Genomic DNA, 55,006 nt, shown 5'->3' with positions numbered 1-55,006 from the left:
TGCGCGCCAGCCCGCCTCCACCACCACGGTCTGGTTGGGCTCGATGATGATCGCCGGCCCCTGCAGCGCCTGGCCGGGGCGCATCGCCTCGCGCCGGACGATGGCCGCGTCATGCCAGCGCCCCTTGGAGAAGAACCGCGTGCGCTGGCTGATCGCCGGCTCGCCCGCCTGTTCCGGCAGCACCGCCTCCTCGAACCGCGCACCGCCGCCGACCGCCTCGACCTCGACCGCCTCGATCACCAGCGCCTTGCCGGCGTCCATGAAGCCGAAGCGCGCCTTGTGCGCCGCCTGGAACGCCTCCCGCATCGCCTCCGGCGTGCCGGCCGCGATGGCGATGGCGGTATCGGTGCCGGCATAGCGGATATGGGCACGCACGAAGCTCGCCACGGCGCTGGCGGGCACGCCCTGCCCGGTCAGCTCCGCGCTGGTTTCGCTGCGCAGCCCGTCGGCGAGCCCGGCGATCGCCGCGGGGGCGGCCTCGTCCAGCGGCACGTCGAGCGCCGCCGTCCGGGTCGAGCGGATCTCCGCCAGCCCCATGCCATAGGCCGAGAGCAGGCCCGAGAACGGGTGCAGCAGCACCGTCTTGATGCCCAGCGCATCGGCGACCAGGCAGGCATGCTGCCCGCCGGCGCCGCCGAACGAGTTCAGCGCATAGCGGGTGATGTCATAGCCGCGCTGTACCGAGATCTTCTTGATCGCCTCGGCCATGTTGGCCACGGCGATCTGGATGAAGCCGTCGGCCACCTCCTCGGCCGAGCGGCCATCCCCGACCTCCGCGGCGAGCGCTGCGAATTTGCCGCGCACCGTCTCGACGTCGAGGGGCTGGTCCCGCTTCTCGCCGAAGATCGGCGGGAAATAATCCGGCATCAGCTTGCCGACCATGACATTGGCGTCGGTGACCGCGAGCGGCCCGCCGCGGCGATAGGCGGCCGGGCCCGGATTGGCACCGGCGGAATCCGGGCCGACGCGGAAGCGCGCCCCGTCATAATGCAGGATCGAGCCGCCCCCGGCCGCCACCGTGTGGATCAGCATCATCGGGGCGCGCATCCGCACGCCCGCGACCTCGGTCTCGAAGGCGCGCTCATAGGCACCGTCGAAATGCGCCACGTCGGTGGAGGTGCCGCCCATGTCGAAGCCGATCACCCGGTCGAACCCGGCCGAGCGCCCGGTCTCCGCCAGTCCGACCACGCCGCCGGCCGGGCCGGAGAGGATCGCGTCCTTGCCCTGGAACAGCTCCGCCGCCGTCAGCCCGCCGGAGGACATCATGAACATCAGGCGGATCGGCTGATGCGCCCGCCCCTGCGCGGCAGCGGCCGCGCCGGCCGCGGCGATGCCGAGCTCCTCCGAGACCTGCTGCACATAGCGGCCGAGGATCGGCGAGAGATAGGCGTCGACCACGGCGGTGTCGCCGCGCCCGACCAGCTTGATCAGCGGCGAGACCTCGTGGCTGACCGAGACCTGCGGAAACCCGATCTCGCGGGCGATGCCGGCCGCGAGCTGCTCATGCGCCGGGTATCGGTAGCCATGCATGAAGACGATCGCCACGGCGCGGAAGCCGGCCGCGTAATGCGCCTGCAGCTCCGCCCGGATCGCCGCCGCATCCGGCGCCTGCTCCACGCTGCCGTCGGCGAGCACGCGCTCCGCCACCTCGACGACATCCTCGTAGAGCTGCTCGGGCTTGACGATCTGCTTGGCGAAGATATCGGGCCGGGCCTGGTAGCCGATGCGCAGCGCGTCACGGAAGCCCTGCGTCGTCACCAGCAGCGTACGGTCGCCCTTGCGCTCGAGCAGCGCATTGGTCGCCACCGTCGTGCCCATGCGCACCTCGCCGACCAGCCCGGGCGGGATCGCCACGCCGGCGGCCAGCCCGAGATGATCACGGATGCCTTGCACCGCCGCGTCGCGATAGGCGCCGGGATTCTCGGAGAGCAGCTTCCTGGCGTGAAGCTTGCCTGCGGGATCGCGGCCGATCACGTCGGTGAAGGTGCCGCCCCGGTCGACCCAGAAATCCCATTGACCGCGTGCCATGCCGAGAGCTCCACTGCCGAAAACGGCGGTTCCGAGACGTGTGAACATTTCATCGATAAATCGCCGATGAAACGTTGACAAGCTTAATGTTGCATATACGATCCGTCTCGGATCGAACACGGCTGAGGGGCCGGGCGACCGCAAGGGAGAGTGACATGACGGGAGCGATCCTGCCGGAAGGGCTGGCGCGAGGCCATGGCCCCTGCGTATTCAGTTCCGCATCGATGCGGCGGAGCGATCGCCCATGATCCGCCGCGGGCTCGACGCTCTCTATCTCGGCGCCGGCTACCTCGCGGGAGCCTTCCTGATCGTCATCTTCGTCCTGATGATGATCATGTCCGTCGGACGCGAAATCGGCTTCAACATTCCCGCGGGTGACGATTTCGCCTCATGGTGCATGGCGGCGCTGGCCTTTCTGGGCCTGGCGCACACGTTCAAATCCGGCGACATGATCAGGGTCGGGCTTCTGATCGACCGCTTCCAGGGTCGCAAGCGCTGGGTGTTCGAGGTGTTTTCCCTCGTCCTCGGCCTGGCCTTCACCGGCTTCTTCGCCTGGCATGCCGCGATCATGACCTACCAGTCCTGGCAGTTCAACGACGTCGCCGGCGGCGTCGTGCCAATGCCGCTCTGGATCCCGCAGCTCGGCTATTCCGGCGGCCTGATCATCCTGTTCATCGCCTTCCTCGACGAGTTCGTCCATGTCGTCCTGCGCGGTCGCGAGCCGCGCTATGAGAAGCCTCCGGCCAGATCCGACGAGGAAATCGTCGAGCGCGCCATGGCGAGCGGAGTCTGACGATGGCGATGATCGAAATTTCGGGGCTGCTGCTGCTCCTGCTGATCGTCTTCCTCGCCGGCGGCGTCTGGATCGCGATCGCGCTGATGGCCTGCGGCTGGATCGCCATGCAATTCGTCGCGGGCGGCATCCCCGCCGGCTCCGTCCTGGCCACCACGATCTGGGGCAACAGCGCCTCCTGGACACTTGCCGCCCTGCCGCTGTTCATCTGGATGGGCGAGATCCTGTACCGGACGAAATTATCGGAGGAGATGTTCCGCGGGCTCGCGCCCTGGCTGAACTGGCTGCCCGGCCGGCTGATGCACGTCAACGTGCTGGCTTGCGGCATCTTCGGATCGGTCTCCGGCTCATCCGCCGCGACCTGCGCCACCGTGGCGAAGATCGCGCTGCCCGAGCTGAAGCGCCGAGGCTATGACGAGAAGCTGGCGCTGGGCTCGCTGGCCGGAGCCGGCACACTCGGCATCCTGATCCCGCCCTCCATCACCATGGTGGTCTACGCCGTCGCCGCCAATGTCTCGATCATCCAGGTCTTCCTCGCGGGTTTCCTGCCCGGCCTGCTCGTGATGGCGCTCTATTCCGGCTATATCGCGATCTGGCATCTGCTCAATCCGGACAAGGCGCCGCCGCCGGAGCCGGCCATGTCCTTCCGCATGAAGATCAGGGAATCGGCGCAGCTGATCCCGTGCATGCTGCTGATCGCGCTCGTCTTCCTGTCACTGTTGATGGGTTGGGCGACAGCCACGGAATGCGCGGCCTGGGGCGTGCTCGGATCCTTCGGCATCGCCTGGTGGTCCGGCACCCTGACGCGCGAGGCCTTCTGGCAGAGCGTGATGGGCACCACCCGCATCACCTGCATGATCATGCTGATCCTGGCCGGCGCCTCGTTCATGTCGACCTCGATGGCCTATACCGGCATTCCGCTGGCCCTGGCCGGCTGGGTCGACAGCCTGCAGCTCTCGCCCTACGCGCTGATCGCGGCGCTGACCGTGATGTACATCATCCTCGGGGCGGCACTCGACGGCATCTCGATGATCGTGCTGACCACGGCGATCGTCATCCCGATGATCAAGACGGCCGGCTTCGACCTCGTCTGGTTCGGGATCTTCCTGGTGCTCATCGTCGAGATGGCGGAGGTCTCGCCGCCGGTCGGCTTCAACCTCTTCGTGCTGCAGACGATGTCCGGCAAGGATTCCAACACTGTGGCGCTGGCGGCGCTGCCCTTCTTCTTCCTTCTTGTCGCCGCCGTCGCGATCATTACGATCTTCCCGCAGATCGTGATGGTACTGCCCGAATACGCCTTTCCGAAATAATACCTCGCAAACCACAACAGGGAACGGAGAAGACCATGAAGCGTATCGATGTCATCAAGGGCTTGCTGGCGCTCGGCGTCGCGGCCGGCGCGCTGGTGATGGGCGGCCCGGACGCCCTGGCCCAGACCAAATGGAACCTCCCGGCTGCCTATCCGATCGACAATCCGCACAGCGAAAACCTGATGGCCTTCGCCAAGGATGTCGAGGCTGCGACCGGCGGCAAGCTGACGATCACGGTCCATGCCGGCGCCTCGTTGTTCAAGGCGCCCGAGATCAAGCGCGCCGTGCAGACCGGCCAGGCGCAGATGGGCGAGGTGCTGATCTCGATCCACGAGAACGAGGATCCCGTCTTCGGCATCGACACCGTGCCCTTCCTCGCCACCAGCTTCGCCGACGCCCGCAAGCTCTATACCGCCTCCAAGGCCGCGACCGAGAAGAAGCTAGCGAGCCAGGGCATCAAGCTGCTCTTCATGGTGCCCTGGGCGCCGCAAGGGATCTACGCCAAGAAGGACATCAACACGATCGAGGACATGAAGGGGCTGAAATGGCGCTCCTACAATGTCGGCACCGCCCGCATCGGCGAGTTGCTCGGCATGCAGTCCGTCACCATCCAGGCGGCGGAACTGCCGCAGGCGCTGGCGACCGGCGTCGTCAACTCCTTCATGTCGTCGGGCGGCACCGGCTATGATTCCAAGGTCTGGGAATCCCTGACCCATTTCTACGACACCCAGGCCTGGGTCCCGAAGAACGCCACCTTCGTCAATCAGGCGGCCTTCAACACGCTCGACAAGGCGACGCAGGATGCCGTGCTCAAGGCCGCGGCCACCGCCGAGGAGCGCGGCTGGAAGGCCTGGCAGGACAAGTCCGCCTGGTATCTCGACCAGCTCAAGGCCAAGGGCATGAAGGTGCAGGCGCCCTCCACCGAGCTGAAGGCCGGCTTCCAGAAGGTCGGCGAGCAGCTGACCGCGGATTGGCTGAAGAAGGCCGGCGCCGACGGCCAGGCCGTCGTCGACGCCTATAAGAAGATGTGAGGCACCGCTTCCCGAACCGCCGCCCCGCGCCCGCCGGCGCGGGGCGGCTGCGGAACGGCAGCACCTGACCCTGCCCCGGCCCGGCCGCTCCGGCGGCGGCAGCGGGCTCTCTTTCACCCGCCCTGTCCGGAGGATGGGGTCGCCCGCGCTTTTCCTGGATCGCGTCCGTGACAACAGCGCCCCCGCCCGACGATCTCGGCCCCATCGTCTCCTCGGGACATCTCGCCTCGGGGGCGATGCCGGCGCTGTCGGAATTCGAATTTGCCCTGACGATGACCGTGCACGCCTTCCATCGCTGGGCGGTGCGCGACATGGCGGCCGCCGGCGTCCCCGATTGCTCCCCGCTCGACGTGCTGGTGCTCCACAACGTCAATCATCGCGGCAAGCCGAAGCGCCTGGCCGATATCTGCCTCGTGCTGAACATCGAGGACACGCATCTCGTCAATTACGCGCTGAAGAAGCTCGAGCGGCTGGGCCTGCTGAAAGGCGGCCGCAAGGGCAAGGAGAAGACCGTGCAGGTGACGCAGGCCGGCGAGGAGGCCTGCCGCCGCTACGCCCAGATCCGCGAGCGGCTGCTGGTCAAATCGGTGCTCGGTTCCGGGCTCGATCCGGCGAGGCTCTCGGAGATCGCCGCGGCGATGCGCTCCCTCTCCGGCCAGTACGACCAGGCGGCGCGGGCCGCGGCGAGCCTCTGATCCGGCCCAGGCCCGCCGGTGGCGCGCCCGGACCGTGATGCGGGGAGATCAGACCGCCGTGCCGGCCTGCCTCGCGGCATATTCGGCCTTGAGGCTTTCATGCCGCGACCAGAATCCGCGCGGCGCGGCGCCGCTCAGCTGGTCCTCGAGCAGGCCGAGATGCAGGTGCCAGCCGCTCGAGACATTGGCCATCCGCTCGGCCGTCGCCAGGCGCCGGTGGGTCAGCACCAGCCGCACCTTCTCGCCCTCCTCCGCCAGCTGGAACTCGACGTCGGAATCCGGGTCGCCCATCCCGGCCCAGGTGAAGGCCAGCCGGCGCGGCGGGTCATAGGCGGTGATCGTGCCGCCCATCATCGCGCCTTCCTCGTTCATCTTGCGGTGCGATTCGGGCGGGGCCTCGGCCGTGATCAGGCTGTGCTTGAAGAACAGCGCGATATGCCCGCCCTCCCGGCCTTGCGTCTCGCCGCCACAGAACCAGGTCGCCCGCTTGTCGGCTTCCGTCAGATAGGCCCAGACCCGCTCGATCGGCCCCGGCAGCAGCCGCTCGAACCGGACCGCGCCGCTCTCCAAAACAACCCCATACTCACTCATCATGCGTCTCCCCGGTTTCGTCAGTCGACTCGGATTTCGCCAGCTGCCGCTCCAGCGCGTCGAGATTGGCGCTCCAGAAGCCTCTGACCTTGCGCACCCAGTCGTCGAAGGCGTCGAGCCCGTCGGGATCGAGCCGGTAGATCCGGCGCTGCCCCTGGACTGCGACGCTGACCAGCCCGGCCTGGCGCAGCACCTTCAGATGCTGCGACACCGCCGGCGCGCTGATCTCGAACCGCTCCCCGATCTCACCTGCCGATAGCGGCCCCGCCCCCAGCATCTCGATGATGCGGCGGCGATTGGCGTCGGCGAGGGCGAGAAAGCGATCCATGGCGCCGATAATTAATCGGTCACTTAATTAAGTCAATACCAAAATATAACCAGTCTCCGGCGGATCGGGACATTGGGCTCGCGGCAGGCCCATGGGTTTGGAATGGCGGCGATGCATCCGGCCCCTTGCCTGCGCCCGCGCGATCGGCGAAGTCGTCAGCCGCATCGCGAAAGGCCGCCCTCCATCATGCCCATCCGCAACGCCACGCTGCTCGGCATCCTGATGATGCTTCTCGGGATCCTGCTGTTCTCGCTCAACGACGTGATGGGGAAATGGCTGGTCGCCACCTATACGGTCGGGCAGGTGCTGCTGCTGCGCAGCGCCGCCGCCATGGCGGTGATCACGCCCTTCGTGCTCAAACAGGGCCTGATGCGCACGCTCAAGCCCGAACGGCCGGGGCTGCAGCTGCTGCGGGTGCTGTTCGGATCGGGCGAGGTCGCGCTGTTCTACTGGGCGGTCTCCTATCTGCCCCTGGCCGACACGATGACCATCTGGCTGGCAGCCCCGGTCTGGGCGGTCGTGCTGGCGGCGCTGCTGCTCGGAGAGCGGGTCGGCGCCGGGCGCTGGCTGGCCGTCGCGGCCGGCTTCGTCGGGGTCGCCGTCGCGCTCAACCCGTCGAGCGCCAGCCTGTCGAAGCCCGCCCTTATCGCCCTGGTCGGCAGCTTCCTCTTCGCGGCGATGATGATTGCGGGCCGGCAATTGCGCGGCACTCCGGACGTCACGCTGGTGGCGTGGCAGACACTCGGCGCGCTGCTGATGGGGCTGGCGCTGCTGCCTCTCGGCTGGGTCACGCCGTCGCTGACCGATGCCGCGCTGCTCGGCCTGCTCGGCATCGTCGCGATGGTCGCGCATCTCTGCGTGACGCGCTCGCTCAAGCTGGCCGAGGCCTCGGTCGTCGTGCCCTACCAATACACGCTGATCGTCTGGGCGCTGATCTTCGGCTGGTTCGTCTTCGGCGACTGGCCGACCCCGGCCATGCTGCTCGGCGCGGTGCTGATCATCGTCGCCGGGCTCGCCCTGCTGCTGCTGGAGCGGCGCGCCAGCCAACTGCGGCTCGCGCCCGCCGAGACATCGGCCTGAGCGGATCGGTGCCGCCAAGCCTTGACCGAGGCGGCGCCTGCAGCCATCGTTCCGCCAGGATTCCCGACTTCGCAAAAGGCTTCGCCATCATGCGCCGCGCTCGTCTCTCCCTCGCGGTCCTCGCCGCAGCCGGCTTCGCCGCCGCCACCGCCCAGGCCGGCCACCGCATCGTCCATCCGGCCGACCGGGCCGAGGCGCGCATCATCCCCATGTATGGCAACCTGCCCGCCTGCGAGGATGCCGCCGTCATCGGCCGCCTGACCAGCTCCTTCGATTCGCGGGAGGCCAAGTTCTGGGGCCCGCTGCGCATCGTCGGTTTCGATCATGTCAGGCCGCTGGCCTATCGGCCCTGGGGCGACGACTACATACCGCGCCGCTTCTGCAGCGGCCGCGTCGTGCTGAATGACGGCACGCTGCACCGTGTCGATTATTCCGTGCGCGAGAATCTCGGCCTGTTCGGCCTGGGCTGGGACGTCAACTGGTGCGTCAGCGGGCTCGACCGCCACCGCTCCTACGCTCCCGATTGCAAGATGGCCCGGCCCTGAGCCGGAGCGCCGCCGGCATGGCACGGCTTTCGGCCTGGCTCGGCGCGGTCCTGATCGCCGGCCTCTGCACCGCCCCCGCTTCGGCGCAGCGCGTGGAGCGCGGCGGGGAGCCCGGCGTGTTCGATTTCTACGTCCTGGCCCTGTCCTGGTCGCCCGGCTTCTGCGCGCTCGACGGTGATCGCGACCGCAATCGCGAGCAATGCGCCGAGGGTGCCGATCTCCGCTTCGTCGTGCACGGCCTCTGGCCGCAGAACGAGCGCGGCTATCCCAGCGACTGCGGGCCCGCCGGGCGCAGCCCCTCGCGCATCGCCATGGAACAGGCCGCCGGCCTCTTCCCCTCCGAGGGCCTGGCCCGCCATCAATGGCGCAAGCACGGCACCTGCTCCGGCTCCAGCCCGAGCGATTATTTCGCCGATGTACGCCGCGCCCGCGACCGGGTGACGATCCCGCCGCAATTCGCGAAGGCCGAGCGCGATCAGGACTGGACGGCGCTCGACATCGAACGCGCCTTCGTCGCCGCAAATCCCGGGCTGCGCGGCGACATGATGTCGGTGGCCTGCCGCCGCGAGGTGCTGCAGGAGGTCCGCATCTGCTTCAGCCGCGATCTCCGCAGCTTCCGCACTTGCCCGGAGATCGATCGCTCCGGCTGCCGCGCCCGCGAGATCACCGTCAAGGCGCCGCGCTGAACCGGCGCTCCGCGCCATTTCCGCTTTGCCGGGCGATGCTCTAAGACCCGCTGATGAATTATCGCCACGGCTTCCACGCCGGAAATTTCGCCGATGTGCTGAAGCACGTCATGCTGACCCGGATCCTGACGCATCTCAATGCCAAGGATACGCCCTATCGCGTGGTCGATACCCATGCCGGCGCCGGCCGCTACGATCTCGGGTCCGAGGAGGCGCTGCGGACGCATGAATGGAAGGACGGCGTCGCCCGCATCGACCGTTCGCCGCTCGCACCCGCCGTCGAGGCCTTGCTCAAACCCTGGCGCGACGCGCTCGCCGGTGCCCGTGCGCTCCATGGCGAGGCCGCCTATCCCGGCTCGCCCTGGCTCTGCCAGCATCTGATGCGGGCCGGCGACCGGCTGATCGCCGCCGAGCTGCACCCGCTGACGCATAAGAAGCTGGTGGCGGCGATCGGCCGCGATTCGCGCAGCAAGGCGCTCGCCATCGATGGCTGGAACGCGCTGCGCGGCAATGTCCCGCCGAAGGAGCGCCGCGGCCTCGTGCTGATCGACCCGCCCTTCGAGGAGAAGGACGAATTCGAGCGGCTCGAGGCGGAGTTCATAGCCGCGCATCGCAAATGGCCGGGCGGGATCTATGCGCTCTGGTACCCGGTGAAGGACCGCCGGGCGGTGGCCAATCTGCTCAGCGCCATCACGGCGGCGGGCATCGGCCGCCTGCTGCGCCTCGAGATCGACGTCGACCGCCCGGAGGCGGCAGGCGGGCTCAGCGCCACCGGGCTGCTGATCGTCAACCCGCCCTGGAAGCTGGCGGAGGAAGCGCGAATTCTGCTGCCCGCTCTGTCGGAACGGCTCGCCCAGGGGCCACGGCCGCGCTACCTATGCGAGCCGATCCGACCGGACGGCTGACATCGCCATTTCGAGGCCCAAGACATGCTGACCCTGCGCTCCTCGCCCGCTTCCCCCTTCGGCCGCAAGGTCAAGATCGCCGCCATGGAGCTCGGCCTCATGGACCGGATCGAGGTCGCCGTCGCCGACACCAACGACCCGTCCGAGCCGCTGCGCCAGCAGAACCCCCTCGGCAAGATCCCGACCCTGGTGCTGGAGGATGGCACGACCCTGTTCGATTCGCGGGTCATCTGCGAATATCTCGACTTCATCGCCGGGGGCCATCGCCTCTTCCCGGAGGGCGAGGCGCGGTTTGCGCAGCTGCGTCTGATGGCGCTGGCCGACGGCCTGGCCGATGCGGCGCTGCTTCAGGTCTACGAGGTGCGCTTCCGGCCGGAAGAAGGCCGCAACGCGGCCTGGGTCGCCAATCAGGCCGGCAAGGTCTCGCGCGCGCTCGCCGCGCTGGAAGCCGCGCCGCCCGCCTATTCCGGCCGGCCCCGTATCGGTGAGATCGCACTGGCCTGCGCGCTCGGCTATCTCGATCTGCGCTTCGCCGGCGCGTGGCGCGCCGAGCATCCCCGGCTCGTCGCCTGGCTGGACGCTTTCGCCGCCGAGGTGCCCGCATTCGAGGAAACACGCGTCAAGAGCTGACGCCGGCGCCCTTCGATCAGGACCAGCGGTATCGAGCCGGCGCCGCGGGCAGAGCCACGTCATCCTGCGCTCCGCCACTATTCCGGATTTCCGGCACGCCGATCCTTTCGACGGACGCCACGCATGAAAAAACCCGGTGGCCGAAGCCACCGGGCTGTTTCCGTGCCCGACCGGGCGCGAAGACTAGAACTTGTAGTTCAGGCCGGCGCGAACCAGCGAGAAGTCGGTGCCGACCTTGAAGTTGGCATTGCCGAAGGGCGTGCGGACCGACTCGCGCTCCAGATCGACGTAGAGATACTCGATCTTGGCGGTGAGGTTGTTGGTGAAGGCGTATTCCAGGCCGGCGCCGATGGTGTAGCCGTACTGGGTGTTGTCGTTGCTGATCGACGCGAACGGGGTGGCGAAGGTGCTCTTCACGTTGGCGTAGGCGAAACCACCGGTGATGTACGGCAGGAAGCGGTCCATGGCGTAGCCGAGGCGGGCGCGAACCGTACCGAAGTAGTTGATCTCGTTCGAAGCCGAGTTGCCGAACACGTCACGGACGTCAGCCTTCAGATCGGCGCCCTGGAAGTCGGCCTCGAGACCGAAGACCAGCTGGCCCATCTGGTAGTTGTAGCCGATCTGGCCACCGCCGATGAAGCCTTCCGGATCGCTCAGCGTGGGCAGCACGCCGAAGGTGGTGGAGTCGATGTTGCCCCAGCCATAGCCGGCGTTGGCACCGACGTAGAAGCCGGTCCAGGTGAAGACGGGAACGACCGGAGCATAAACCGGGGCAGCGACGGGGCCGCGACGAGCCGGCAGGTCGGCGGCGGAGGCAGCGCCGGCGGCAACGAGGCCGATCGCCGCAACGCTCGAAAGCAGATACTTCTTCATGTTAAACTCCTTAGTCGTCGCAGATGCCGGCTCGTCGCCAGGCGGTTGATTTCGATGAACCAGATATAAGTCGATATCGGTCCGTTGTCTGTTGCGGCGGAAGCACATCTGCCCCGAGGACCGCGGCAAAAATGCGGCACGAATGAGGATGACTATGGCAAAATTTTAAATACGCTTTAACATTTGTTAAACCATCTTAATCATGAGCAGGAATACTATAGTTACCAATGCCTTAATTCCCGCTGATTACCGGTCAAACCCGCATCCTGCCTCAAAGTTCCCATGATTTTCGCAGGAGGGAATGTGGCATGCTTGCGGCAGGGGTGACCGCAGCTTAAGCCCGGACAGTCGAAGCAGAGAGCGAGAGCCGGTTGCCGCCCTTATCGATCTTCATCATCGCGTTGAACGAGGCGGACCGCATCGGCGATACCATCGCCGCGGTCCGGGTGCTGAGCGACGACATCGTGCTCGTCGATTCCGGCTCGACCGACGGCACGCAGGCGATCGCCGAAAAGCTCGGGGCCCGCGTGATCTTCAACCCCTGGCCGGGCTATGGGCAGCAGAAGCGCTTCGCCGAAGAGCAGTGCCGGCATGATTGGCTGTTGAATCTCGATGCCGACGAGGTCGTCCCCGCCGATCTCGCCGCCGAGATCAGCGCCCTTTTCGCCGCTGGCCCGCCGCCGGCCGATGCCTACAAGCTGCGCATCGCCGAGATTTTTCCCGGCGAGCGCGCGCCGCATCGCTTCGCCTATGCTCTGGCGCCGGTGCGGCTCTACCGCCGCACGAAGGGCCGCTATTCCAGCTCGCCGGTGCATGACCGTGTCGATCTCGCCCCCGATGCCCGTATCGGCCGGCTGAAAGGCACGGTGCATCACTTTTCCGTGCGATCACTGGGCGAGCAGATGGAGAAGCTCAATTCCTACAGCGACGCGCAGGCCGATGATCTCGACGCGCGCGGCGCCACGGTCTCGGTGTTCCGCCTGATCGTGGAATTCCCGGCCAATTTCATCAAGGCCTATATCGGCCGCCGCCACGCGCTGCGGGGCGTCTATGGATTCATGACGGCGATGAACTACGCCTTCTACCGCTATCTCCGCGTCGCCAAGCACTGGGAGCGCCGGCTCCAGCGCCGCGACCGCAGCCGCAAGGACAGCTGATTTCATGGCAGGGGTTGCGCTGGTGACGGGGGGCGCGCGGCGGATCGGGGCTGCGATCGTCGAGCGGCTGGCGCAGGAGGGCTACGCCGTCGCGATCCATTGCAGCCAGTCGGTCACCGAGGCCGAGGCGCTGGCCGCGCGGCTGCGGGCGCAGGGCGCGCGGACGCATATCGTCACCGCCGATCTCGGCGATCCCGCCGCCGTCGAGCGCATCATGCCGGATGTCGAGACGGCGCTCGGGCCGGTGACGCTTCTCGTCAACAACGCCTCCAGCTTCCTGCTCGACGATATCCGCCAGATCGACGTCGCGCGCTGGAACCGGCAATTCTCCGTCAATCTGCGCGCGCCTTCGGTGCTGGCGGGGGCGATGGCCAACCGGCTCCCGGAGGGTACGCAAGGCGCGATCGTCAACATCATCGACCAGCGCGTCTGGAAGCTGACGCCGCAATATTATTCCTACACCCTGACCAAGGCGGCGCTGCTCACCGCGACGCAGACCATGGCCCAGGCGCTGAGCCCGCACATCCGCGTCAACGCCGTCGGTCCCGGCCCGACCCTGCCGAATCCCTTCGACGGCGCGGAGCTGATGCAGGCCGAGGCGGCGGGCACGCTGCTCGGCCACGCCGTCGACCCCGCTGAAATCGCCGAGGCCGTCCTGTATCTGGCGCGCGCCCGGTCGGTCACCGGCCAGATGATCGCCGTCGATGCCGGGCAGCATCTGGGCTGGCGCACGCCCGATATCGTCGGCTGAGCGGCCTTGATCAGCGCGTCGCGTCGCTGCGATAGGGCTGGCGCCCGCTCGCCAGCGCATCGGCCAGCAGATTGAGCCGGTCCTGCCCCCAGAACACCTCCTCCTGCCAGACATAGCTCGGGGCACCGAAGACGCCGGCGGCGATCGCCGCATCGCTCGTCGCGAGATAGCGCGCGCCGATCGCCTCGGACTGGGCCGACGCCAGCAATTGTGCTCCGTCGAAGCCGGCCTGCCCGGCCAGCTCGACGAGGAGCTCGGGCCGGGAGAGATCCTCGTCGCGCGCCCAGACGCCCGCCAGCACCAGCCCGACGAATCCCGCGGCATCACCGCCCGCCTCGCCGATGGCGATCACCATCCGGTCCGCCAGCGCGACATCGAAAGGAAAATGCTTCGGAAAAAGCACGAGCGGCAGACCGCGCTTCTCGCGCCAGCGCTGCAATTCGAGGATCCGGTAGCGCTGCCGGACCGGATGGCGCTTGGGCAGCGGCAGGCCGCCGGTCTCGTCGAAGACCGAGCGCAGCGGCGTCGGACGGTAGCGGATCTCGAGCCCGTGCTCGCGCGCCAGAGCGACGAAGGCGTCATGCCCGAGATAGGTCCAGGGCGAGAGCAGCGTGAAGAAATAATCGATCTGACGGGACATGGCTGGCTCGCGGACAGAGGAAGCGCGACGTGCGACCCGTCGCACCTAGCGCGTGTGCCGGTCTCAATCCAGCGCGATCGCCGAGATCAGCCGGCCGTAATCCGGCTCGCCGCGATGGGTGGTGCGGCGATAGCTGAAGAAGCGCCGCTCGTCGCCATAGGTGCAAAGGCCGAGATCGACGAACAGCCCGATCCCCGCCTCCTGCGCCTTGTGGGCGATGAAGCCCGGCAGATCGAACATGGCATGGGCCGGTCGCTCCGAGCCCTTGAAGAAGCGCCCGAAGGTCGCGTTTTCCTGCTTGAAGCGCTCGACGAATTCCGGCCCGACCTCATAGGCGGCGGCGCTGATGGTGGGACCGAGCACCGCCACGATCCGCTCGCGTCGCGCTCCCAGCTTTTCCATCGCCGTCACCGTCGCGGCGACCACGCCTGAAAACGCACCCTTCCAGCCGGAATGCGCGCCGCCAATGACCCGAGCCTCCGCATCCGCGAACAGGATCGGCCCGCAATCGGCGCTGGAGACGCCGAGCGCGACCCCCGGGGCGGTCGTCACCATGGCGTCGGCCCGGGGCCGCTCGCCGAGCCAGGGGCCCGTCACCACGGCGACGTCGGGCGAATGCACCTGATAGAGGCTGACCAGATTGTCGGGGGCGACCGAGAGGTGCCGCGCCATCCGCGCCCGGTTCTCGGCGATCGCCGCGGCATCGTCCCGGGACCCCAGCCCGCCATTCAGCGAGGCGTAGATCCCCGTGGAGACCCCGCCCTCCCGGGTGAAGAAGGCGTGGCGGATGCCGGGCAGCGCGGCGAGATCGGGAGAGGTGATGAACATCGGAAGCGTCCGCTCTGGCTGGGTCGGTGTTGGGTCAGCCCTGCTCTGGCAGCCGATGAAGGTCGAATCCGGGCAGGGGCGGCAATTCCTTGTGGGCGAGAGCGAGGCATTTGAACAGCGTGCCCATGCCGGTGGCGCCGGGCTCGGTCAGCCGATCGGCCGCCTCGGCGATCGCCTTGGCCTGCTCCGAAGTGGCGCGCAGCGACAGGGCCCGCGCCCGCTCATTCAGGCCGAGGCCGCGCAGGAAATCGCCCTGCCCGACCGGGCCGTTGACCGCAGCCCCCGCCCGCAACGCCGCCGCGGCCATGCGCGCGAAATCGACATGGACGGTGAGATCGGCCTCGCCCGGATCGTCCAGGACCGGCACGAAACGATGGCGCCGCATCGCCTGCAGCGTATCGCCGAAACCGCTCTGCGCGCTGCCGTAATCGATCAGCAGCGCCGCTCCGCCCGCGCCGGCGACATGGCGGGCGAGCGCCGCGACGCAATCCAGCGCCGCCCGCGGCTGCTCCAGCACGCTGCCGGGCGCGGCATCGGCCGCGAGATCGACCGCGGCGCCGCTGAGCCCGAAGCACAGCCCGCCCTCCGGATCGAGACCGACCAGGCGCTCGCGCCAGCCCTCCTGCGTCTTCACGAACTGGTCGAGCGGCAGCGCATCCAGAAACTCGTTGGCGATGACGATCACCGGCCCGTCCAGCGCCTCCTCGATCCGGTCGTGCCAGACCGGCTCGGCCTGGCCGGCCAGCGTCCGGGCCTGGAGCGCGCGCAGGACCGGGCTCATCTCGAGGAGATGCACCGACAGGGCCGCGCGGAACGCCGGCAGCACGCGCGCGGCGCGCAGCATATCGGCCATCAGCGTGCCACGGCCGGGACCGAGCTCGACCAGGCGGATCGAAGGCGGCGCCCCCATCGCCTGCCAGAGCTGCACCGCCCAGACGCCGATCAGCTCGCCGAACATCTGGCTGATCTCGGGGGCGGTGGTGAAATCCCCCTGCACCCCGAACGGATCGCGCGTCATGTAATAGCCATGGGCGGGGTGGCCGAGGCACAGCGCCATGTAGCGCGACACCGGCATCGGCCCCTCGCTGCGGATCAGGCGGACGAGCTCCGCCCGCAGCGCGCTCATGCGGCGGCGCGCCGCGAGCGCAGGACGAAATACAGCCCCGCGAAGAACAGCGGCAGCGACAGGAGCATGCCCATGGTGACACCGCCCGACAGCGCATCGACCGAGCGGCCGAACAGGAAGCCGAGCTGCGGATCGGGCTCGCGGAAGAATTCGCAGACGATGCGCGCCAGCGCATAGCCCATGCCGAAGACGCCCGCCACCAGCCCCGGCCGCTTCAGCCCGCCCGCCCGCACCAGCAGGCCGAGGAGGATGAACAGCAAGAGCCCCTCGCCCAGCGCCTCGTAAAGCTGGCTCGGATGGCGCGGCAGCGGCCCGGAATCGGGAAACACCATGGCCCAGGGAACGTCCGGCGCCGGCCGGCCCCAGAGCTCGGCATTGATGAAATTGGCGATGCGCCCGAGGAACACCCCGATCGGCACGACGGTCGCGGCCAGATCGAACACGCTCAGCGCGGGATAGCCGCGCCGCCTCGCGAAGAGCCAGAGCGCGAAGGTCGCGCCGACCAGCCCGCCATGGAAGGACATGCCGCCCTGCCAGATCGCGATGATGTCCTGCGGCTGCTCCAGATAGCGCTGCAGATCGTAGAACAGCACGAAGCCCAGCCGCCCGCCGAGTACCACGCCCAGCGCCACGAAGAGCAGCATGTCGTCGAGCTCCGCGACCTTGGGCCGGGCCCGCCCGCCCCACAGCGTCTCCGCCGCCACCAGCCGGCGCGCATACCACCAGCCCCCGAGCAGGCCGGCGACATAGGCGAGCCCGTACCATTTCACCGCGAGAGGCCCGATCGAGAGGGCGACCGGGTCGATGACCGGGAAGGGAATGGCGAAGACTGGCATGATCAGGGTCCGGATGGCGGGCGCAGGGTGATGGTCATCGCGCGCCGCTGAGGTCAAGAGGCGATCCCGTGATCCCGGCGGGATCGCGGCCGGCGCGGCCCGGTCACGGCGGGGGCGGACCGCCCGGAGCGCCCGCGCACGGGCCGTTCACAGTTTCACGACCAGCTTGCCGAAGTTGCGGCCCTCCAAAAGGCCCATGAAGGCCTCCGGCGCGTTTTCGAGCCCGGTGACGATGTCCTCCTTGTAGCGGACGGCGCCGCTGGCGATCCACCCCGCCATCTCGCGCTCGAAATCGGGGCGCTGGGCCGCGAATTCCCGCTGGATGAAGCCGCGAATCAGCAGGCTCTTGGTCAGCACCTGCCGCATCAGCACCGGCAGCCGGTCCGGCCCCTCGAAATCGCCGCTGGCATTGTACTGGGCGATCAGCCCGCAGACCGGGATGCGGGCGAAGCCGTTCAACAGCGGAAACACCGCATCCCAGACCTTGCCGCCGACATTCTCGAAATAGACGTCGATCCCGTCCGGACAGGCGGCCGCGAGCTGCTCCGCCAGATCCGGCGCCCGATGGTCGATCACGGCATCGAAGCCGAAATTCTCGCGGATATAGGCGCATTTCTCCGGCCCGCCGGCGATGCCGACCGCCCGCGCCCCCTTGATCCGGGCGATCTGCCCGACCGCGGAGCCGACCGGCCCGCTGGCGGCCGCGACGACCACGGTCTCGCCCGGCTTCGGCTGGCCGATGGTCAGGAGCCCGGCATAGGCGGTGAAGCCGGGCATGCCGAGCACGCCGAGCGCGGTCGTCACCGGCGCCGCCTGCGGGTCGAGCTTGCGCAGCTGCGCCCCATCGGCGAGCGCATGGCTCTGCCAGCCGGAGAAGGAGAGCACGACATCGCCGGGGTTCAGCCCGGGATAGCGGCTCTCCAGCACTTCCGAGACGGTGCCGCCTTCCATCACCTGGCCGATCTCGACCGGGGCGGAATAGGATTTCGCGGCGCTCATCCGTCCGCGCATATAGGGGTCGAGCGAGAGATACAGCGTCTTGAGCAGAAGCTGCCCCTCGCCCGGAGTGGGGATCGGCGCCGTTTCCAGCCGGAAATGGCTGTGGTCGGGCCGGCCCGTCGGACGGGCGGCGAGGACGATGCGCTGCATCTGCGTCGGTGTCATGCGGGTTGCTCCCCTTGGCCGTCATCCACGCCCATCAGCTGCAGGGCGGATGGGCGACTGCGCCTCCGCCAGGCCTGGATGAGACGCTCTGCATTATCGGCCGGCGGCTGCGTGCCGTCGACCTCGAGATCATAGCGGCCATAGCGGTGGACCGACGCATGGTCACGCCGCGCATCGCCGATGCGGCGGTCGCCCCGCGCCCGCTCGCGGCGCTCCAGCTCCCCGAGCTCGCAGCGCAGGCCGACGAAGAAGACGTCCTGCTCGGCCAGGGTCACGGCCAGCCGGCGCGCCCATGCCCGATTCTCCAGGATGTGCTCGACGATCAGGTTGTTGCCGGCCCGGAGATAGGCCAGCAGCGATTGTTCGAAGCCGAGGAAGAAACCGTCCCTGAGCTCGCTCCAGGCGAAGTCGCCGCGCGCGATCCGCGCCGTCGGCAGCACGCCGGAATCCCTGAGATGGTCGATCGAAATATGCCAGAACGGCAGCTCGATCCGGTCCTGGAGCGCGCGCGCCAGTGTCGATTTGCCACTGCTCGACTCGCCGTTGAGGAGGATGACGCGCCCGTTTTCCATTTCCGGCAGCCTACCCGCCTCCCGTTTCTGCAACCCCATCCGGCGAAACCGGCCGGGCCCGCCCTGTCTTGCACTGCTGACATGACGAAACGCCCGTCGCATCCTACATGCAGCCCATGACTCGCGAACGCCAGGCCGACCTCCCCGATACCGAGATCGAGACGGATGAAGAGGATACGCTTCCCCTTCCTCCCGTCGCCGATCTCGGCGAAGCCGCGCCCGGCGCGCTGAAAGCCGGCATCGGGGTCATCGCCGGCTTCGCCAAGCACCTGCCCAACCGGCCGGGCGTCTACCGCATGTTCGACCGGGCCGGCGAGGTCCTCTATGTCGGCAAGGCCAAGAACCTGAAGAACCGGGTCAGCGCCTATGCGCGTGGCATGGCCCATACCAATGCCGTGGCGCGCATGATCGCCGAGACGGCGAATATGGAATTCGTCACCACCGGCAGCGAAACCGAGGCGCTGCTGCTCGAATCCAACCTGATCAAGCAGCTTCGGCCGCGCTACAACGTGCTGCTGCGCGACGACAAGAGCTTCCCCTATATCCTGCTCAGCGGCGATCACGAGGCGCCGCAGATCGCCAAGCATCGCGGCTCGCGCCAGCGCAAGGGCGATTATTACGGCCCCTTCGCGTCGGTCTGGGCGGTGAAGCGCACCATCGACGCCCTGCAGAAGGCGTTTCTGCTGCGCTCCTGCACCGATTCCTTCTATGAGAACCGCACCCGGCCCTGCCTGCTCTTCCAGATCAAGCGCTGTTCCGGCCCCTGCACCGGCGAGATCTCGATCCCGGATTATCAGGCGCTGGCCGGCCAGGCCCGCGACTTCCTGGCCGGACGTTCCTCGGATGTGAAGAAGACGCTGTCGGCCCGGATGCAGGCCGCCGCCGAGGAGCTCGAATTCGAGAAGGCGGCGCGCTATCGCGACCGTCTCGCCGCCCTCTCGGCGGTGCAGGCCGGGCAGGACATCAACACCCGCGACGTCGAGGAAGCCGACGTCTTCGCCATCGACGAACAGGCCGGTCAGTTCTGCATCGAGATCTTCTTTTTCCGCAATCACCAGAACTGGGGCAATCGCGCGCTGTTTCCGCGGGCCGATCGCAGCCTGACGCCCGCCGAAGTGCTGGCCTCGGTGATCAGCCAGTTCTACGACGACAAGCCGCCGCCGCGGCTGGTGCTGATCTCGCATCCGGTCGAGGATATGGAGCTGATCGGCCAGGCGCTGAGCGCCCGCGCCGGCCGCAAGGTCGAGATCGCCCATCCCAGGCGCGGCGAGCGGGCCGATCTCGTCGCCCATGCCGTGAAGAATGCGCGCGAGGCGCTCTCCCGCAAGCTCGCCGACAATGCCGGCCAGCAATCCCTGCTGAGCGCGCTCGGCACCGCCTTCGGCATGGCCCGCCCGCCGCGCCGGGTCGAGGTCTACGATAATTCGCACATCATGGGCACCAATGCCGTCGGCGCGATGATCGTCGCCGGGAAGGACGGCTTCATGAAGAGCCATTACCGCACCTTCAACATCTCGACCGACACCATCGCCGGCGATGATTTCGGCATGATGCGGGAGGTTCTGCACCGGCGCTTCGCGCGGCTGGCGAAGGACAATGTCCCCGTCGCGGACGCCCCCCTCCCCGACGACGTCACGGGGCCGGAGGGCCTCCCCATGCCGGCCCCGCCGCCGCCGCCCGACGATGGCAGCTTCCCCTCCCGGCCCGATCTCGTCATCGTCGACGGCGGCAAGGGCCAGTTCGAGGCCGCGCGCAAGATCATGGCCGAGCGCGGCGCCGGCGACATCCCGCTCGTCGCCATCGCCAAGGGCGCCGACCGCAACGCCATGCGCGAGACCTTCCACATGGCCGGCCGCGAGCCGTTCAAGCTGCCGCCGCGCGACCCCGCGCTGTATTTCATCCAGCGCCTGCGCGACGAGGCGCATCGCTTCGCGATCGGCACGCACCGCGCCAAGCGCAAGCGCGACACGATGAAGAACCCGCTCGACGAGATCCCCGGCATCGGCCCTACGCGCAAGCGCGCACTTCTGCTGCATTTCGGTACGATCAAGGCGATCCAGCGCGCCAAGCTCGAGGATCTGATGCGGACGCCCGGCGTCAATGCCGCGACCGCCAAGGCGGTGCATGATTACTTTCACGACGCATGAGCGCAGAATGCAGGCACTGGACGGGCGCCCTCATGCTCATGCGTGTTGACGCTGTCACAAAGGCGCTGCTTTGGTGGGACCCGTGACGACTCTGACAGACGCCATCAAGCGCCGCGGCCCCTGGTCGCTGCCCAATCTCCTGACCTACGGGCGGATCGTCGCGATCCCCGCCGTGGTCGCGCTGCTGTTCTGGCCGACCGACGACTGGCTGCGCTGGTGCGCGCTCGCCGTCTATGTGCTGGCGGCGGTGACCGATTATCTCGATGGCTGGCTCGCCCGTGCCTGGAGCCAGCAATCCGCCATCGGCCGCATGCTCGATCCGATCGCCGACAAGCTCCTGGTCTGCGCGCTGCTGCTGATGCTGGTCCATACCGAGACGATCAAGGGCTGGGCGATCTGGGCCGCCATCGTCATCCTCTGCCGCGAGATCCTGGTCTCCGGCCTGCGCGAATTCCTGGCGGAGCTGAAGGTCAGCGTCCCCGTCAGCAAGGTCGCGAAATGGAAGACGACCACGCAATTGCTGGCGCTCGGCTTTCTCGTCGCCGGCCCGGCCGGCGACCAGGTCCTGCCCTACAACACGACGATCGGCATCGTGATGCTGTGGATCGCGGCGCTGCTGACGATCTATTCCGGCTGGGATTATTTCAACGCCGGCATCCGCTATCTCGTCGAGGAGGATGAGCGCGCCCCATGAGCGAAGCCATGATCCAGACCCGCCCGCTGAAGCTCGTCTATTTCGCCTGGGTGCGCGAGCGCATCGGCCTGGCGGAGGAGACCGTGACGCCCCCCGCCGAGGCGCGGACGGTCGCCGAGCTGGTGCGCTGGCTGAAGAGCCGCGACGAGGGCTATGCCGCCGCCTTCGCCGACGAGGCGATCGTGCGCGCCGCCATCGACCATACCCATGTCAAACCCGATGCCAGCATCGCGGAGGCGCATGAGATCGCCTTCTTCCCGCCGATGACCGGTGGATGAGGTGAGGTCCGGCCGCCTGATCTGCACCGGCTTCGGACGGAGCGCGCGATGACGCCGACCATCCGCATCCAGCGCGAGGATTTCGACCTCTCCGCCGAGGTGGAGCGGCTGACGGCGGCGCGCAGCCATATCGGCGCCGTGGTCAGCTTCACCGGCCTCTGCCGGGATGAGGGCGGGCGGCTGCAGGCGCTGGAGCTCGAGCATTATCCCGGCATGGCCGAGGCCGAGATCGGCCGCGTGGCGCAGGCGGCGCTGGAGCGCTGGCCGCTGAGCGGCTTGACCGCGATCCATCGCTTCGGCCTGGTCAGGCCCGGCGAGCAGATCGTGCTGGTCGTCGCCACCTCGGCGCATCGCCGGGCCGCCTTCGAGGCGGCGGATTTCATGATGGACTATCTCAAGACCCGCGCCCCGTTCTGGAAGCGCGAGCATCTGCTCGACGGGACGGTCGGCGGCTGGGTCGAGGCCAGGCAGGAGGATGACGATGCGGCGTCGCGCTGGGGTTGAGGCTCCGCTCCTGGCGCTCATGCTCGGCGCCGCTCTGGCCGGCCCGGCGCGCGCCGAACCCGGCGCCACCAAGACCTTCCGTGACTGGATCGCCGGCTGCGACAATACGCGCTCCTGCACGGCGCTGTCGCTGCCAAAGGAGACCGACGCCGATGTCGCCTTCCTGAGGCTCGACCGTGCGGCCGGTCCGGACGGCGCCCCGACGCTGTCTCTCAAGCTGCGGGCGCAGAAGCTCGAGCCGCGCTTCGACATCGAGCTCGCCCTCGACGGGGCGCCGTTCCCAGCCGCCGGCCGCCGCTTCGCAGCGCAGAGCGTCGATGCCGAAGTCGCCGAGATCACCCTGCCGCCGGCTGAGGCCGAAGCGCTGATCGCGGCGGCGCGCAAGGCCACGGCCCTGACCGCGCGCATCGGTGCGCGCAGCTTCACCGTCTCGCTCGCCGGCTCGGTCGCCGCCATGCTCTGGATCGATGAGCGGCAGGGCCGGCTGAACACGCCGACGGCGCTGATCCGCAAGGGCACCGCCGGCACGGCCCCGGCCGCACCCGCCCTTCCCGTCGTCACCACCCGCAAGGCCTCCGGCAAGCCGCTGCCGAAGGCCGAGGCCCAGGCGCTGGCCACGGCGTTGCGCGGCGAGATCAACCGGCGCGCGCCCGATAGCTGCGAGGAGACCCCGCCCGGCTTCGAGGATGCCGATGGCGTCTGGCCGCTGGACGACCGGCTGCGGCTCGTCTCCCTCGCCTGTTCGCGCGGCGCCTACAACATCTCCAGCCAGTTCTGGCTGGTGCCGGGGCGCGATGTCGCGAAAGCCCGGCCGGCAGCCTTCGAGGGCAGCGGCAGCTCGCCCGACAACGAGCTGGTCAATGCGGATTTCGACCCCGCGACCGGCCAGGTCTCGTTCTACGCCAAGGGCCGCGGCATCGGCGATTGCGGCGCCGCCGGCTCCTATGGCTGGGACGGCAGCCGCTTCGCCATCCTCGGGCTGAGCGCGATGAGCGAATGCCGGCTCATCCCCGGGGATGATTGGATCACCTTGTTCCGGAGCGAGGCGAAGACCGGCGGCTAGGCCAGCCGGTCTCCGCCGCGCCCCCTCGAACCGGCAGGGTCAGGCCGCCTGCGATTGCGGCCTCACCGCGGCCGAATAATCCTCCATGATCACCTTGCCCATATTGCCGGTGATGAAGGAATAGGGGCCGATCTCGGAGACGAGCGTCACCTCGGCGGCCGATCCGGTGATGAAGCACTCGTTGAAGCTCGCCAGCTCCTCCGGGCGGATGCGCCGCTCCACCACCTCGAAGCCGCGCTTCTTGCACTGCTCGATCACGGATTGCCGGGTTATGCCGTTCAGGAACCGGTCGGCGAGCGGGGTATGAATCACCCCGTCCTTGATGAAGAAGATGTTGGCGCCGGTGCATTCGGCGACATTGCCCTCCCAATCCAGCATCATCGCATCGGCATAGCCGGCGCGCTCCGCCTTGTGCTTGGAGAGCGAGCAGATCATGTAGAGCCCCGCCGCCTTGGCATGGACCGGGGCGCAGGCCGGGTCGGGCCGGCGATAGCTGGCGATGTCGAGCCGCACGCCCTTCAGCTTCTGCGCCATGTCGAACATGCTCGGCCATTCCCACACCGCGATCGCCGTATGGATCGTGTTGTGCATGCCGGAGACCGCCATCATCTCGGAGCCGCGCCAGGCGACCGGGCGGACATAGGCGTCCTTCAGCCCGTTCTCCTTCAGGCAGAGATATTTCGCCGCGTCGATCTCCTCCACCGTCCAGGGGATGGTGAAGTCCATGATCTCGGCCGATTTGTGCAGGCGCTGGGAATGCTCGGTGCATTTGTAGATGACGCCGTCATAGGCGCGCTCGCCCTCGAAAATGCAGGAGCCGTAATGCAGCCCATGGGTCAGTACGTGCACCTTGGCATCCTTCCAGGGCACGAGCTTGCCGTCGAACCAGATGACGCCGTCGCGCTGGTCGAAGGGGATGACTGACATGGTGTGCTCCTTTTGCACATGAAACCGGCAGACCGCCCGCCCCTGCTGGTCCAGAATTGGCGCCGTTGCAAGGGCGGAATGAAACTGCGCGAGCGGGTCCGAAGACGACATAATCCGTCGCCTCACGCGCTTGACCGGTAATCTTGTGTCTGAGATATGTCAACAACACTGACGTAAAATGGAGATCGCGCGTGGCGCAGGTGCACAGCCACCGAAACGAGGCGACAGGCGGCGACCAGGCCGCGCCGGTGCCCTATGAGCTGATCGAGCTCTTGTTCTTCGCCTATCGCGATTTCGTCAGCGATCCCGACCGCATCCTCGCCGATTACGGTTTCGGCCGCGCCCATCACCGCGTGCTGCATTTCGTCGAGCGGCGCCCGGGCCTGACCATCGCCGAGCTGCTCGACATCCTGCAGATCACCAAGCAGAGCCTCAACAGGGTGCTGAAGGAGCTGGTCGAGACCGGCTTCGTCGAGCAGCGCACCGGCGTGCAGGACAAGCGCCAGCGCCATCTCCACACCACGCAGGCCGGCCAGGAGCTGGCCCAGCGGCTGGCGCAATTGCAGGCCAGGCGGGTCAATGGCGCCCTCGCGGGCATCTCCGCCGAGGGCGAAAGGGCGGTGGCGCGCTATCTCGCAGGCTTGATCGATCCCTCGGAACGCCACAAAGTGCTGCCCCACCTGCCCGAGCCGGTCTGACAGGCCAGGCACGCTCGGACCGGGCAGATGTTCGCTACACCCGCCGCAGCAGCGCCGGGGCACCGGGACCGGAATGAGACATGGCCGCACAGGCGCAGCGCAAGCCGCTTCCAGATGAAGCGCCCCATATCCTCGTGGTCGATGACGACCGGCGCCTGCGCGATCTGCTGGCGCGGTTCCTCGGGGATAATGGCTACCGCGTGACCACCGCCGGCAATGCGATCGAGGCCGATTCCAGGCTGAGCAACCTCGTCTTCGACGCGATCGTGCTCGACATCATGATGCCCGGCGAGAACGGCTTCGATTTCGCCAGGCGCTTCCGCACCGGATCTTCCGTGCCGATCCTGATGCTGACGGCGCGGGCCGACAGCAAGGACCGCATCGACGGGCTCGAACTCGGCGTCGACGATTATCTCGCCAAGCCCTTCGAGCCGCGGGAGCTGCTGCTGCGCCTGGGCAACATCCTCAAGCGGACGCTCGCCGCCGAGACGCCGGCCGCGGCGATCCGCCCCGAATTCGTACGCTTCGGCCCCTTCGTCTACGGCCTCGCCCGGGGTGAATTGCGCAAGGGCGAGGAGCCGATCCGCCTGACCGAACGCGAGCGCGAGATCCTGACCGCTCTGGCGGAACGCGCCGGGGAGGTCGTGCCGCGCGAGGAGCTGGCGGCCCAGGGTTCGGCCGCCAATGACCGGACGGTCGACGTGCAGATGAACCGCCTGCGCCGCAAGATCGAGCGCGACCAGGCCGATCCGCTCTATCTCCAGACGGTGCGCGGCGTCGGCTATCGCCTGGTCACGGATCGCGGGTGAGCGCCATCGAGCCCCTTCAGCAGGCGGCGAGGGCGGCCGGCGCGGGGCTGGCGCGGCTCATCGCCGTGTTGGGCGGGATCGGGCGGCGCCTGAACCGTTCGCTGAAGCCGCAGCTGCGCCGCGCCGGGCGGCCCTTGCATCTGATCGCGCGCTACATGCCGACCGGGCTCTATCCGCGGGCGCTGGTCATCGTCATCGCGCCGGTGGTGCTGCTGCAATCGGTCATCGCCTATGTCTTCATGGAACGGCACTGGCAGACGGTGACGCAACGGCTCTCCTCCGCCGTCTCGGCCGATATCGCGGCGCTGATCGATGTCTATGAAAGCTATCCGCAGGACCAGGATGCGCGCATTCTCTCGCGGATCGCCGAGCGCCGGCTCGGCATGGATGTCGACATCATCCCCGATTCCGATCTGCCGGCGCCGGGCCCCCGCCCCTTCTTCTCGCTGCTGGACAATGCGCTGTCGGCCGAGCTGAGCCAGCAGGTGGCGCGGCCCTTCTGGCTCGACACGGTCGGCCGCTCCAGCCTGATCGAGATCCGGGTCAAGCTCGGCAAGGACGTGATGCGCGTGCTGACGCGGCGCAACCAGGCCTATGCTTCCAACAGCCATATCTTCCTGATCTGGATGATCGGCACCTCGCTGATCCTGCTCACCATCGCGGTGCTGTTCCTGCGCAACCAGATCCGCCCGATCCTCAAGCTCGCCGATGCGGCCGAGGCCTTCGGCAAGGGGCGCGACGCCGATTTCCGCCCGCGCGGCGCGCGCGAGGTGCGACGGGCCGGCAATGCCTTCATCGAGATGAAGCGCCGCGTCGAACGTTCGGTCGGCGAGCGCACCACCATGCTCAACGGCGTCAGCCACGATCTGCGCACCATCCTCACCCGCTTCAAGCTCTCCCTCGCTTTGCTCGAGCGCTCCTCCGAGATCGACGCGATCGAGAAGGATGTCGACGAGATGAGCCGGATGCTCGAGGATTATCTCGCCTTCGCGCGCGGCGATGCCGGCGAGGCGGCGGTCGAGACCGATATCCGCAGCCTGCTCGAAGAGCTGAAGGCCGATGCCGAGCGACAGGGCCACCAGACCCAGCTCACCGTCATCGGCGATCCGCTGGTCGTGGTCCGGCCGGACGCCTTCCGCCGCGTCCTCACCAATCTCGTCTCCAATGCCGCGCGCTATGGCGACCGCATCGCCATCCGCGCCAATCACGATGCGCGCTATCTCATCGTGATGGTCGATGATGACGGGCCGGGCATCCCGCCCGAGCAGCGCGAAGAGGTGTTCCGGCCGTTTTTCCGCCTCGACGAAGCGCGCAATGTCGATTCCGGCGGCACCGGGCTGGGCCTCGCGATCGCCCGCGACATCGCCCGCGCCCATGGCGGCGACATCATCCTGGCCGATTCCCCCCTCGGCGGCCTGCGCGCGACGGTGCGCCTCCCGGTCTGACGCCGCGCTTGCGATAACCGCCGGGGGCCGCCCGGCGACATGGCCTCGCCCGCCGCATCCGAGCTTTCGCGGACGATGCGCGCGTGCCTGCGTGAAAAATCTCCCGCCTTTTGGCCGGCCGATCCGAGCAGTAAAGCCCGGCTCCCGACCGCATAATGCCCTAGCGTTATTTTTGATATATTTATGCTTGCACGGGAGTTGTGCCCGTAGTTTTATGATGCCGATCAGGATCTGAAGCTGAGCTCGACACGAAGCGGGTCGCCTATGCGAGAGCGAGACCGGGGACCTCACGGGAACGAGACTGATCGATACGAGAGGGCTTCGAGCGAGGTGCTCGTCGCGGGCATGCGGCTGCTGATGCTGCTGTTCTGCCTGCTCGTCTGGCTGGGCGCCCTGATGGCGCTCAACGCCTGGTTCGGGTTCTGGTAAGGCCGGGCTTCGAGCCGCAGCTCACGGCCGGATGCGCCGCCGCCGCCCTGCCGCCCGTCGCCCTGTCGCCCTGCCCCTGGCACGGCCGATCGCAGCGGATGCGGCTGTCGGGACCGCGGCTTCCGGCGACGGCCGCCTGACATCAGAACAGGCGCCCGCCCTTCGGCACCTCGTGCCCCGGGCCGATCAGCACCACCTCGCCATCGCTGTCGGGCACGCCGAGCGTCAGCACCTCCGACAGGAATTTGCCGATCTGGCGCGGCGGGAAATTCACCACCGCCAGCACCTGTCGCCCGGGCAGATCCTCGGGACGGTAATGCCTGGTGATCTGGGCGGAGGATGTCTTGCGGCCGATCGGCTCGCCGAAATCGATGACGAGCTTGATCGCCGGCTTGCGCGCCTCCGGATAGGGCTGCGCCTCGACGATGGTGCCCACGCGGATATCGACCTTCATGAAATCGTCGAAGCCGATCGGGGCTGCAGGGCACTTAGGGTCCGTCACGCGATCTCCTGGTCTCGATTCACCCGCGGATATTAGGGCGCCGGGAGAGGTCTGTCCTCACCCGGCGCCCGCGGGACACGCGTCGTCGCGTTCAGGCCGCCCTGCCCGTTCGCGCCTGCGCCGCCCGCATACTGTGGGCCACCGCGCGCAAGGGCGCCGTGCCACCCGTCTCGCCGAGCCGGAAGCGCCCCACCAGCGCTGCCAGCCTGTCCGCCTCCTCCGACAGCGAATGCGCCGCGGCCGTCGATTCCTCGGCCATGGCAGCGTTCTGCTGGGTGGCCTGGTCCATCTCCGCCACCGAGGCGTTGACCTCGTGCAGGCCGGAGGCCTGCTCCTGCGCCGCCGCCGCGATCCCCGCCACCAATCGCGTCGCCTGCGAGATGCCGCCGGCCATGCGCTGCAGCGCATCCCCCGTCTGACCGACGAGCGCGACGCCCTTGTCGACCTCGAGGCTCGAGGCGGTGATCAGCGTCTTGATCTCCTTGGCGGCCCCCGCCGAACGCTGCGCCAGCGCCCGGACCTCGGAGGCGACGACGGCGAAACCCTTGCCCGCATCGCCGGCGCGCGCCGCCTCGACGCTGGCATTGAGCGCCAGAAGATTGGTCTGGAAGGCGATCTCGTCGATCACGCCGACGATCTGCGAGATCTCCTCGGCCGATTTCTCGATCCCGCCCATCGCCTCGATCGCGTCGCGCACGATGCCGGTCGAGTGGTCGGCCTCCTGCTTGACCAGCTCGGTCGCCTCGCTCGCCAGCCGCGCGCTCTCCGCCGTCTGCCGCACCGTCGCCGTCAGCTCGTCCAGCGCCGCGGCCGTCTCCTCCACCGAGGAGGCCTGCTGCTCGGTGCGCCGGGCCAGATCATCGGCCGCCTGGCTGATCTCGACCGAGCCGGATTTCATGCTGTCGGTGTTGCTGGCGATTTCGCGCATCGTCTGCTGGAGCTTGGCGACGGTGGCGTTGAAATCATCCTTCACCTTCTCGTATTCCGCGCTGAAGTTCTGCTCGATGCGGTGGCCGAGATCGCCTTCCGCCAGCAAAGCGAGCCCGGTCCCGAGTTCGCGCACCACCAGGTCCAGCCGCTCGGCCACCGCCGCCCTTTCGCTCTCGCTGCGGCGGCGCTCCAGCTCGGCCGCGGCACCCTGCGCGTCGGCATGCGCCGAGAGGCGCCGCGCCTCCGCCTCGGTCGCGTCCCGCGCGATCATCGCTTCCTTGAAGGTCTGCATGGCCGCGGCCATGTTGCCGATCTCGTCCTGTCGCCCGACCGAGGGCACCGTGACGTCGTGCTGGCCCTGGGCGAGAGCTCCCATCGCCTGCGTCATGCCCCGCATCGGCGCGAGGATCCGCCGGTTCAGCGCGAAGGCGAAGAGCAGCGCGACGACCAGCCCGACCAGGAAGATCGCGACGGTTGCGAGCCTCGCCTGGTCGAGGATCGAGTTGAACACCGAGATATCGGCCACGATCGCATAGGTTCCGATCGTATCGCCGCGATAATCCGTGACCGGAGCCCCGACGACCGCGACCGAGCGCGCCCCGACGGAGACCGTCCTGACCTCGCTCTGCCCCTGCAGGCCCCGCTCCAGCAGATCCGCCGGCACCGCCTCATCATCCGGAAGCGTCGAGGCGAAGCGTTCGAGCCTGTCTCCCTTCCTGATGAAGAAGACGACGTCATAGCCCGTGGTCTTCTTGTAGGCGGCGAAGAAGGGCTGGCCGAACGAGAGCCCGACCTCAAAGGTACCGACCTTCTGGCCGCCCGAGAGGACCGGCAGCACGCCACGGACGCCCAGCCCCTCGACACCGTTCTCCAGCCCGAAGATCGCTTTGCCGCTGCTATTGGCCTCCACCACCGTCCGGCGGAAGGACGACAGGTCGTCGCCGAATTTCTCGGGCCGGTGAAGGCGCAGGAAGGACGTCGCCGGCGCCAGATGAAACTGCATCTGCGTGACGCCTTCCTCGCGCTTGATCGCCTCGAACTCAGGCACCAGCAGCGCGGCCAGCGCCTCGCGATCGCGCGCGGCCAGAAGCTTCTGCACCTGCGTATTGCCGGCGACCATCGCCGCCATGCTCCGCGCCCGGAGCGCCTCCTTGGCGAGATTCTCGCTGAAATCCTGCTGAGCGGCGGCCATGGTCCGCGAAATCGTCTCGTTCAGGAACCGGCTGCCCAGCAAGCTGGAGGACAGCGCGCCCGCTGCCGCCACGACGGCGACGGCCGCGACGAGCGCAACACACATCAAGGATGCAATGCTCAATCGGTTCAACATATTGATTCCTGTACCGCTGCAATTTTCGCAGACGAGTACAAGATAATAAAGGTAAAAATGAAGTTAACTTCAATATTCATCGGCTTCGTGATATTGTTACTATTCTTTATTGAATCAGTTAAATGCCGATCTGAGAAAGCATTCGCCATATCGTCTGCATCGGCCGAAAGCATGCGCGATCGCCAATCGACGCGCTGACGCGCACGACGACAATCCTGAAGCTGCGCAAGACTTCGCGGCCGGGATCATGGGAGAGCGGGATCACCGCTGCCTGCCTGCGTGACCATCACCGGGATTGGTCAAGAGATCGTTAAATCATAGACATATTTCGATCTGCGCATCTCACCGGCTCCGGTGACGGCGCGATCGGTCGTCCCGCCTTATGGCGCAACGGGCGAAAGGCGCACCGGCGAAGGCCCGCGCGCCCCAATTCTAGATGGCGGGAGCGTAATCATCCGTCTCTTCGCCGGGATAGCGCTCGCGCCGGCGCGCCAGCGGCCGCCCTCCCGCACAGAGCGCCCGCGCCAGGCCGCGCAGCGGAGCGGTCAGGCGGTGGACATCCTCGACGCGGGCCATGATCTGCCCTGCCGTCTTCAGCTCCCTGTCGAGCCGCGCCATCGTCCGCGACAGGTCCGGCTCGTCATCGTCGAGCCAGACGTCGGAGACACGCGCCATCAGCAGCACGGCGCCCTGGACTCGCAACGCCCCCAGCGAATCCTCGGTCGCGATCCCGGCCGAGGCCAGCATGTAGCGCCAGGAATTGAGCGCGCCGCGGTTCAGCGCCGCCAGCGTCAGCGGATCGCGCCGGATGATGGGCGCGATCCGGCGCAGCGCCGGCTTGTAGGGCGCGAGCGCATCGAGCCGCCGCATCACCAGGTCGAACAGCCGCTCCCTGATCGGCTCGCCGGCCAGATCGTCGGAGACATCGGCCAGAACCGCATCGTCGACCATGCGCGTGAGACCACCCAGCATGGCGAGCTTGGAGGGGAACAGCACGCGCAGCTTCAGCAGTGACAGGCCGGCCTCGGTGGCGATGTCGCCCAGCTCGATCTCGTCCCAGGGACGTCGTGCCGCCAGGCGCATCAGCGCCTCGACGGCCTGTTTGCGCGGATCGACCGGCGGGGTGGCCGGGCCGGGCTCGGCAGCGGCAGCGGGAGAAACGGGTTTGCGGGCCATGGGAGCACTCCGTCGCGAGGTCTGCCTGAGAACCTAGGGTGCGACCATGGCGACCGGAAGGCCCCTCAGCCCGAAAGCTCGCCGGCGCGGCGTTTGGCGGCAGAAACGGCCGCGACCATCAGCGGCTTCAGCCCGTCATCGGCCATGAGCACGTCGAGCGCCGCCGCCGTCGTGCCGCCCGGCGAGGTCACGTTCTGGCGCAGGGTCGCGGGCGGCAGCGGCGACTGGAACAGCATCTCGCCGGCGCCCTCCACCGTCGCGCGGGCGAGACGCTCGGCGATGGCGGGAGGCAGCCCCGCCGCGGCACCGGCCGCCGCCAGGCATTCGACGAGGTGGAAGACATAGGCCGGGCCGGAGCCGGAGACGGCGGTGACCGCGTCGATCAGCCCCTCGTCATCCAGCCATTCCACCCGGCCGATGCTGCCGAGCAGCGCATCCGCCAGCGCCCGTTGCGCAGCGGTGACGCCCGGGCCCGGAGCCGCGGCCGTGACGCCCCTCTGCACCGCGGCCGGCAGATTCGGCATGGCGCGGATGATGGCGTTGGCGGTCGGCAGCCTCGCGGCGAGATTAGCCAAGGTCTTGCCCGCCAGGATCGAGATCAGCAGCGTCTTGGGGTGGATGAAGGCCTGGACGGCGGGCGCTGCGGTATCCAGCATCTGCGGCTTGGTCGCCAGCACCAGCACGTCCGGCGGCGCGATCCGCTCGGCATCGGGGTTGAGCGCCATGCCCTTCTCCTGCGCCAAAGCGACGATCTCGTCGGAGGGGTGCGGGTCGACCAGGCTGATCCCGGCCGGATCCATGCCGATGCGCAGCCAGCCTTCGAGCATGGCGCCGCCCATCTTGCCTGCGCCGAGCAGGACGAGCGATTGCGGGAGCGAAACGGTCATGGCGATCTCACGGGCTGGCATGGCGGGAACGGCGCGACACTGACCGGCCCCGCCGGGCCCGGTCAAGCGCGACGCAGCCCGCACGGCCCCGGCGCCACGCGCGTTCGCGGCATGGCGGCCCCGGCGCGCGGCCCTCTCAGGCCTCGCCCACCGTCTCCAGCATGGCGCCCTCCAGCCCTTCCTTGGCGCTCTTGCCGGCCCAGACGACGAATTGGAAGGCCTGGAAATAGCGCTCGCAGGCGTCGATCGCCGCCTTGATCAGCGCCGCCGCCTGTTCGTCGGTCGGTTCCGCCCCGCCGGAGAGCAGCAGAGCGTGGCGATACATCACCACGTTTTCCGTGCTCCACAGGTCGAAATGGCCGAGCCAGAGCTGTTCGTTGACCAGGCTCACCAGTTGCAGCACCTCGGCGCGGCGGCGGTCCGGCACCTTCAGGTCGAAGGCGCAGGCGATGTGGATCGCCTCCACTTCGGCCAGCCAGGTGATGGCGACGTGGTAATCCGACCAGCCGCCGCTCACCGAGACGGAAAGCTCGTCGTCGCTGTCGCGATCGAAACTCCAGCTGTTGAGGGCGGCCAGTCTTTCGATGAGGTCGAGGGGGTTGGACGGGCGATCGATTTCGCCGTCCAGATCGAGATCCATCATGTCCTAGGGTTCCAACTGCCTCCCCGCTGGCTGCGGGTCCGGCGCGCTCGAGAACGGGAACACGGCGACTGGAAAGCGCAAGGACGCAACATGACTGCCGAAGGCCCGGAGGCACTCCGTCTCCGAAGGCCGGAAGACGATTCCGACCGTCGAATCACTTTCATCGACGATAGCGCAGGCACCGCGAAGCGCCCAACACCGCGCCACGCTCCCCGGATTCGGGGGCGAGGCTCAATCCCCGCCGCCGCCTGTCCACAGCTCTTGGCTGTGGACGAAAAAACGCCCGCTCAGGGCTTGTCGCCGCCGGCTTCCAGCGCTGCGATCCGCGCCGCGAGCTTGTCGTTCTCCTCGCGGGCCAGCAGCGCCATCTCGCGCACCGCCTCGAATTCCTCGCGGGTGACGACGTCCATATCGCGCAGCAGCCGCTCGATCTGCGTCTTGATCACGGTCTCGACCTCGCGCCGCACGCCCTGCGCCGCGCCGGCCGCATCGGTGGCGAGACGGGCGATGTCGTCGAGGAAACGATTGCTGGTGGCGACCATGGCTCTCTCCTTCGGGGGCTGCACGGCCCACGATGCTCATATGGGCGAGGATGGGCCGTCCCGCAAACGGCTGCGGCGATTTTGACTGGTGGCGGTGCGGAACCGGCCTTCCGGCAGCTTCGGCATAGGCGCGAGCTCCGCCACTGGTTAGCATCGCCCGATACCGCTGAAGGGAATCGCCGCGCCATGGCCCTGCATTTCACCCGAGCCGAATTCGACCGCCGCCGCGAGGCCCTGCTGGCCGCCATGCAGCGGGAGCGGCTCGACGCGCTGTTCCTGTTCCAGCAGGAATCGATGTTCTGGCTGACCGGCTATGACAGTTTCGGCTTCTGCTTCTTCCAATGCCTGGTCCTGACGGCGGATGGGCGCATGGCCTTGCTGACGCGCTCGGCGGATCTGCGCCAGGCGCAGCACACCTCGACCCTGCAGGACATCCGCATCTGGAAGGATGGGCGCGACGCCAATCCGGCGCACGACCTGCTGGCGATGGCGCAGGATATGGGCGTGGCCGGCCGACGCATCGGCGTGGAGTTCGAGGCCTATGGCCTGGTCGCCGCCAATGGCCGCAAGCTCGAAGCCGCCTTCTCCGGCCAGGGCGAGCTCGTCGATGCCTCGACCATCGTCACCCGCCTGCGCGCCGTCAAATCGGCCGAGGAGATCGCCTATGTCCGGCGCGCGGCGGCTTTGTCCGACGCCGCCGACGCCGCGGCCCTCGCCGCGATCCGGGAAGGCGCCGACGAGGGCGAGATCCTGGCCGCCCAGCACAATGCCATCTTCGCCGGCGGCGGCGACTATCCGGCGAACGAGTTCATCATCGGCTCGGGCCGGGACGCCTTGCTCTGCCGCTACAAATCCGGCCGCCGCAAGCTCTCCGCGCAGGACCAGATCACGCTCGAATTCGCGGGCGCCGAGCGGCACTACCACGCCGCCATCATGCGCACCGTGGTGGTCGGCGAGCCGCGGCCGCTGCATCTGCGCTATCACGCGGCGGCACGGGACGCGCTGCTGGCCTGCGAGGCGCAGCTGCGCCCAGGACGGACGGCGGGCGACGTCTTCGCCGCCCATGCCCGCATCTTCGCCGCGCATGAGCTGAGCGAGCACCGGCTCAACGCCTGCGGCTATTCGCTGGGCGCCAAGTTCACGCCCTCCTGGATGGATTGGCCGATGTTCTACGAGGGCAATGACTGGCCGCTGGAGGCGGGCATGGTGATGTTCGCCCATATGATCCTGATGGATTCCGAGAGCGAGACCGCGATGTGCCTCGGCCGGACCTATCTCGTCGGCCAGGACGGCGCCGAGGCGCTCAACCTGCCCGATCTGGACCTCGTCCTGCGTTGAGCCTAGAACAACCCCCGCAGGGACTGCGCAAAGCACCGAAACCCGTACGCATGACAAGGCGGGAGCATCATATGAACAGGCGCGAGAGGGGGCTGGTTCTCGGCCCGCTGATGGCTTTGGCGCTGGCGGGCTGCCAGCAGACATCCCAGACGGCGCAACGCCAGCGCGTCGACGCGCCGGGCGTGCCGGTTTCCGTGCAGAGCATCACCGGGGCACCCGATTCCGTCACGACGAGCTTCGCCGGTCTGCTCGGCGAGGCCGCGGCCGAACGGCAGATGGAGATCGTCCCGGGCGACAAGCCCGCCCGTTTCCGGGTGCGCGGCTATCTCACCGCCCAGCCGACCGAGGACGGGCAGACCGCCCTGGCCTTCGTCTGGGACGTCTATGATGCGGGCAAGCAGCGCGCCCAGCGCGTCCAGGGCGCGAGCCTCGGCACCCGCAGCGGCGGCGGCGATCCCTGGGCCGGCATCGACCGCTCCGTCGTCGCCAAGGCGGCTTCGGAGTCGATGGACGCGATCGCCAGCTTCCTGGTCACCACCCCCGCGGTCGCGACGGTGAAGACCGGCGGGGACGCCAAACCCGGCGCCGCCAAGGCGAGGACGGCCGCGGCCGCCGGCGGCAAGCGGCTCTGACCCGCGGGCGGGACCGCCCGCCCCCGCAGCCGCCCGGCATGCCGGCTGCGCAGGTCCATCGCCAATGCTGCAAGACGTACAGCGTTTTTTGCAGTGCAGCGGTCGACTCGTTGTCATGCCGCTGTTAAGAGCCGTTCGAACTGAGCCGGCCGCACGGCTCAGGCCAAGCCAGACCAACGGTGCGCCCCGAATGCACTCTTCAATCAAAGTCGTCGCCGGGAATTCCAACCGGCCGCTTGCTGAAGCCATTTGCGCCCATCTCGGCATTCCCCTCGCCAAGGCCTCGGTTCGGCGCTTCGCCGATATGGAGGTTTTCGTCGAGATCCAGGAGAATGTGCGCGGCCAGGATGTCTTCGTCATCCAGTCGACATCCTTCCCCACCAATGACCACCTGATGGAGCTGCTCATCATCACCGATGCGCTGCGCCGCTCCTCGGCCAGGCGCATCACCGCGGTGATCCCCTATTTCGGCTATGCGCGGCAGGATCGGCGGGCCTCGGGCCGCACGCCGATCTCCGCGAAACTCGTCGCCAACCTCATCACCCATGCCGGCGTCGACCGGGTGCTGACGCTCGATCTGCATGCCGGGCAGATCCAGGGCTTCTTCGACATTCCGACCGACAATCTCTTCGGCGCCCCGCTGATGGCGCGCGACATCAAGGACCGGCTCGACTGGCGCAACGCCATGGTCGTCTCCCCCGATGTCGGCGGCGTGGTGCGGGCTCGCGCCTTGGCCAAGCGGATCGACGCGCCGCTCGCCATCGTCGACAAGCGCCGCGACCGCCCGGGCGAGTCCGAGGTGATGAACATCATCGGCTCGGTCGAGGGCCGCTCCTGCATCCTGCTCGACGACATCGTCGATTCCGGCGGCACGCTCTGCAACGCGGCCGAGGCGCTGCTCGAACAGGGCGCGCGCGAGGTCTTCGCCTATATCACCCATGGCGTCCTGTCGGGAGGCGCGGTGGCGCGCATCGCCAATTCCAAGCTGAAGGAACTGGTGATCACCGATTCGATCATGCCGACCGAGGCCGTGAAGGTGGCGCGCAACATCCGCGTGATCTCCATCGCCAATCTGATGGGCGAGGCGATCGAGCGCACCGCGACCGAATCCAGCGTCTCCAGCCTCTTCGATTGAGCGGACCGTGCCGGACGACCTGGCCAGGGGACCTTCCCGCGCGCTGGTCCTGTTCTCCGGCGGACAGGATTCGACGGTGGCGCTCGCCTGGGCGCTCCAGCGCTTCGACCAGGTCGAGACGCTGGGCTTCGATTACGGCCAGCGCCACGCCGTCGAGCTGAGCTGCCGCCAGACCCTGCGCCGGCGCCTGCCTGCGGTGCTGCCCGCTGCTGCGACCCGGCTCGGCGACGACCATTGCCTCGAACTCGCCACGCTGGGCGCGATGTCGGACACGGCGCTGACCCGCGACAGCGAGATCGCCTTCGCCGCTTCGGGGCTGCCGAGCACCTTCGTGCCAGGCCGCAACCTGATCTTTCTCACCTTCGCCGCGGCGCTCGCCTATCGCCGCGACTGCCGGCACATCGTCCTCGGCGTCTGCGAGACCGATTATTCCGGCTATCCCGACTGCCGCGACGACACGATCAAGGCGATGCAGGTCGCGCTCAATCTCGGCCTCGACCGGCGCCTGGTGCTGCACACCCCGCTGATGTGGCGCGACAAGGCGCAGACTTTCGCACTGGCCCGGGCGATCGGCGGCGACGCTTTGCTCGATCTTGTCATCGAGGAGACACATAGCTGCTACAGGGGTGACCGGACCTTGCGGCATTCCTGGGGTCATGGTTGCGGTGCCTGCCCGGCCTGCGACCTGCGCGCCAGGGGCTACGAGCTCTTTCTGCAGTCACCTGACGATACGGGTCCGAGCCATGACACTTGACCGCCAGCGCCGCATCGAGGGGGTGATCGCGCTCGCGCTCTTCACCCTGACCATCCCGCTCGCCAATTGGATGATCGGCCATGTCGGCACGGTCTGCGTGCCCGGCGGCCCCTGCCTCGTCCCCGTCGCGCCCGGCATCAAGGCGCCGAGCGGCGTGCTGATGATCGGCCTGGCCCTGGTGCTGCGCGACGTCGTGCAGCGCAGGCTGGGCGCGCGCATGGGCCTGGTCGCGATCGTGGTCGGCGCCGCCATCTCCGGGCTGATCGCGCCGCCCGCGATCGTCACCGCATCGGTGGCGGCCTTCCTCCTCTCGGAACTCGCGGATTTCGCGGTCTACACGCCGCTGCAGCGCCGGCATTTCGTGCTGGCCGTCGCCGCCTCGAGCCTTCTCGGGCTGATTGTCGACAGCATCGTCTTCCTCTGGCTGGCATTCGGCAATCTCGATTTCCTCGCCGGGCAGATCATCGGCAAGGCCTGGATGGTGCTGCTCGCGCTGCCGCTGATGCAGCTGCTGCGCCGGCGCGACCAGCGGCTGGGATTGGCGCCGGCCTGACCGCGTGCTTAACGCGCGCATTTTAACGACCATGGCAACGCCTGCTTCATAGTCCCGCCATAGGGTCCGCGCTCCATGAGAACGAGTGCGCAATGGCCCTGATCTCCCCGAGCGACCGACTGCAAAGTCTCCAGAACGAGACGCTCGAAGCGGTTGCGCGCGGTGAGCCGCTGATCGCGATCATGGAGGCGCTGTGCCGCGGCGTGGAGGCGATCTCGCCCGGCTCCGTCTGCTCCGTCATCACGGCGACGCCCGAGCGTTCGCTGAAGACGCTGGCGGCGCCGAGCCTGCCGGCTAGCTATTGCGCCGCCATCGACGGCGTCGCCATCGGCCCGGCCGCCGGTTCTTGCGGCACCTCGATGCATCGCGGCGAGCCGGTCGAGGTCACCGATATCGAGGCCGACCCGCTCTGGGCGGATTATCGCGACGCGGCGCTGGCGCTCGGGCTGCTCGCCTGCTGGTCGAGCCCGATCCGCGCCCGCGACGGCAGCGTGATCGGCAGTTTCGCCTTTTATTTCCGGGTAAAGCGCGGCCCCGACGCGCTCGAACGCCGGATCGTCTCGACCTGCGCCCATCTCTGCGCCATCGCCATCGAGCATGAGCGTGTCCAGTCGCGCAATCATCGCCTCGCCTATTTCGACACGCTGACCGGATTGCCCAACCGGACGCAGTTCAACGAGGCCTATGAGCGCGCCACCACCTCCTCGGTCCGCGATTTCGGGCTGATGCTGCTCGACATCGACAATCTCAAGACCGTCAATGACGGCATGGGCCACGCCGTCGGCGACGCGTTGATCGCCGCGGTCGGCCAGCGGCTGAAGGCCGTCGCCGGCGAAGGCCTGGCCTGCCGCATCGGCGGCGACGAATTCGCGGTGCTGCTGCCGCATTGTACGCAGGCCGCGCAGCTTCGCTCGGTCGCGCTCGGTATCCTCGCCGCCATGGCCCAGCCGCTCGATCACGACGGCCACACCATCATTCCCAGCGTCACCATCGGCGGCGTGCTGGCGGGGGCCGATGGCGAGGACGGCACCACGCTGCGCCAGAACGCCGATTTCGCCCTCTATCACGCCAAGGAGACGCGGCGCGGCGGCTATGTCCGGTTCAAGGACGGGCTGCGCACCTCGATGACGCGCCGCATCCAGAACCTGCGCAATGTCGACGAGGCCTTGGCCAGCGGGCGGATCTTCCCGCATTACCAGCCGGTCATCGAGATCGGTAGCGGCGCGATCGTCGGCCTCGAGGCGCTGGCGCGGATGCGGATGGCCGATGGCCGGGTCGTCACGGCCGGGGATTTCCACGAGGCGATGCGCGACCCCCGCGCCGCCTTCCGCATCACCTCGCAGATGCTCGCTTCGATCGCCACGGACATGGCGGGCTGGAGCGAGGCCGGCCTCGGCCCGCAGATCGGCATCAACGTCACCTCGGCGGATTTCCAGAAGGGCGATCTCTGCCAGCGCATCATGCGCGCGCTCGACAAGGCGGGCACGCCGCCGCGCCATCTCGTGGTCGAGATCACCGAACAGGTCTTCATGGGCGGGCGGCGTCATTCGGTGGCGCGCACCATCCAGAGCCTGCGCGACCGCGGCATCCGCGTCTCGCTCGATGATTTCGGCACCGGCTTCGCCTCGCTGACCCATCTGCTCGACTTCCCCGTCGACATCATCAAGATCGACCGCTCCTTCGTCGCGGGGGTCGATCTCCAGGCGCGCAGCAGCGTGATCATCGAATCGCTGATCACCATCGCCAACCGCCTCGGCATGACCATCATCGCGGAAGGCATCGAGACCGAGGCGCAGGCCGCCAGGCTGCAGGCGATGGGCTGCCGCTACGGCCAGGGCTTCCTCTATTCGCCGGCGGTCCCGGCCTGCGTCACGACGCAGCTCCTCACCCGCTTCGGGCGCCGCCCGGCCGCCCCGGTGACGGCGCTGACCGCCACCGCCGCCTGACGGCCGGCACAGAGCCCGGTTCAACGGCCGGCGCGCTTGTCCTGCGGCCTGTTTTCGCCTATGAGCCTGCCAGCGCCCGCTGACACCCTTGGAGGCACAGGCGCTGACCCGAAACGGCCGCCAACGGGCGGCCTTGTCTTTTAGAGCTAGGAAACAACACCATGACCGCCGTGAAGCAAATCGAGGCTTCGGCGCGCGCCCAGGTCGGCAAGGGGGCCGCCCGGGCAGTTCGTCGTCAAGGCCTGACACCAGCCGTGATCTATGGCGGGGGCGCCGCTCCCGAGGCGATCGCGCTCGACGCCAACAAGACCCGCCTCCTGATCTATGGCGGCCATTTCCTGACCACGCTGTTCGAGATCAGCGTCGACGGCAAGAAGACGCGCGTCATCCCGCGCGACTACCAGCTCGACCCGGTCAAGGATTTCCCGATTCACGTCGATTTCCTGCGCGTCGCCGCCGGCCAGACCGTGACGGTCGAGGTGCCGATCCATGTCGTCGGCCAGGATGCCAGCCCTGGCGTCAAGAATGGCGGCCTGGTGCAGATCGTCGAGCACACGCTCGAAATCACGGTCGAGCCCGAGCATATCCCCGAGGCCTTCGAGGTTTCCGTCGCCGGCCTGCAGATCGGTGGCACGCTCGAAGCCAGCGTCATCAAGCTGCCGCAGGGCGCGAAGCTGACCGTCGGCTCCGACGCCACCATCGTCACCATCGTTCCGCCGATGGTCGATGAAGAGCCCGCCGAGGCCGAGGCCGAGGAAGTCAAGGCCTGAGGCCGCGCCTGCGTCCCCGGGCGCATGCAGCCATGATCGCGACCAGGCGGCCGGGTTCTCCCGGCCGTCTTGCTTTGAGCCGGAGGCTCCCATGCTGATCTTCGCCGGCCTCGGCAATCCAGGCGGGCGCTATGCGCGCAACCGCCACAATATCGGCTTCATGGCGGTCGAGCAGATCGCCCGCGCCCATCGCGCTTCGCCCTGGCGCGCCCGCTTCCAAGGCGAGGCCTGCGAGGCCAGCATCGGCGGCGAGAAGGTCGTGCTGCTCAAGCCGATGACCTTCATGAACGAATCCGGCCGCGCGATCGGCGAGGCCGCGCGCTTCTTCAAGATCGCCCCGGCCGATGTCGTGGTCTTCCATGACGAGCTCGATCTCGCTCCCGCCAAGCTCAGGGTGAAGCTCGGCGGCGGCAATGCCGGCCATAACGGCCTGCGGTCCACCACCGCCGCCATCGGCAACGAGTATCGCCGCGTCCGCATGGGCATCGGCCATCCCGGCGACAAGGCGCTGGTCCATGCCTATGTGCTGAATGATTTCGGCAAGGCGGAACAGGCCTGGGTCGAGGATCTCTGCACCGCCTGCGCCGACAATGCCGCGCTGCTCGCCGGCCATGACGATGCCGGCTTCCAGAACAAGATCCATCTCTTCATGGATGCGCGCGGCCATGCCGCGGTGAAGCGGCTGGGCGAGAAAGCCGATGATTGACACGAAAACACGGACGCAGGATGGTCGCGCCCGCGACCGCTCCTCCTGCTCCGACTGCGCCATGATCGCCGCTGCACCCGCCGATCGCCGCGACATCCGTCGCTCGCCCGCGCCCGCCTCCGGCCTGCGGAGCGGCGATCTCACCCTCACCAACCCTGTCTCGGCGGCGATCGCAGCCGTTCTCACCACCTGACATCCGAAAGACCACCATGGGCTTCAAATGCGGTATCGTCGGACTGCCGAATGTCGGCAAATCGACTCTCTTCAACGCGCTGACGCAGACGGCGGCCGCGCAGGCGGCGAATTATCCCTTCTGCACGATCGAGCCCAATGTCGGCGACGTCGCGGTCCCGGATCCACGGCTGGAGCAGCTGGCGGCGATCGCCGGCTCCAAGGAGATCATCCCGACCCGGCTGACCTTCGTCGATATCGCGGGCCTCGTCCGCGGCGCCTCGAAGGGTGAGGGTCTGGGCAACCAGTTCCTGGCCAATATCCGCGAATGCGACGCCATCGCCCATGTCGTGCGCTGCTTCGAGGATGGCGACATCACCCATGTCGAGGGCAAGGTCGCCCCGATCGACGACATCGAGATCATCGAGACGGAGCTGATGCTGTCCGACCTCGAAAGCCTCGAAAAGCGCGTGCAGCCGCTGGAGAAGAAGGCGAAGACCGGCGACAAGGAGGCCAAGGAACTCGCCGATCTGATGAATCGCTGCCTCGTCCTGCTCCGCGAGGGCAAGCCGGCGCGGCTGGTCCAGGTCGCGCCCGAGGAGCGCAAGGCGTTCGAGATGCTGGGCCTGCTCTCCTCCAAGCCCGTGCTCTATGTCTGCAATGTCGAGGAGGCCAGCGCCGACAAGGGCAACGCCTTCTCCGAGGCGGTCAAGGCCCGCGCCGCGGAGGAAGGCGCCGTCGCCGTGGTCGTCTCCGCCAAGATCGAGAGCGAGATCGCGGTGCTGCCGCCGGAGGACCAGAAGGATTATCTCGAGGCGGTGGGGCTGGAGGAGCCGGGGCTGAACCGGGTCATCCGCGCCGGCTACGCGCTGCTCGACCTCGTCACCTATTTCACGGTCGGCCCCAAGGAGGCCCGCGCCTGGACGATCGAGAAGGGCACCAGGGGGCCGGCGGCCGCCGGCGTCATCCATAGCGACTTCGAGAAGGGCTATATCCGGGCCGAGACCATCGCCTATCCCGACTACATCGCCTTCAAGGGGGAGAGTGGGGCGCGCGAGGCCGGGAAGTTCCGGCTCGAAGGCAAGGACTATATCGTCGCCGACGGCGATGTGCTGCATTTCCGCTTCGCCAACTGACGGAGCCGGCCATGCTGTATTTCGAGGATTTCGTCGTCGGCGAGACGAGCCAGGCCGGCAGCATCACCGTCTCCCAGGACGACATCATCGCCTATGCCTCGCGCTTCGACGCGCAGGATTTCCACACCGATCCCGAAGCCGCCAAAAACAGCTTCGTCGGCACGCTGATCGCATCCGGCTGGCATAGCTGCTCGCTGCTGATGCGCCTGCTGGCCGAGAGCTTCATCAGCGGCTCCTCGGGCATGGGCGCGCCGGGCATCGACGAGGTCCGCTGGCTGCGCCCCGTCCTGCCGGGCGACACGCTCAGCGCCAGGCGCACGGTGCTGGAGAGCAAGCCGTCCCGGTCCCGGGCCGAGATGGGGCTGGTCAGGTTCCGCTCGGAGCTCACCAACCAGAAAAACGAGACAATCCTCGAACAGACCAACTGGATCATGTTCGGCCGGCGCGGCATGAGCCAGGGCCAGCCCAAAGGCGACTGGCTGGCGCATTCGCCGCATTACGTGCCGCCGGCCGTGACGAGCCCGATCGAGCCTCCGGCCGGCGAGCCCGAGCCCTCGCGCTTCTTCGAGGAGCTGGAGGTCGGCGAGCGTCACGAGCTCGGCAGCCTCGTCTTCACGCCGGAGGAGATCATCGCCTTCGCGCGCTCCTTCGATCCGCAGCCCTTCCACCTCTCCGAGGAAGCCGCGCGCAACAGCCCCTTCGGCCGTCTCGCCGCCTCCGGCTGGCATACCGGCTCGGGCTGGATGGCGGCGATGGTCGGCCATCGGAAGCGCGGCCTCGCCGCCTGTGGCGACGAGCCGGCGCCGCGTCTCGGCCCCTCCCCCGGCTTCCAGAACCTGCGCTGGTCGAAGCCGGTCTTCGCCGGCGACCGCATCACCTATCATTCCGAGGTCACCGACAAGCGCGCCAGCGCCTCGCGCCCGCAATGGGGCCTGTTCTTCCACCGCAACACCGGCGTCAACCAGAATGGCGAAGAGGTCTTCAGCTTCGACGGTTGCGTGTTCGTGGAGCGGCGGGATCAGCCGACCTTGCCGTAGCCGGCGAACCGGGCGCTGACCCGCGCCATTTCCTGATCGTCGAGGATCACCGGCGCCAGCCCCGCCGCCAGGATGTCGAGATACTGCCCCGCGAGGTTCTCGACCTCCGCCACGATCTGATGCGCGCCGGCCAGCGAGCCGCCGAGCGCGATGACGCCGTGATTGGCGAGCAGCACGGCCTTGCGCCCCTCCAGCGCCGCCACCGCATTGGCGGCCAGTTCGGGGCTGCCGAAGGTGGCGTAATCGGCGCAGCGTATGTCGGCGCCGCCGCAGAGCGCGATCATGTAGTGGAAGGCCGGGATGCCACGCCTTGTGCAGGACAGGGCGGTGGCGCGGGGCGAATGCGTGTGCACGATCGCCTGCGCATCCGGCCGCGCCCGGTAGATCGCCGTATGGAACGGCCATTCCGAGGAGGGCTTGCGGCTGCCGGACAGCACCGTGCCATCGAGCGAGAGCGCGATCAGATCATCCGGCCTGGTCTGGGCATAGGGCAGGCCCGAAGGCGTGATCAGCAGCCCGTCGCCGAAACGCGCCGAGACATTGCCGGATTTCGACGGGCAGAAGCCGGCGCGGTCGATGGCCTGGGCCACGGCCACGATCTCGGCCCGCAATTGTGCCTCGCTCATGCCGCCAGCGCCTTTCCGGCGAGATCCGGGAACAGCGCCGCCAGCCCCTCGCGGCTCGCCGGCGCGACGCCGCGTTCGGTGATCAGCCCGGTCACCAGCCGGGCCGGCGTGACGTCGAAGGCCGGGTTGGCCGCGGCGCTGCCGGGGGCGACGATGCGCAGGCTGCCGATCTCGCCCGCCTCCGTCAGCCCGCAGAGATCGGTCACCTCCGCCGCCGCGCGCTCCTCGATCGGGATCGCGAAACCGTCGCTCAGGCTCCAGTCGATGGTCGGCGAAGGCAGCGCGACATAGAAGGGCACGCCGGTGTCTTGCGCCGCCAGCGCCTTGAGATAGGTGCCGATCTTGTTGGCGACGTCGCCTGTGGCGGTGGTGCGGTCGGTCCCGACGATCACCATGTCGACCTGCCCGCGCTGCATCAGATGCCCGCCGGCATTGTCGACGATGACGGTGTGCGGCACGCCATGCGCGCCGAGCTCATAGGCCGTCAGCGCCGCACCCTGATTGCGCGGCCGCGTCTCGTCGACCCAGACATGCAGATCCATCCCGGCATCATGCGCGAGATAGATCGGCGCCAGCGCCGTGCCCCAATCGACCGTGGCAAGCCAGCCGGCATTGCAATGCGTCAGGATGTTGAACGGCGTCCCGGCGGGGCGGGTGGCGGCGCGCTCGCGGATGACGGCATGGCCGTGCTGGCCGATGGCGCGGCAGAGCGCGACATCCTCGTCGCACAGCGCCGCCGCCTCGGCATAGGCGGTCGCGGCACGCTCGGCCTGCGCTACCCCGCCGAGCCGCTCGCGCATGCGGGCCAGCGCCCAATGCAGGTTCACCGCCGTGGGTCGCGCAGCGCCGAGCCGCGCCAGCGCCGCCGACAGGTTCTCGTCGGAGGCGTCCTCGCGCATCGCCAGCGCCACGCCATAGGCCGCGGTGGCGCCGATCAGCGGCGCACCGCGCACGACCATGCCGCGGATCGCCTCCGCCGCCTCGGCGCAGCTCGCCAGCGCCACCGTCTCGAAGCGGAAGGGCAGCCTGGTCTGGTCGATGACGCGGACGCGCCAGCCATCCTCGTCCAGCCAGATCGTGCGATAATGCCGGCCGTCGATCCGCATGATGCTAATGCCCCGCGAAGGAGACGAGCGTTCGCACCGGCACGCCGAGCCGCCTGATCTTGTCGGCGCCGCCGAGATCGGGCAGGTCGACGATGAAGCATGCCGCCACCACCTCCGCCCCCAGCCCGGAGAGCAGGCTGACGGCGCCCTCCGCGGTGCCGCCGGTGGCGATGAGGTCGTCGACCAGCAGCACGCGCTCGCCCCGCGCCACGCAATCCTTGTGCACCTCGATCTCGTCCATGCCGTATTCCAGCTGATAGGGCTGGCTCACCGTCGCATGCGGCAGCTTGCCCTTCTTGCGCACGGGGATGAAGCCGGCGGAGAGCTGATGCGCGACCGCCCCGCCCAGGATGAAGCCGCGCGCTTCTATGCCGGCGATCTTCGCGATCTTCAGCCCCGCGAAGGGCTGGACGAGCTCGTCCACCGCCCGGCGGAAGGCCCGGGCATCGCCGAGCAGCGTGGTGATGTCGCGAAACACGATCCCCGGCTTCGGATAATCGGGGATGGAACGGATGCTGTCGGCGAGGTTCATGCGGCTTTGGTCTCGCGAGGCTGGTTCGGCGAAGGCCGCCTGTGGTCGGGCGAAATGCGTGACCCGTCAAGAGGCGGCCGCAGGCTCAGTCCGACTGGCCCGCGCGGCCGAGCACGCGCCCGGCGACCGCATCGAGCTTCGCCAGCAGCGCCTTGTCGCGATGCTCCGGCGCGGTGACGATCGCCATGTCGAGCGCATGGTGCGAACCGGCCGGACAGGGCTCGCGCTCGGCCGGGAAATCGGCGGCGAGCCGCGCCACCAGCCGCCGCGCCTTCTCGGCATTGCCGTGCAGCACCGCCACCACGGCGGCGACGTCGACAGCGCCATGCTCCTCGTGCCAGCAATCGAAATCCGTGACCATGCCGACGGTGGCGTAGGTGATCTCGGCCTCGCGGGCGAGCTTGGCCTCGGGCATCGCGGTCATGCCGATCAGATCATAGCCGAGCGCCTTGTAGGTCAGGGATTCCGCCAGCGTCGAGAATTGCGGCCCCTCCATCGTCACCAGCGTGCCACCCTTCACATGAGCGAGCCCCTCGGCCTTCGCCGCGGCGACCAGCCGCGCCTGCAGGCCGGGCCCGACGGGATGGCCGAAGGAGACATGTGCGACGCAGCCACGGCCGAAGAAGGAGCTCTCGCGCCGCGAGGTCCGGTCGACGAACTGGTCGACCATCACGAACAGGCCGGGATAGAGCTCGGCCTTGTAGGAGCCGCAAGCCGACAGCGACACGAGATCGGTCACCCCCGCCCGCTTCATCACGTCGATATTGGCGCGGTAATTGATCTCGGAGGGCGGTATCGCGTGGCCCCGGCCATGGCGCGGCAGGAACACGATCTTCGTCCGGCCGAGATAGCCGATGCGCAGGCTGTCCGAGGGCTCGCCCCAGGGGCTGGCGATGCGCTCCTCACGCAGATCGGTGAGGCCGGGCAGATCGTAGAGCCCCGATCCGCCGATGATTCCGAGAACCGCGGGCGTCATCGGGCGCAGCGCGCCATCAGGGAGCGCAAGGTCGCGAAGCCGGCCGGGCCGCGAGCAGCCTGCGCATGGGGGCCGGGCCACATCTGAAACAGGGTCATGGTCACGCAAGCCTCCGGGCAGTCGCCAGCGCGGGCAGTCGCCAGCGCGGGCAGTGTAGGATGATCGCCGCGCCCGGCACAAACCCGCCGCCAAGCCTGTCCCCCGCCCAAGCAAAAGGCCCCGTTTCCGGGGCCTTTCGCGATCCGATCAGGCGGCGGCGGGAATGCGCGCCCAGATCTTCTTCTTGGTGTAGTAGAGCAGCCCGCCGAAGATGAAGAGGAAGATCATCACCATCATGCCGATGCGCTTGCGCTGCTCGAGATGCGGCTCGGCCATCCAGACCATGAAGGCCGCGACGTCCTTGGAGTACTGGGCCACGGTCTCCGGCACGGGCGATTTGCCGTCCGGCCCCTTCGGATATTCCACCTGCCCGTCCTGCATCGGCGGCGGCATGGCGATCAGATGGCCCGGCATATAGGTGTTGTAGTACTGGCCGGGCAGCAGGGTGACGCCCTCGGGCGGCGGATCCTTGTAGCCCGTCAGCAGCGCCGCGATGTAGTCCGGCCCCTGCTCCTGATACTGGGTGAACATGTCGAAGACGAATTTCGGGAAGCCGCGCTCATAGGTCCGCGCCTTGGCCAGCACCGAGAGATCCGGCGGATAGGCGCCGCCATTCGCGGCCCGCGCCGCCTGCTCGTTCGGGAACGGCGCCGGGAAGGCGTCGGCGGCACGGCCCGGCCGGTCGAACATCTCGCCCTGCTCGTTCGGCCCGTCCTTGATCGTATAGGTCGCGGCCAGGGCCGTGACCTGGCCGGTCGAGAATTCCGGCCCGCCGGGCTGCGACAGGTTGCGCAGCCGGATCAGCGACATCGAATGGCAGTTGGCGCAAACCTCCTTCACCACCTTGAAGCCGCGCTGCAGCTGCGCGCGGTCGAAGGTGCCGAACGGGCCCGAGAAGCTCCAGTTCAGCGAAGGCGGGATCACGCGCTCGCCGGCGGCGAAGACGGTCGAGGTGGCGGAGAGGGTGAAACCGGCGGCGAGGCCGACAAGCGCGAGGCGCAACGTCCTGGTGTTCATAGTCCTCAGCCCTTGGCCTGCGGTTCGGAGGCGGTGGCGGTCGCGAGCCGGGCGCCCGAACCACCCTTCATCGTGCCCAGCACCGAATCGGCGATCGAGCTCGGCAGCGGCAGCGGCTTCTCGAAGATGCCGAGGACGAAGAGCGCTACGAAATAGCCGAAATAGAGCAGGGTGAAGATCTGCGAGGCGATGACGTAGCCGCCCTCCGCCGGCATGGCGCCGAGCCAGCCGAGGATGACGCAGACCACGGCGAACACCCAGAACAGGATGCGGGCGACCGGGCGGTAGCTCATCGACTTGACCTTGGAGGTGTCGAGCCAGGGCAGGAAGGCCAGCACCGCGATCGCCGCGAACATGGCGAGCACGCCGCCGAGCTTGTCGGGAATGGCGCGCAGGATCGCGTAGAAGGGCAGGAAATACCATTCCGGAACGATATGGGCCGGCGTCGCGGCCGGGTTGGCCGGGATGTAGTTGTCGGCATGGCCCAGGAAGTTGGGGGTGTAGAACACGAACCAGGAGAACAGCGCGATGAAGCACACCATCGCGAACAGGTCCTTGACCGTCGCATAGGGGGTGAACGGCACCGTGTCCTTGGCGACGTTCTTCACCTCGACGCCGGTCGGGTTGTTCTGGCCGACATGGTGCAGCGCCCAGACATGCAGGATCACCACGCCGAAGATCATGAATGGCAGCAGGAAATGCAGCGAGAAGAAGCGGTTCAGCGTCGGGTTGTCGACGGAATAGCCGCCCCACAGGAAGGTGACGATCGTCTCGCCCACCACCGGCAGCGCCGAGAACAGGTTGGTGATCACGGTCGCGCCCCAGAACGACATCTGGCCCCAGGGCAGGACGTAGCCCATGAAGGCGGTGGCCATCATCAGCAGGAAGATCACGACGCCCAGGATCCACAGCACCTCACGCGGCGCCTTGTATGAGCCGTAATACAGGCCGCGGAAGATGTGGATGTACACGGCGACGAAGAACATCGAGGCGCCGTTGGCGTGGAGATAGCGCATCAGCCAGCCGTAATTCACATCGCGCATGATGTGCTCGACCGAGTTGAAGGCCATGGTCGCATGCGGCGTGTAGTGCATGGCCAGGATCACGCCGGTGACGATCTGCGCCACCAGCATGAACACGAGGATGCCGCCGAAGGTCCAGAAGTAGTTGAGGTTGCGCGGCACCGGGTAGGACACCGCGGAATCGTGCATCAGCCGCACGATCGGGAGGCGGGCGTCCAGCCAGCGCTCGAAACCGGTCTTCGGAACGTAGGAGCTATGACCACTCATGGCGAAGGCCTCGAGGCTGTATCGACTAGGGGAAGGCGGCGAACCGGACGGGCTCAGCCGATCTTGATCTTGGTGTCGGCGGTGAAGGCATAGGGCGGCACCGGCAGGTTCTTCGGCGCCGGACCCTTGCGGATTCGGCCCGACGAATCATAGTGCGAGCCATGGCAGGGGCAGAACCAGCCGTCGTAATCGCCCTTGCTCTCGCCGGGGGCGTTGCCGAGCGGCACGCAGCCGAGATGGGTGCAATTGCCGTAGACGACGAGGAAGGCTTCCTTGCCCTCCTTGACGCGCGCCTGGTCGGCTTCCGGATCCGGCAGGGACGCGACGGCGACGGCCCGCGCCTCCTCGATCTCCTTGGCGGTGCGGTGCCGCACGAAGATCAGCTTGCCGCGCCAGAACAGCTTGATCGCCTGCCCTTCGGCGATCGGCGCGAGATCGACGTCCATCGGCGCGCCGGCGGCGACCGTCTGCGCGTCGGGAGCGAGCTGGCTGACCAGCGGGATCAGCAGCGCGCCGACGCCGATCGCCCCGGCGGCGCCGGTGGTCAGCATCAGGAAGTCGCGCCGTGTGGTTCCGGAAGATGTGTCGGTCGCCTGGGCCACGATCCAATCCCCTACTAGTCGGCCGGGCCGTCGGACCCGCGAATGTGCTCAGCGCTCTAATTAGAGCAGGTCGAAACCGCCGCAATGCGACGGCGCGTCACTGCGGCGCTCTTTGGCATGCAGATTGGACGAAGTCTACACTTGCGCTGCTGCATTGCACGCATATCGGCGCCGGCGCGCGCGGCGCTTTAGGACAGCGCTCTGTCCGGATCCGCCGCGGCGAGGAAACCGCCGGATTGGCGCGACCAGAGCCTGGCGTAGAGCCCCCCGCGCGCCACCAGTTCGGCATGGCTGCCGGAATCGACGATGCGGCCCTGGTCGAGCACGATCAGCCGGTCCAGCGCCGCGATGGTGGAGAGCCGATGCGCGATGGCGATCACGGTCTTGCCTTCCATCAGCGTGGTCAGCTGCTCCTGGATCGTCGCCTCGACCTCTGAATCGAGCGCCGAGGTCGCCTCGTCCAGGATCAGGATCGGCGCGTCCTTGAGCAGCACCCGGGCGATGGCGATGCGCTGGCGCTGCCCGCCCGAGAGCTTGACGCCCCGCTCGCCGACGCGGGAGTCGAAGCCCTTGCGGCCGTCCTGATCGCTCAGCCCGGCCACGAAGTCCTGCGCCGAGGCGCGGCGCGCGGCTTCGGCGATCTCGTCGGGCGTGGCGCCGATGCGGCCATAGGCGATGTTGTCGCCGATCGAGCGGTGCAGCAGCGAATTATCCTGCGTCACCATGCCGATCTGCGCCCGCAGGCTGTCCTGCGTCACCGCGGCGATGTCCTGCCCGTCGATCAGGATGCGCCCGCTCTCCAGCGGGTAGAGCCGCAGCAGCAGGTTGACGAGCGTCGATTTCCCCGCTCCCGACGGGCCGACCAGCCCGACTTTCTCGCCCGGCGCGATGCTGAGGTCGAGCCCCTCGAACAGGCCGGTCTTGCGGCCGTAATTGAAGCTCACCCGCTCGAAGCGGATGCCGCCGCGCTCCACCAGCAGCGGCCGGGCATCCTGCCGGTCGGTCAGGTCATGCGGCTTGGCGATGGTCTCCATGCTCTCCTGCACTGAGCCGATATTCTCGAACACGCCGCGCACCAGATGGATCAGCCAGCTCGACATCTGCACGAGCCGCAGCACCAGCCCGATGGCCGCCGCCACCGCGCCCGGCGTCATCTGGCCGCGGCTCCACAATTCCAGGCACAGCCAGGCGGTCACGACGACCAGCAGGCTGTTCATCGTCTGCAGGATGACGCTGACCCCGGTGATCAGCCGCGACAGATCGAGGAAGGACGCGTTCCACCGCGACAGCGAGTCGCGGACGGCCGAGCGCTCCGCATCGGCGCGGGCGAACAGCTTCACGGTGAGGATGTTGGTATAGGCGTCGACGATGCGGCCCGTGGTCGAGGAGCGCCCGAGCGAATTCGCCTCGGAGCGCTTCCGGGCGCGCGGCACGAAATAGATCAGCAGCGCCACATAGGCGCCGAGCCAGACGATCACCGGCAGCGCCAGCCACAGGCTGGTCGATCCGAAGAAGCCGATCGCGACGGAGGCGAAGATCAGCGCGTACCAGAGATCGTCGATGACCTCGATCGTGGCGCCCCTGATCGCCTGGCCGGCCTGGATCACCCGGGAGGACAGGCGCCCGGCGAAGTCATTCTGGAAATAGCCCAGCGCATGGCCGAGCGTGTAGACATGGTTGCGCCAGCGGATCTGGTTGGTGATCTGCGGCACCACCACCTGGTCGACGATCGCGTGATTGGCGAAATAGACGAGCGGCCTGACCACGACGAGCAGGAACGCAGCCCCGGCGAGCAGCCAGCCATGGTCGCGGAAGATCGTCTCCGGCGCCTGGGTCGCCAGCAGGTCCACGAACCAGCCGACCATCAGATACATCGCCGCCTCGATGCCGCTGAAGCCGAGCCCGGTCAGCATGATCAGGGCGAGCCAGCCCGTCACGCCCTTGATGTGGTGCCACATGAAGGGCCAGACGCCCTTGGGCGGCGTCTCGCGCTCGTCGAAGGGGGCGAAGACGTCGATGCGGCTTTCGAGAAAGCGGAACAGGGGGGCGAACATGGCTGGACCGCCCTCCTGCGGATCGGCTCGAACGGGGAAGAGCCGGATATGGGGCGCGCCGGCTTCGATGACCACCATGCTTGACGCATGACGAATGGCCATTTCATGACAGGACGATGCTGCGCCTCGCCCTCTACCAGCCCGACATCCCGCAGAATGCCGGCACCATGATCCGCATGGCCGCCTGCCTCGGCCTCGCCGTCGACATCGTCGAACCCGCCGCCTTCGATGTCTCGGACCGGCATTTCCGCCGCTCGGGCATGGATTATCTCGAGCGCGCCGCGATCACGCGCCATGACGGCTTCGCCGCCTTCCAGGCCTGGCTGGCGAAGGCCGGCCACCGCCTGATCCTCGCCGAGACGGACGGCGCCACGCCCCATACCGCATTCGCCTTCCGGCCGGGCGACGTCATCCTGCTCGGCCGGGAATCGGCGGGGGTGCCGCCCGAGGTCTACGCCGCCGCCGCGGCCAGCGTGCATGTGCCGATGCGCCCGGGCCTGCGCTCGCTCAACGTCGCTGTTGCCGCGGCCCTGATTCTGGGCGAAGCCTTGCGGCAGCTCGGCGGCTTCGAAACGCCGGCTGACCGGGCCGAGGGAGACGCCGATGGACGAGCATGAGGCCGGCATGGCGGCGGGCATCGACGCTGCCGAAACCCAGCCGACGAGCGCGGCGGAGGCGATGAAGCCGCGGGCCGCTGCCTGGTTCGCCAGCCTGCGCGATCGGATCTGCGCAGCGTTCGAACGGATCGAGGACGAGGCGACGGGCCCCTTCCCGCCGGAAACCGGGACCGCCGGCCGCTTCGTCAGGACGCCCTGGCAGCGCCACAACCATGATGGCAGCGAAGGCGGCGGCGGCGTGATGTCGGTGATGCAGGGGCGCGTCTTCGAGAAGGTCGGCGTCCATGTCTCGACCGTGCATGGCACGTTCCAGCCGGAATTCGCCGCCCAGATCCCGGGCGCGGCCGAGGATCCGCGGTTTCACGCCACGGGCATCTCGCTGATCGCCCATCCCTGGAACCCGCACGCCCCCACCGTGCACATGAACACCCGCTTCGTCGTCACCACCAAGCCCTGGTTCGGCGGCGGCGCCGACCTGACGCCGGTGCTGATGCGCCGGCGCACGCAGGAGGACGCCGATTCCGTCGCCTTCCACGCCGCCATGCGCGCCCCCTGCGAGCGCTTCGCGCCGACGGCCGATTACGAGCGCTTCCGGCAATGGTGCGAGGAGTATTTCTTCCTCAAGCACCGCAACGAGCCGCGCGGCATCGGCGGCATCTTCTACGATTATCTCTGGTCGGGAGAGCCGGAGACCGATTTCGCCTTCACCCAGGCGGTGGGGGAAGCCTTTCTCGGCGTCTATCCCGAGATCCTGCGGGCCAATATCGGCACGCCCTGGACGGAGGAGGACCGCTACGAGCAGCAGGTCCGCCGCGGCCGCTATGTCGAGTTCAACCTGCTCCACGATCGCGGCACGATCTTCGGGCTCAGGACCGGCGGCAACGTGGATTCGATCCTGTCCTCCCTGCCGCCGACGGTGCGCTGGCCCTGAGCCGATGACGACGGCGCTGGGTTGGACCGTGGTGGCGCTGCACCGTGGTGGCGCCGCACCGTCTTTGCGAGGAGCGCAGCGACGAAGCAACCCAGGGGGGCGTGGAGCTCGGCGATCCTGGGTTGCTTCGCCACGCTCGCAATGACGGGTAATCGTCATTGCGAGGAGCGAAGCGACGAAGCAACCCAGGGGGCGTAGAGCGCTACGAGCTGGGTTGCTTCGCTAACGCTCGCAATGACGGATGGGCGTCATTGCGAGGAGCGTCAGCGACGAAGCAACCCAGGGGGCCAGGGGGCGTAGAGCGCTACACGCCCGCTTGCTTCCCCGCGCTCGCAAGCACGGATGGCTCGCTAAGCAGCGCCAGTTGCGCCGCCCTCCCCTCCGGACAGCCGGCCTCGATCCACTCATGCCGGACCCGCTGCAGCATCGTCCCGACGGAGGGCCCGGGTGGTACGCCGAGCGCCAGCAGGTCGCGCCCGCCCAGCAGGAAAGGCGGGGTTCGCGCCAATTCGGCGATCAGATCCCGCGCCTGGCGCTGAGCCGCCGGCTCGGCAGAGGCGGTGACCAATACCAGCGCCCCGGCCACGGCGTCCGGCCCGGCCTCATGGGCGAGATGGCGCAGCCGCGCCAGATTTGGCAGCTTCCTGTGCCCGGCGACCCCCTCCAGCGCCCGCGCCAGCCGCGAAACCCGGTCGAACTCGGCATTGGACAGGCTCAGCCGCTCGCGCAGCCGCGGCGCATCCTCTCGGACGGCTACCGCCAGTGCCGTCAGTCGAAACGCGGGATGGACCTCGCCGCCACCGGCATCGGCCACCGCCCGGAAACGCGCCAGCCACGGCACGCGGCCCAGCACCGGCAGCAGCAGCCCCCCTGCCGCCATCGCTTCCAGCACCTCGGCCGCGAGCGGCGCGACCAGCAGCTTCATCAACTCCGCCCGGACCCGCTCGCGCGACAGGCTGCCGAGCCCGGCGCGCGCCCTGATACAGGCGGCCAGCCCCGCCGCGTCGAGCGGGCCATGTCCATATTGCGCGTGGAAACGGAAGAAGCGCAGGATGCGCAGATAATCTTCCCGGATGCGCGCATCGGCCTCGCCGATGAAGCGCAGGCGCCGGGCCGCCAGATCCTGCAGCCCGCCGCAATAATCGATCACCGCCCCGTCACGGCCGAGCGCCAGCGCGTTGATGGTGAAGTCGCGCCGGCGGGCATCGGCCTCGAAATCGGCGCCGAAGGCCACCGTCGCATGGCGGCCGAAGGTCTCGACGTCCTGGCGCAGCGTCGTCACCTCGAAGCCGGTCCCGTCGCGAACCAGCGTCACCGTGCCATGAGCGATGCCCGTATCGACCGGCCTGTAGCCCGCCGCCTGCCCGAGCCGGATCGTCTGATCCGGCAGGCCGGTGGTCGCGAGATCG

The 55,006-nt window shown here is 68.2% G+C and carries 57 protein-coding genes and 1 pseudogene (1 of these 58 cut by a window edge); 32 read left to right on the top strand and 26 right to left on the bottom strand.

The genetic code is table 11. The features are described 5' to 3' along the window. Window positions 1-2,028, bottom strand: the 5' portion of a protein-coding gene (locus ASG72_RS09950) for a hydantoinase B/oxoprolinase family protein (RefSeq protein ID WP_056711620.1). Its footprint begins 1,608 nt before the window's first position; 2,028 of the gene's 3,636 nt are visible here — the first part of the coding sequence; the start codon lies at window positions 2,026-2,028; the stop codon falls past the left edge of the window. A gap of 244 nt (window positions 2,029-2,272) precedes the next feature. Here ASG72_RS09950 and ASG72_RS09945 point away from each other — a divergent pair, with 244 nt between their 5' ends. The 4 genes from ASG72_RS09945 to ASG72_RS09930 all read left to right on the top strand — a co-directional run bounded on the left by ASG72_RS09945 (window position 2,273) and on the right by ASG72_RS09930 (window position 5,857). Beyond that, window positions 2,273-2,821, top strand: a complete 549-nt coding sequence (locus ASG72_RS09945; protein WP_056711619.1) for a TRAP transporter small permease — start codon at window positions 2,273-2,275, stop codon at window positions 2,819-2,821. Window positions 2,822-2,823: 2 nt separating this feature from the next. Beyond that, on the top strand, window positions 2,824-4,131 hold the full coding sequence (locus tag ASG72_RS09940; protein WP_056711617.1) for a TRAP transporter large permease subunit: 1,308 nt from the start codon (window positions 2,824-2,826) through the stop codon (window positions 4,129-4,131). Window positions 4,132-4,229: 98 nt separating this feature from the next. Continuing rightward, window positions 4,230-5,162 (top strand): TRAP transporter substrate-binding protein, encoded by a 933-nt coding sequence (locus tag ASG72_RS09935; RefSeq protein WP_156395918.1) that lies wholly within the window; start codon window positions 4,230-4,232, stop codon window positions 5,160-5,162. A 167-nt stretch (window positions 5,163-5,329) separates the two neighbouring features. Beyond that, the gene (locus ASG72_RS09930) at window positions 5,330-5,857 is read left to right on the top strand and encodes a winged helix DNA-binding protein (protein WP_244488762.1); all 528 of its coding nucleotides are present in this window, start codon (window positions 5,330-5,332) and stop codon (window positions 5,855-5,857) included. Window positions 5,858-5,905: 48 nt separating this feature from the next. Here the strand turns inward: ASG72_RS09930 and ASG72_RS09925 are convergent, their stop codons facing one another. Then, window positions 5,906-6,451, bottom strand: a complete 546-nt coding sequence (locus ASG72_RS09925; protein ID WP_056711612.1) for an SRPBCC family protein — start codon at window positions 6,449-6,451, stop codon at window positions 5,906-5,908. After that, on the bottom strand, window positions 6,441-6,776 hold the full coding sequence (locus ASG72_RS09920; RefSeq protein WP_056711610.1) for a metalloregulator ArsR/SmtB family transcription factor: 336 nt from the start codon (window positions 6,774-6,776) through the stop codon (window positions 6,441-6,443). Before ASG72_RS09920 ends, ASG72_RS09925 begins: the two co-directional genes overlap by 11 nt. A gap of 186 nt (window positions 6,777-6,962) precedes the next feature. Here ASG72_RS09920 and ASG72_RS09915 point away from each other — a divergent pair, with 186 nt between their 5' ends. From ASG72_RS09915 to ASG72_RS09895, 5 genes are all read left to right on the top strand, one after another. Next, window positions 6,963-7,856 carry a DMT family transporter gene (locus ASG72_RS09915; protein ID WP_056711608.1) on the top strand — a complete coding sequence of 298 codons (894 nt, stop codon included), beginning with the start codon at window positions 6,963-6,965 and terminating at the stop codon, window positions 7,854-7,856. Window positions 7,857-7,945: 89 nt separating this feature from the next. Further along, complete coding sequence (locus tag ASG72_RS09910) at window positions 7,946-8,401, top strand: hypothetical protein (protein WP_056711605.1); 456 nt, start codon at window positions 7,946-7,948, stop codon at window positions 8,399-8,401. Window positions 8,402-8,418: 17 nt separating this feature from the next. Continuing rightward, the gene (locus ASG72_RS09905) at window positions 8,419-9,087 is read left to right on the top strand and encodes a ribonuclease T (RefSeq protein WP_056711603.1); all 669 of its coding nucleotides are present in this window, start codon (window positions 8,419-8,421) and stop codon (window positions 9,085-9,087) included. Between the two features lie 53 nt (window positions 9,088-9,140). Further along, window positions 9,141-9,992, top strand: a complete 852-nt coding sequence (gene rlmJ, locus ASG72_RS09900; protein WP_056711601.1) for a 23S rRNA (adenine(2030)-N(6))-methyltransferase RlmJ — start codon at window positions 9,141-9,143, stop codon at window positions 9,990-9,992. Window positions 9,993-10,016: 24 nt separating this feature from the next. Further along, window positions 10,017-10,622, top strand: coding sequence for a glutathione S-transferase N-terminal domain-containing protein (locus ASG72_RS09895; protein WP_056711599.1), 606 nt, complete (start codon window positions 10,017-10,019; stop codon window positions 10,620-10,622). A 183-nt stretch (window positions 10,623-10,805) separates the two neighbouring features. On the opposite strand, the gene ASG72_RS09890 is transcribed toward ASG72_RS09895, so the two are convergent. Beyond that, window positions 10,806-11,495: an outer membrane protein gene (locus tag ASG72_RS09890; protein WP_056711597.1), complete on the bottom strand. Its 690-nt coding sequence runs from the start codon at window positions 11,493-11,495 to the stop codon at window positions 10,806-10,808. Window positions 11,496-11,866: 371 nt separating this feature from the next. On the opposite strand from ASG72_RS09890, the gene ASG72_RS09885 reads away from it, so the two are divergent. Together ASG72_RS09885 and ASG72_RS09880 are read left to right on the top strand one after the other, a co-directional pair. Beyond that, on the top strand, window positions 11,867-12,652 hold the full coding sequence (locus tag ASG72_RS09885; RefSeq protein WP_056711595.1) for a glycosyltransferase family 2 protein: 786 nt from the start codon (window positions 11,867-11,869) through the stop codon (window positions 12,650-12,652). A gap of 4 nt (window positions 12,653-12,656) precedes the next feature. Beyond that, window positions 12,657-13,403: an SDR family oxidoreductase gene (locus ASG72_RS09880; protein ID WP_056711592.1), complete on the top strand. Its 747-nt coding sequence runs from the start codon at window positions 12,657-12,659 to the stop codon at window positions 13,401-13,403. 10 nt (window positions 13,404-13,413) lie between these two features. Here ASG72_RS09880 and ASG72_RS09875 read toward each other — a convergent pair whose 3' ends face one another. From ASG72_RS09875 to ASG72_RS09850, 6 genes are all read right to left on the bottom strand, one after another. Then, entirely contained in the window at window positions 13,414-14,043 is a 630-nt protein-coding gene (locus ASG72_RS09875) for a 2-hydroxychromene-2-carboxylate isomerase (protein ID WP_056711590.1), read from the bottom strand. 63 nt (window positions 14,044-14,106) lie between these two features. Next, the gene (gene pgeF / locus ASG72_RS09870; protein ID WP_056711589.1) at window positions 14,107-14,871 is read right to left on the bottom strand and encodes a peptidoglycan editing factor PgeF; all 765 of its coding nucleotides are present in this window, start codon (window positions 14,869-14,871) and stop codon (window positions 14,107-14,109) included. Window positions 14,872-14,905: 34 nt separating this feature from the next. Beyond that, complete coding sequence (locus tag ASG72_RS09865; RefSeq protein ID WP_056711587.1) at window positions 14,906-15,997, bottom strand: SAM-dependent methyltransferase; 1,092 nt, start codon at window positions 15,995-15,997, stop codon at window positions 14,906-14,908. Next, window positions 15,994-16,833 carry a prolipoprotein diacylglyceryl transferase gene (gene lgt / locus ASG72_RS09860; protein WP_200939921.1) on the bottom strand — a complete coding sequence of 280 codons (840 nt, stop codon included), beginning with the start codon at window positions 16,831-16,833 and terminating at the stop codon, window positions 15,994-15,996. Before lgt ends, ASG72_RS09865 begins: the two co-directional genes overlap by 4 nt. 147 nt (window positions 16,834-16,980) lie before the next feature. Then, window positions 16,981-17,997, bottom strand: coding sequence for an NADP-dependent oxidoreductase (locus tag ASG72_RS09855; protein ID WP_056711585.1), 1,017 nt, complete (start codon window positions 17,995-17,997; stop codon window positions 16,981-16,983). Beyond that, window positions 17,994-18,608, bottom strand: coding sequence for an AAA family ATPase (locus ASG72_RS09850; protein ID WP_244488761.1), 615 nt, complete (start codon window positions 18,606-18,608; stop codon window positions 17,994-17,996). The genes ASG72_RS09855 and ASG72_RS09850 overlap by 4 nt, the downstream gene beginning before the upstream one ends. 77 nt (window positions 18,609-18,685) lie before the next feature. On the opposite strand from ASG72_RS09850, the gene uvrC reads away from it, so the two are divergent. From uvrC to ASG72_RS09825, 5 genes are all read left to right on the top strand, one after another. Beyond that, a complete protein-coding gene (gene uvrC / locus ASG72_RS09845; RefSeq protein WP_056712550.1) occupies window positions 18,686-20,716 on the top strand; it encodes an excinuclease ABC subunit UvrC in 2,031 nt (676 codons plus the stop codon). Window positions 20,717-20,798: 82 nt separating this feature from the next. After that, entirely contained in the window at window positions 20,799-21,410 is a 612-nt protein-coding gene (gene pgsA, locus ASG72_RS09840) for a CDP-diacylglycerol--glycerol-3-phosphate 3-phosphatidyltransferase (protein ID WP_244488760.1), read from the top strand. Between the two features lie 26 nt (window positions 21,411-21,436). Next, on the top strand, window positions 21,437-21,688 hold the full coding sequence (gene moaD, locus ASG72_RS09835; RefSeq protein WP_056712549.1) for a molybdopterin converting factor subunit 1: 252 nt from the start codon (window positions 21,437-21,439) through the stop codon (window positions 21,686-21,688). A gap of 48 nt (window positions 21,689-21,736) precedes the next feature. Continuing rightward, on the top strand, window positions 21,737-22,192 hold the full coding sequence (locus ASG72_RS09830; protein WP_056711578.1) for a molybdenum cofactor biosynthesis protein MoaE: 456 nt from the start codon (window positions 21,737-21,739) through the stop codon (window positions 22,190-22,192). Then, entirely contained in the window at window positions 22,170-23,255 is a 1,086-nt protein-coding gene (locus ASG72_RS09825) for a DUF1176 domain-containing protein (RefSeq protein WP_162246225.1), read from the top strand. The genes ASG72_RS09830 and ASG72_RS09825 overlap by 23 nt, the downstream gene beginning before the upstream one ends. A gap of 39 nt (window positions 23,256-23,294) precedes the next feature. Here ASG72_RS09825 and ASG72_RS09820 read toward each other — a convergent pair whose 3' ends face one another. Continuing rightward, window positions 23,295-24,182, bottom strand: a complete 888-nt coding sequence (locus ASG72_RS09820) for a branched-chain amino acid aminotransferase (protein ID WP_056711574.1) — start codon at window positions 24,180-24,182, stop codon at window positions 23,295-23,297. 200 nt (window positions 24,183-24,382) lie between these two features. Here ASG72_RS09820 and ASG72_RS09815 point away from each other — a divergent pair, with 200 nt between their 5' ends. From ASG72_RS09815 to ASG72_RS09805, 3 genes are all read left to right on the top strand, one after another. After that, entirely contained in the window at window positions 24,383-24,880 is a 498-nt protein-coding gene (locus ASG72_RS09815) for a MarR family transcriptional regulator (RefSeq protein WP_244488776.1), read from the top strand. An 80-nt stretch (window positions 24,881-24,960) separates the two neighbouring features. Further along, window positions 24,961-25,689, top strand: a complete 729-nt coding sequence (locus tag ASG72_RS09810) for a response regulator transcription factor (RefSeq protein WP_056711570.1) — start codon at window positions 24,961-24,963, stop codon at window positions 25,687-25,689. Window positions 25,690-25,790: 101 nt separating this feature from the next. Beyond that, entirely contained in the window at window positions 25,791-27,134 is a 1,344-nt protein-coding gene (locus ASG72_RS09805) for an ATP-binding protein (RefSeq protein ID WP_056712548.1), read from the top strand. Window positions 27,135-27,705: 571 nt separating this feature from the next. Here the strand turns inward: ASG72_RS09805 and ASG72_RS09800 are convergent. From ASG72_RS09800 to ASG72_RS09775, 6 genes are all read right to left on the bottom strand, one after another. After that, the gene (locus ASG72_RS09800) at window positions 27,706-28,065 is read right to left on the bottom strand and encodes a tRNA-binding protein (protein ID WP_082540243.1); all 360 of its coding nucleotides are present in this window, start codon (window positions 28,063-28,065) and stop codon (window positions 27,706-27,708) included. Window positions 28,066-28,156: 91 nt separating this feature from the next. Next, window positions 28,157-30,292 (bottom strand): methyl-accepting chemotaxis protein, encoded by a 2,136-nt coding sequence (locus ASG72_RS09795; RefSeq protein WP_056711567.1) that lies wholly within the window; start codon window positions 30,290-30,292, stop codon window positions 28,157-28,159. Window positions 30,293-30,754: 462 nt separating this feature from the next. After that, a complete protein-coding gene (locus tag ASG72_RS09790; RefSeq protein WP_056711565.1) occupies window positions 30,755-31,498 on the bottom strand; it encodes a hypothetical protein in 744 nt (247 codons plus the stop codon). 65 nt (window positions 31,499-31,563) lie between these two features. Further along, window positions 31,564-32,385: a pyrroline-5-carboxylate reductase gene (gene proC / locus ASG72_RS09785; protein WP_056711564.1), complete on the bottom strand. Its 822-nt coding sequence runs from the start codon at window positions 32,383-32,385 to the stop codon at window positions 31,564-31,566. 136 nt (window positions 32,386-32,521) lie between these two features. After that, entirely contained in the window at window positions 32,522-33,028 is a 507-nt protein-coding gene (locus ASG72_RS09780; RefSeq protein WP_056711562.1) for a YbjN domain-containing protein, read from the bottom strand. A gap of 287 nt (window positions 33,029-33,315) precedes the next feature. After that, on the bottom strand, window positions 33,316-33,570 hold the full coding sequence (locus tag ASG72_RS09775; RefSeq protein ID WP_056711560.1) for an accessory factor UbiK family protein: 255 nt from the start codon (window positions 33,568-33,570) through the stop codon (window positions 33,316-33,318). A 186-nt stretch (window positions 33,571-33,756) separates the two neighbouring features. On the opposite strand from ASG72_RS09775, the gene ASG72_RS09770 reads away from it, so the two are divergent. The 11 genes from ASG72_RS09770 to ASG72_RS09725 all read left to right on the top strand — a co-directional run bounded on the left by ASG72_RS09770 (window position 33,757) and on the right by ASG72_RS09725 (window position 43,748). Then, window positions 33,757-34,908: a Xaa-Pro peptidase family protein gene (locus tag ASG72_RS09770; RefSeq protein WP_056711558.1), complete on the top strand. Its 1,152-nt coding sequence runs from the start codon at window positions 33,757-33,759 to the stop codon at window positions 34,906-34,908. Window positions 34,909-34,979: 71 nt separating this feature from the next. Then, window positions 34,980-35,540: a hypothetical protein gene (locus ASG72_RS09765; RefSeq protein WP_056711556.1), complete on the top strand. Its 561-nt coding sequence runs from the start codon at window positions 34,980-34,982 to the stop codon at window positions 35,538-35,540. A 190-nt stretch (window positions 35,541-35,730) separates the two neighbouring features. After that, window positions 35,731-36,675: a ribose-phosphate pyrophosphokinase gene (locus tag ASG72_RS09760; RefSeq protein ID WP_056711554.1), complete on the top strand. Its 945-nt coding sequence runs from the start codon at window positions 35,731-35,733 to the stop codon at window positions 36,673-36,675. Between the two features lie 7 nt (window positions 36,676-36,682). Further along, on the top strand, window positions 36,683-37,429 hold the full coding sequence (gene queC, locus ASG72_RS09755) for a 7-cyano-7-deazaguanine synthase QueC (RefSeq protein ID WP_056711552.1): 747 nt from the start codon (window positions 36,683-36,685) through the stop codon (window positions 37,427-37,429). Further along, window positions 37,419-37,982 (top strand): VUT family protein, encoded by a 564-nt coding sequence (locus tag ASG72_RS09750; RefSeq protein WP_056711550.1) that lies wholly within the window; start codon window positions 37,419-37,421, stop codon window positions 37,980-37,982. The genes queC and ASG72_RS09750 overlap by 11 nt, the downstream gene beginning before the upstream one ends. 92 nt (window positions 37,983-38,074) lie before the next feature. Beyond that, a complete protein-coding gene (locus tag ASG72_RS09745; RefSeq protein WP_056711547.1) occupies window positions 38,075-39,928 on the top strand; it encodes an EAL domain-containing protein in 1,854 nt (617 codons plus the stop codon). Between the two features lie 161 nt (window positions 39,929-40,089). Further along, complete coding sequence (locus tag ASG72_RS09740; RefSeq protein WP_056711545.1) at window positions 40,090-40,698, top strand: 50S ribosomal protein L25/general stress protein Ctc; 609 nt, start codon at window positions 40,090-40,092, stop codon at window positions 40,696-40,698. Window positions 40,699-40,789: 91 nt separating this feature from the next. Next, window positions 40,790-41,404, top strand: coding sequence for an aminoacyl-tRNA hydrolase (pth, locus tag ASG72_RS09735; RefSeq protein WP_056711543.1), 615 nt, complete (start codon window positions 40,790-40,792; stop codon window positions 41,402-41,404). Next, window positions 41,397-41,597: a hypothetical protein gene (locus ASG72_RS20685; protein ID WP_156395882.1), complete on the top strand. Its 201-nt coding sequence runs from the start codon at window positions 41,397-41,399 to the stop codon at window positions 41,595-41,597. The genes pth and ASG72_RS20685 overlap by 8 nt, the downstream gene beginning before the upstream one ends. Window positions 41,598-41,613: 16 nt before the next feature. Then, a complete protein-coding gene (gene ychF / locus ASG72_RS09730; protein WP_056711541.1) occupies window positions 41,614-42,711 on the top strand; it encodes a redox-regulated ATPase YchF in 1,098 nt (365 codons plus the stop codon). A gap of 11 nt (window positions 42,712-42,722) precedes the next feature. Then, window positions 42,723-43,748, top strand: coding sequence for a MaoC family dehydratase (locus ASG72_RS09725; protein ID WP_056711539.1), 1,026 nt, complete (start codon window positions 42,723-42,725; stop codon window positions 43,746-43,748). On the opposite strand, the gene ASG72_RS09720 is transcribed toward ASG72_RS09725, so the two are convergent. The 8 genes from ASG72_RS09720 to ASG72_RS09685 form a co-directional block, all read right to left on the bottom strand. After that, window positions 43,730-44,374, bottom strand: a complete 645-nt coding sequence (locus tag ASG72_RS09720; protein ID WP_056711535.1) for a class II aldolase/adducin family protein — start codon at window positions 44,372-44,374, stop codon at window positions 43,730-43,732. The genes ASG72_RS09725 and ASG72_RS09720 overlap by 19 nt on opposite strands. Next, entirely contained in the window at window positions 44,371-45,480 is a 1,110-nt protein-coding gene (gene mtnA, locus ASG72_RS09715; protein WP_056711534.1) for an S-methyl-5-thioribose-1-phosphate isomerase, read from the bottom strand. The genes ASG72_RS09720 and mtnA overlap by 4 nt, the downstream gene beginning before the upstream one ends. 4 nt (window positions 45,481-45,484) lie before the next feature. Continuing rightward, the gene (locus ASG72_RS09710; protein WP_056711532.1) at window positions 45,485-46,012 is read right to left on the bottom strand and encodes an adenine phosphoribosyltransferase; all 528 of its coding nucleotides are present in this window, start codon (window positions 46,010-46,012) and stop codon (window positions 45,485-45,487) included. 85 nt (window positions 46,013-46,097) lie between these two features. Next, entirely contained in the window at window positions 46,098-46,988 is an 891-nt protein-coding gene (locus ASG72_RS09705) for an S-methyl-5'-thioadenosine phosphorylase (protein ID WP_056711530.1), read from the bottom strand. A gap of 246 nt (window positions 46,989-47,234) precedes the next feature. Next, a complete protein-coding gene (locus ASG72_RS09700; RefSeq protein WP_056711528.1) occupies window positions 47,235-48,104 on the bottom strand; it encodes a cytochrome c1 in 870 nt (289 codons plus the stop codon). Window positions 48,105-48,109: 5 nt separating this feature from the next. Then, window positions 48,110-49,393 (bottom strand): cytochrome b/b6, encoded by a 1,284-nt coding sequence (locus tag ASG72_RS09695; protein WP_056711527.1) that lies wholly within the window; start codon window positions 49,391-49,393, stop codon window positions 48,110-48,112. 53 nt (window positions 49,394-49,446) lie between these two features. Beyond that, complete coding sequence (gene petA / locus ASG72_RS09690; RefSeq protein WP_082540241.1) at window positions 49,447-49,995, bottom strand: ubiquinol-cytochrome c reductase iron-sulfur subunit; 549 nt, start codon at window positions 49,993-49,995, stop codon at window positions 49,447-49,449. A 188-nt stretch (window positions 49,996-50,183) separates the two neighbouring features. Continuing rightward, the gene (locus tag ASG72_RS09685) at window positions 50,184-52,049 is read right to left on the bottom strand and encodes an ABC transporter ATP-binding protein (RefSeq protein WP_056712547.1); all 1,866 of its coding nucleotides are present in this window, start codon (window positions 52,047-52,049) and stop codon (window positions 50,184-50,186) included. A gap of 116 nt (window positions 52,050-52,165) precedes the next feature. On the opposite strand from ASG72_RS09685, the gene ASG72_RS09680 reads away from it, so the two are divergent. Then, window positions 52,166-52,666, top strand: coding sequence for a tRNA (cytidine(34)-2'-O)-methyltransferase (locus tag ASG72_RS09680; protein ID WP_056712546.1), 501 nt, complete (start codon window positions 52,166-52,168; stop codon window positions 52,664-52,666). Window positions 52,667-52,727: 61 nt separating this feature from the next. Then, window positions 52,728-53,597, top strand: coding sequence for an oxygen-dependent coproporphyrinogen oxidase (gene hemF / locus ASG72_RS09675; RefSeq protein ID WP_056712545.1), 870 nt, complete (start codon window positions 52,728-52,730; stop codon window positions 53,595-53,597). A gap of 304 nt (window positions 53,598-53,901) precedes the next feature. On the opposite strand, the pseudogene ASG72_RS09670 reads toward hemF, so the two are convergent. Beyond that, window positions 53,902-55,006 (bottom strand): annotated as a pseudogene (locus tag ASG72_RS09670) (CCA tRNA nucleotidyltransferase); the annotation flags it as partial.

The sequence above is a fragment of the Allobosea sp. Leaf344 genome (genome assembly GCF_001426225.1).
Lineage (GTDB): Bacteria > Pseudomonadota > Alphaproteobacteria > Rhizobiales > Beijerinckiaceae > Allobosea.
Note: the sequence above shows the minus strand (reverse complement) of the source record. Positions and strands in the feature narration are given on the sequence as shown.

Bases quoted from the DNA above. Each gene is read 5' to 3' on its own strand.
- ASG72_RS09945 (WP_056711619.1), top strand. From the start codon at position 2,273: ATGATCCGCCGCGGGCTCGACGCTCTCTATCTCGGCGCCGGCTACCTC.
- ASG72_RS09940 (WP_056711617.1), top strand. From the start codon at position 2,824: ATGGCGATGATCGAAATTTCGGGGCTGCTGCTGCTCCTGCTGATCGTC.
- ASG72_RS09935 (WP_156395918.1), top strand. From the start codon at position 4,230: ATGGGCGGCCCGGACGCCCTGGCCCAGACCAAATGGAACCTCCCGGCT.
- ASG72_RS09925 (WP_056711612.1), bottom strand. From the start codon at position 6,451: ATGATGAGTGAGTATGGGGTTGTTTTGGAGAGCGGCGCGGTCCGGTTC.
- ASG72_RS09920 (WP_056711610.1), bottom strand. From the start codon at position 6,776: ATGGATCGCTTTCTCGCCCTCGCCGACGCCAATCGCCGCCGCATCATC.
- ASG72_RS09915 (WP_056711608.1), top strand. From the start codon at position 6,963: ATGCCCATCCGCAACGCCACGCTGCTCGGCATCCTGATGATGCTTCTC.
- ASG72_RS09910 (WP_056711605.1), top strand. From the start codon at position 7,946: ATGCGCCGCGCTCGTCTCTCCCTCGCGGTCCTCGCCGCAGCCGGCTTC.
- ASG72_RS09905 (WP_056711603.1), top strand. From the start codon at position 8,419: ATGGCACGGCTTTCGGCCTGGCTCGGCGCGGTCCTGATCGCCGGCCTC.
- rlmJ (WP_056711601.1), top strand. From the start codon at position 9,141: ATGAATTATCGCCACGGCTTCCACGCCGGAAATTTCGCCGATGTGCTG.
- ASG72_RS09895 (WP_056711599.1), top strand. From the start codon at position 10,017: ATGCTGACCCTGCGCTCCTCGCCCGCTTCCCCCTTCGGCCGCAAGGTC.
- ASG72_RS09890 (WP_056711597.1), bottom strand. From the start codon at position 11,495: ATGAAGAAGTATCTGCTTTCGAGCGTTGCGGCGATCGGCCTCGTTGCC.
- ASG72_RS09880 (WP_056711592.1), top strand. From the start codon at position 12,657: ATGGCAGGGGTTGCGCTGGTGACGGGGGGCGCGCGGCGGATCGGGGCT.
- ASG72_RS09875 (WP_056711590.1), bottom strand. From the start codon at position 14,043: ATGTCCCGTCAGATCGATTATTTCTTCACGCTGCTCTCGCCCTGGACC.
- pgeF (WP_056711589.1), bottom strand. From the start codon at position 14,871: ATGTTCATCACCTCTCCCGATCTCGCCGCGCTGCCCGGCATCCGCCAC.
- ASG72_RS09865 (WP_056711587.1), bottom strand. From the start codon at position 15,997: ATGAGCGCGCTGCGGGCGGAGCTCGTCCGCCTGATCCGCAGCGAGGGG.
- lgt (WP_200939921.1), bottom strand. From the start codon at position 16,833: ATGCCAGTCTTCGCCATTCCCTTCCCGGTCATCGACCCGGTCGCCCTC.
- ASG72_RS09855 (WP_056711585.1), bottom strand. From the start codon at position 17,997: ATGACACCGACGCAGATGCAGCGCATCGTCCTCGCCGCCCGTCCGACG.
- ASG72_RS09850 (WP_244488761.1), bottom strand. From the start codon at position 18,608: ATGGGGTTGCAGAAACGGGAGGCGGGTAGGCTGCCGGAAATGGAAAAC.
- uvrC (WP_056712550.1), top strand. From the start codon at position 18,686: ATGACTCGCGAACGCCAGGCCGACCTCCCCGATACCGAGATCGAGACG.
- ASG72_RS09830 (WP_056711578.1), top strand. From the start codon at position 21,737: ATGACGCCGACCATCCGCATCCAGCGCGAGGATTTCGACCTCTCCGCC.
- ASG72_RS09825 (WP_162246225.1), top strand. From the start codon at position 22,170: ATGCGGCGTCGCGCTGGGGTTGAGGCTCCGCTCCTGGCGCTCATGCTC.
- ASG72_RS09820 (WP_056711574.1), bottom strand. From the start codon at position 24,182: ATGTCAGTCATCCCCTTCGACCAGCGCGACGGCGTCATCTGGTTCGAC.
- ASG72_RS09810 (WP_056711570.1), top strand. From the start codon at position 24,961: ATGGCCGCACAGGCGCAGCGCAAGCCGCTTCCAGATGAAGCGCCCCAT.
- ASG72_RS09795 (WP_056711567.1), bottom strand. From the start codon at position 30,292: ATGTGTGTTGCGCTCGTCGCGGCCGTCGCCGTCGTGGCGGCAGCGGGC.
- ASG72_RS09790 (WP_056711565.1), bottom strand. From the start codon at position 31,498: ATGGCCCGCAAACCCGTTTCTCCCGCTGCCGCTGCCGAGCCCGGCCCG.
- proC (WP_056711564.1), bottom strand. From the start codon at position 32,385: ATGACCGTTTCGCTCCCGCAATCGCTCGTCCTGCTCGGCGCAGGCAAG.
- ASG72_RS09780 (WP_056711562.1), bottom strand. From the start codon at position 33,028: ATGATGGATCTCGATCTGGACGGCGAAATCGATCGCCCGTCCAACCCC.
- ASG72_RS09775 (WP_056711560.1), bottom strand. From the start codon at position 33,570: ATGGTCGCCACCAGCAATCGTTTCCTCGACGACATCGCCCGTCTCGCC.
- ASG72_RS09770 (WP_056711558.1), top strand. From the start codon at position 33,757: ATGGCCCTGCATTTCACCCGAGCCGAATTCGACCGCCGCCGCGAGGCC.
- ASG72_RS09765 (WP_056711556.1), top strand. From the start codon at position 34,980: ATGAACAGGCGCGAGAGGGGGCTGGTTCTCGGCCCGCTGATGGCTTTG.
- ASG72_RS09760 (WP_056711554.1), top strand. From the start codon at position 35,731: ATGCACTCTTCAATCAAAGTCGTCGCCGGGAATTCCAACCGGCCGCTT.
- ASG72_RS09750 (WP_056711550.1), top strand. From the start codon at position 37,419: ATGACACTTGACCGCCAGCGCCGCATCGAGGGGGTGATCGCGCTCGCG.
- ASG72_RS09745 (WP_056711547.1), top strand. From the start codon at position 38,075: ATGGCCCTGATCTCCCCGAGCGACCGACTGCAAAGTCTCCAGAACGAG.
- ASG72_RS09740 (WP_056711545.1), top strand. From the start codon at position 40,090: ATGACCGCCGTGAAGCAAATCGAGGCTTCGGCGCGCGCCCAGGTCGGC.
- pth (WP_056711543.1), top strand. From the start codon at position 40,790: ATGCTGATCTTCGCCGGCCTCGGCAATCCAGGCGGGCGCTATGCGCGC.
- ASG72_RS20685 (WP_156395882.1), top strand. From the start codon at position 41,397: ATGATTGACACGAAAACACGGACGCAGGATGGTCGCGCCCGCGACCGC.
- ychF (WP_056711541.1), top strand. From the start codon at position 41,614: ATGGGCTTCAAATGCGGTATCGTCGGACTGCCGAATGTCGGCAAATCG.
- ASG72_RS09725 (WP_056711539.1), top strand. From the start codon at position 42,723: ATGCTGTATTTCGAGGATTTCGTCGTCGGCGAGACGAGCCAGGCCGGC.
- ASG72_RS09720 (WP_056711535.1), bottom strand. From the start codon at position 44,374: ATGAGCGAGGCACAATTGCGGGCCGAGATCGTGGCCGTGGCCCAGGCC.
- mtnA (WP_056711534.1), bottom strand. From the start codon at position 45,480: ATGCGGATCGACGGCCGGCATTATCGCACGATCTGGCTGGACGAGGAT.
- ASG72_RS09710 (WP_056711532.1), bottom strand. From the start codon at position 46,012: ATGAACCTCGCCGACAGCATCCGTTCCATCCCCGATTATCCGAAGCCG.
- ASG72_RS09705 (WP_056711530.1), bottom strand. From the start codon at position 46,988: ATGACGCCCGCGGTTCTCGGAATCATCGGCGGATCGGGGCTCTACGAT.
- ASG72_RS09700 (WP_056711528.1), bottom strand. From the start codon at position 48,104: ATGAACACCAGGACGTTGCGCCTCGCGCTTGTCGGCCTCGCCGCCGGT.
- ASG72_RS09695 (WP_056711527.1), bottom strand. From the start codon at position 49,393: ATGAGTGGTCATAGCTCCTACGTTCCGAAGACCGGTTTCGAGCGCTGG.
- ASG72_RS09685 (WP_056712547.1), bottom strand. From the start codon at position 52,049: ATGTTCGCCCCCCTGTTCCGCTTTCTCGAAAGCCGCATCGACGTCTTC.
- ASG72_RS09680 (WP_056712546.1), top strand. From the start codon at position 52,166: ATGCTGCGCCTCGCCCTCTACCAGCCCGACATCCCGCAGAATGCCGGC.
- hemF (WP_056712545.1), top strand. From the start codon at position 52,728: ATGAAGCCGCGGGCCGCTGCCTGGTTCGCCAGCCTGCGCGATCGGATC.